The sequence below is a fragment of the Aquabacterium sp. A7-Y genome, from assembly GCF_026153205.1.
GTDB lineage: Bacteria > Pseudomonadota > Gammaproteobacteria > Burkholderiales > Burkholderiaceae_C > Caldimonas.
Map to the genome: position 1 here is coordinate 56,281 of NZ_JAPFBW010000021.1, position 57,391 is coordinate 113,671.

46 protein-coding genes and 1 riboswitch (1 of these 47 cut by a window edge) are annotated in these 57,391 nt (G+C 70.1%); of the genes, 24 read left to right on the forward strand and 22 right to left on the reverse strand.

Translation table 11 applies throughout. The features are described 5' to 3' along the window. From OOT46_RS18885 to OOT46_RS18925, 9 genes are all read left to right on the forward strand, one after another. On the forward strand, positions 1-1,646 hold the 3' portion of the coding sequence (locus OOT46_RS18885; RefSeq protein ID WP_265405178.1) for an AMP-dependent synthetase/ligase. 289 nt of this gene lie to the left of the window's left edge; 1,646 of the gene's 1,935 nt are visible here — the last part of the coding sequence; the start codon falls outside the window, past its left edge; it ends in the stop codon at positions 1,644-1,646. Next, on the forward strand, positions 1,643-2,539 hold the full coding sequence (locus OOT46_RS18890; RefSeq protein WP_265405179.1) for an ABC transporter ATP-binding protein: 897 nt from the start codon (positions 1,643-1,645) through the stop codon (positions 2,537-2,539). The genes OOT46_RS18885 and OOT46_RS18890 overlap by 4 nt, the downstream gene beginning before the upstream one ends. A 39-nt stretch (positions 2,540-2,578) precedes the next feature. Then, on the forward strand, positions 2,579-3,508 hold the full coding sequence (locus OOT46_RS18895; RefSeq protein WP_265405180.1) for a branched-chain amino acid ABC transporter permease: 930 nt from the start codon (positions 2,579-2,581) through the stop codon (positions 3,506-3,508). Positions 3,509-3,523: 15 nt separating this feature from the next. Further along, complete coding sequence (locus OOT46_RS18900; protein ID WP_265405181.1) at positions 3,524-4,588, forward strand: branched-chain amino acid ABC transporter permease; 1,065 nt, start codon at positions 3,524-3,526, stop codon at positions 4,586-4,588. Between the two features lie 38 nt (positions 4,589-4,626). Beyond that, the gene (locus OOT46_RS18905; protein WP_265405182.1) at positions 4,627-5,949 is read left to right on the forward strand and encodes an ABC transporter substrate-binding protein; all 1,323 of its coding nucleotides are present in this window, start codon (positions 4,627-4,629) and stop codon (positions 5,947-5,949) included. Next, positions 5,946-6,806: an ABC transporter ATP-binding protein gene (locus OOT46_RS18910; RefSeq protein ID WP_265405183.1), complete on the forward strand. Its 861-nt coding sequence runs from the start codon at positions 5,946-5,948 to the stop codon at positions 6,804-6,806. Before OOT46_RS18905 ends, OOT46_RS18910 begins: the two co-directional genes overlap by 4 nt. Before the next feature lie 75 nt (positions 6,807-6,881). Then, positions 6,882-7,121: a hypothetical protein gene (locus OOT46_RS18915; protein WP_265405184.1), complete on the forward strand. Its 240-nt coding sequence runs from the start codon at positions 6,882-6,884 to the stop codon at positions 7,119-7,121. Beyond that, positions 7,118-8,398 carry a phenylacetate--CoA ligase family protein gene (locus tag OOT46_RS18920; protein ID WP_265405185.1) on the forward strand — a complete coding sequence of 427 codons (1,281 nt, stop codon included), beginning with the start codon at positions 7,118-7,120 and terminating at the stop codon, positions 8,396-8,398. The genes OOT46_RS18915 and OOT46_RS18920 overlap by 4 nt, the downstream gene beginning before the upstream one ends. Before the next feature lie 181 nt (positions 8,399-8,579). After that, positions 8,580-9,551, forward strand: coding sequence for a tripartite tricarboxylate transporter substrate binding protein BugD (locus tag OOT46_RS18925; protein ID WP_265405186.1), 972 nt, complete (start codon positions 8,580-8,582; stop codon positions 9,549-9,551). A gap of 262 nt (positions 9,552-9,813) precedes the next feature. Here the strand turns inward: OOT46_RS18925 and dtd are convergent, their stop codons facing one another. The 3 genes from dtd to tyrS are packed head-to-tail and all read right to left on the reverse strand — an operon-like array spanning position 9,814 to position 12,452. Next, positions 9,814-10,263, reverse strand: coding sequence for a D-aminoacyl-tRNA deacylase (dtd, locus tag OOT46_RS18930; RefSeq protein ID WP_265405187.1), 450 nt, complete (start codon positions 10,261-10,263; stop codon positions 9,814-9,816). Next, positions 10,263-11,162, reverse strand: coding sequence for a cation diffusion facilitator family transporter (locus tag OOT46_RS18935; protein WP_265405188.1), 900 nt, complete (start codon positions 11,160-11,162; stop codon positions 10,263-10,265). Before OOT46_RS18935 ends, dtd begins: the two co-directional genes overlap by 1 nt. Positions 11,163-11,180: 18 nt before the next feature. Then, positions 11,181-12,452 carry a tyrosine--tRNA ligase gene (gene tyrS, locus OOT46_RS18940; protein ID WP_265405189.1) on the reverse strand — a complete coding sequence of 424 codons (1,272 nt, stop codon included), beginning with the start codon at positions 12,450-12,452 and terminating at the stop codon, positions 11,181-11,183. Between the two features lie 235 nt (positions 12,453-12,687). Here tyrS and OOT46_RS18945 point away from each other — a divergent pair, with 235 nt between their 5' ends. The 3 genes from OOT46_RS18945 (at position 12,688) to OOT46_RS18955 (ending at position 17,727) form a co-directional block, all read left to right on the forward strand. Then, positions 12,688-14,064 (forward strand): M23 family metallopeptidase, encoded by a 1,377-nt coding sequence (locus OOT46_RS18945; protein ID WP_265405190.1) that lies wholly within the window; start codon positions 12,688-12,690, stop codon positions 14,062-14,064. 353 nt (positions 14,065-14,417) lie between these two features. Then, positions 14,418-16,586 (forward strand): beta-glucosidase family protein, encoded by a 2,169-nt coding sequence (locus tag OOT46_RS18950; protein WP_265405191.1) that lies wholly within the window; start codon positions 14,418-14,420, stop codon positions 16,584-16,586. A 28-nt stretch (positions 16,587-16,614) separates the two neighbouring features. Continuing rightward, entirely contained in the window at positions 16,615-17,727 is a 1,113-nt protein-coding gene (locus OOT46_RS18955) for an anhydro-N-acetylmuramic acid kinase (protein ID WP_265405192.1), read from the forward strand. An 84-nt stretch (positions 17,728-17,811) separates the two neighbouring features. Here OOT46_RS18955 and erpA read toward each other — a convergent pair whose 3' ends face one another. The 6 genes from erpA to rplM form a co-directional block, all read right to left on the reverse strand. Continuing rightward, the gene (gene erpA, locus OOT46_RS18960; protein WP_265405193.1) at positions 17,812-18,189 is read right to left on the reverse strand and encodes an iron-sulfur cluster insertion protein ErpA; all 378 of its coding nucleotides are present in this window, start codon (positions 18,187-18,189) and stop codon (positions 17,812-17,814) included. Between the two features lie 35 nt (positions 18,190-18,224). Continuing rightward, positions 18,225-18,647 carry a bactofilin family protein gene (locus OOT46_RS18965; protein ID WP_265405194.1) on the reverse strand — a complete coding sequence of 141 codons (423 nt, stop codon included), beginning with the start codon at positions 18,645-18,647 and terminating at the stop codon, positions 18,225-18,227. Between the two features lie 161 nt (positions 18,648-18,808). Continuing rightward, positions 18,809-19,528, reverse strand: coding sequence for a DUF6776 family protein (locus tag OOT46_RS18970; protein ID WP_265405195.1), 720 nt, complete (start codon positions 19,526-19,528; stop codon positions 18,809-18,811). Positions 19,529-19,547: 19 nt separating this feature from the next. Beyond that, positions 19,548-20,588 carry an N-acetyl-gamma-glutamyl-phosphate reductase gene (argC, locus tag OOT46_RS18975; protein ID WP_265405196.1) on the reverse strand — a complete coding sequence of 347 codons (1,041 nt, stop codon included), beginning with the start codon at positions 20,586-20,588 and terminating at the stop codon, positions 19,548-19,550. A gap of 160 nt (positions 20,589-20,748) precedes the next feature. Further along, positions 20,749-21,141, reverse strand: a complete 393-nt coding sequence (rpsI, locus tag OOT46_RS18980) for a 30S ribosomal protein S9 (RefSeq protein WP_265405197.1) — start codon at positions 21,139-21,141, stop codon at positions 20,749-20,751. Positions 21,142-21,150: 9 nt separating this feature from the next. Then, positions 21,151-21,579 (reverse strand): 50S ribosomal protein L13, encoded by a 429-nt coding sequence (rplM, locus tag OOT46_RS18985; protein WP_265405198.1) that lies wholly within the window; start codon positions 21,577-21,579, stop codon positions 21,151-21,153. A gap of 381 nt (positions 21,580-21,960) precedes the next feature. On the opposite strand from rplM, the gene OOT46_RS18990 reads away from it, so the two are divergent. From OOT46_RS18990 to OOT46_RS19005, 4 genes are all read left to right on the forward strand, one after another. After that, a complete protein-coding gene (locus OOT46_RS18990) occupies positions 21,961-22,647 on the forward strand; it encodes a GNAT family N-acetyltransferase (RefSeq protein ID WP_265405241.1) in 687 nt (228 codons plus the stop codon). 157 nt (positions 22,648-22,804) lie between these two features. Then, entirely contained in the window at positions 22,805-23,578 is a 774-nt protein-coding gene (locus OOT46_RS18995; RefSeq protein WP_265405199.1) for a DUF2726 domain-containing protein, read from the forward strand. Between the two features lie 29 nt (positions 23,579-23,607). Further along, entirely contained in the window at positions 23,608-24,654 is a 1,047-nt protein-coding gene (locus OOT46_RS19000) for a serine/threonine protein kinase (RefSeq protein WP_265405200.1), read from the forward strand. Positions 24,655-24,801: 147 nt separating this feature from the next. Next, positions 24,802-25,413 (forward strand): PEP-CTERM sorting domain-containing protein, encoded by a 612-nt coding sequence (locus OOT46_RS19005; protein ID WP_265405201.1) that lies wholly within the window; start codon positions 24,802-24,804, stop codon positions 25,411-25,413. A gap of 169 nt (positions 25,414-25,582) precedes the next feature. On the opposite strand, the gene htpG is transcribed toward OOT46_RS19005, so the two are convergent. The 6 genes from htpG to OOT46_RS19035 form a co-directional block, all read right to left on the reverse strand. After that, the gene (gene htpG, locus OOT46_RS19010; protein ID WP_265405202.1) at positions 25,583-27,451 is read right to left on the reverse strand and encodes a molecular chaperone HtpG; all 1,869 of its coding nucleotides are present in this window, start codon (positions 27,449-27,451) and stop codon (positions 25,583-25,585) included. Positions 27,452-27,626: 175 nt separating this feature from the next. After that, positions 27,627-28,379 (reverse strand): amino acid ABC transporter permease, encoded by a 753-nt coding sequence (locus OOT46_RS19015; protein ID WP_265405203.1) that lies wholly within the window; start codon positions 28,377-28,379, stop codon positions 27,627-27,629. Between the two features lie 32 nt (positions 28,380-28,411). Next, positions 28,412-29,293 (reverse strand): basic amino acid ABC transporter substrate-binding protein, encoded by an 882-nt coding sequence (locus OOT46_RS19020; protein WP_265405204.1) that lies wholly within the window; start codon positions 29,291-29,293, stop codon positions 28,412-28,414. A 244-nt stretch (positions 29,294-29,537) separates the two neighbouring features. Further along, the gene (locus OOT46_RS19025) at positions 29,538-29,933 is read right to left on the reverse strand and encodes a VOC family protein (RefSeq protein WP_265405205.1); all 396 of its coding nucleotides are present in this window, start codon (positions 29,931-29,933) and stop codon (positions 29,538-29,540) included. A 2-nt stretch (positions 29,934-29,935) separates the two neighbouring features. Beyond that, on the reverse strand, positions 29,936-31,063 hold the full coding sequence (locus tag OOT46_RS19030; protein WP_265405206.1) for a YbdK family carboxylate-amine ligase: 1,128 nt from the start codon (positions 31,061-31,063) through the stop codon (positions 29,936-29,938). Between the two features lie 108 nt (positions 31,064-31,171). Continuing rightward, complete coding sequence (locus tag OOT46_RS19035; protein WP_265405207.1) at positions 31,172-32,401, reverse strand: cation:proton antiporter; 1,230 nt, start codon at positions 32,399-32,401, stop codon at positions 31,172-31,174. Positions 32,402-33,073: 672 nt separating this feature from the next. Between OOT46_RS19035 and OOT46_RS19040 the strand changes: the two genes are divergently transcribed. Then, positions 33,074-33,268 (forward strand): hypothetical protein, encoded by a 195-nt coding sequence (locus tag OOT46_RS19040; protein WP_265405208.1) that lies wholly within the window; start codon positions 33,074-33,076, stop codon positions 33,266-33,268. 51 nt (positions 33,269-33,319) lie between these two features. Here the strand turns inward: OOT46_RS19040 and cobN are convergent, their stop codons facing one another. The 3 genes from cobN to OOT46_RS19055 are packed head-to-tail and all read right to left on the reverse strand — an operon-like array spanning position 33,320 to position 38,221. Further along, positions 33,320-37,408 carry a cobaltochelatase subunit CobN gene (gene cobN / locus OOT46_RS19045; RefSeq protein ID WP_265405209.1) on the reverse strand — a complete coding sequence of 1,363 codons (4,089 nt, stop codon included), beginning with the start codon at positions 37,406-37,408 and terminating at the stop codon, positions 33,320-33,322. Continuing rightward, a complete protein-coding gene (locus tag OOT46_RS19050; RefSeq protein WP_265405210.1) occupies positions 37,405-37,743 on the reverse strand; it encodes a DUF2149 domain-containing protein in 339 nt (112 codons plus the stop codon). The genes cobN and OOT46_RS19050 overlap by 4 nt, the downstream gene beginning before the upstream one ends. Positions 37,744-37,753: 10 nt before the next feature. Beyond that, entirely contained in the window at positions 37,754-38,221 is a 468-nt protein-coding gene (locus tag OOT46_RS19055; protein WP_265405211.1) for a hypothetical protein, read from the reverse strand. Positions 38,222-38,348: 127 nt separating this feature from the next. Beyond that, positions 38,349-38,583: riboswitch (cobalamin riboswitch) on the reverse strand. 109 nt (positions 38,584-38,692) lie between these two features. On the opposite strand from OOT46_RS19055, the gene OOT46_RS19060 reads away from it, so the two are divergent. Together OOT46_RS19060 and fdhD are read left to right on the forward strand one after the other, a co-directional pair. After that, the gene (locus OOT46_RS19060; RefSeq protein WP_265405212.1) at positions 38,693-41,023 is read left to right on the forward strand and encodes an FdhF/YdeP family oxidoreductase; all 2,331 of its coding nucleotides are present in this window, start codon (positions 38,693-38,695) and stop codon (positions 41,021-41,023) included. Continuing rightward, positions 41,020-41,817 (forward strand): formate dehydrogenase accessory sulfurtransferase FdhD, encoded by a 798-nt coding sequence (fdhD, locus tag OOT46_RS19065; RefSeq protein ID WP_265405213.1) that lies wholly within the window; start codon positions 41,020-41,022, stop codon positions 41,815-41,817. Before OOT46_RS19060 ends, fdhD begins: the two co-directional genes overlap by 4 nt. A gap of 9 nt (positions 41,818-41,826) precedes the next feature. Here the strand turns inward: fdhD and OOT46_RS19070 are convergent, their stop codons facing one another. Next, positions 41,827-42,975, reverse strand: coding sequence for a Na/Pi cotransporter family protein (locus tag OOT46_RS19070; protein WP_265405214.1), 1,149 nt, complete (start codon positions 42,973-42,975; stop codon positions 41,827-41,829). A 187-nt stretch (positions 42,976-43,162) separates the two neighbouring features. Here OOT46_RS19070 and OOT46_RS19075 point away from each other — a divergent pair, with 187 nt between their 5' ends. Continuing rightward, the gene (locus tag OOT46_RS19075; RefSeq protein ID WP_265405215.1) at positions 43,163-44,665 is read left to right on the forward strand and encodes a CYTH and CHAD domain-containing protein; all 1,503 of its coding nucleotides are present in this window, start codon (positions 43,163-43,165) and stop codon (positions 44,663-44,665) included. Positions 44,666-44,684: 19 nt separating this feature from the next. On the opposite strand, the gene OOT46_RS19080 is transcribed toward OOT46_RS19075, so the two are convergent. Next, positions 44,685-46,547: a hypothetical protein gene (locus OOT46_RS19080; RefSeq protein WP_265405216.1), complete on the reverse strand. Its 1,863-nt coding sequence runs from the start codon at positions 46,545-46,547 to the stop codon at positions 44,685-44,687. 243 nt (positions 46,548-46,790) lie between these two features. Between OOT46_RS19080 and OOT46_RS19085 the strand changes: the two genes are divergently transcribed. Continuing rightward, the gene (locus OOT46_RS19085; protein WP_265405217.1) at positions 46,791-48,290 is read left to right on the forward strand and encodes an alkaline phosphatase PhoX; all 1,500 of its coding nucleotides are present in this window, start codon (positions 46,791-46,793) and stop codon (positions 48,288-48,290) included. A 97-nt stretch (positions 48,291-48,387) separates the two neighbouring features. Next, a complete protein-coding gene (locus OOT46_RS19090; RefSeq protein ID WP_265405218.1) occupies positions 48,388-48,942 on the forward strand; it encodes a hypothetical protein in 555 nt (184 codons plus the stop codon). Positions 48,943-48,969: 27 nt separating this feature from the next. On the opposite strand, the gene OOT46_RS19095 is transcribed toward OOT46_RS19090, so the two are convergent. Together OOT46_RS19095 and OOT46_RS19100 are read right to left on the reverse strand one after the other, a co-directional pair. Further along, positions 48,970-50,136, reverse strand: coding sequence for a glycerophosphodiester phosphodiesterase (locus OOT46_RS19095; RefSeq protein WP_265405219.1), 1,167 nt, complete (start codon positions 50,134-50,136; stop codon positions 48,970-48,972). 118 nt (positions 50,137-50,254) lie between these two features. Further along, a complete protein-coding gene (locus tag OOT46_RS19100; RefSeq protein WP_265405220.1) occupies positions 50,255-56,272 on the reverse strand; it encodes a DUF4011 domain-containing protein in 6,018 nt (2,005 codons plus the stop codon). 230 nt (positions 56,273-56,502) lie between these two features. Here OOT46_RS19100 and OOT46_RS19105 point away from each other — a divergent pair, with 230 nt between their 5' ends. Together OOT46_RS19105 and OOT46_RS19110 are read left to right on the forward strand one after the other, a co-directional pair. Beyond that, the gene (locus OOT46_RS19105; RefSeq protein WP_265405221.1) at positions 56,503-56,808 is read left to right on the forward strand and encodes a PsiF family protein; all 306 of its coding nucleotides are present in this window, start codon (positions 56,503-56,505) and stop codon (positions 56,806-56,808) included. A 111-nt stretch (positions 56,809-56,919) separates the two neighbouring features. Continuing rightward, entirely contained in the window at positions 56,920-57,249 is a 330-nt protein-coding gene (locus OOT46_RS19110) for a thioredoxin family protein (RefSeq protein WP_265405222.1), read from the forward strand. The last annotated feature ends 142 nt before the right edge of the window (positions 57,250-57,391 follow it).

A 57,391-nucleotide genomic window follows, 5' to 3' on the forward strand; every position in this document is an offset into this window, starting at 1 on the left:
TCTACCCGCTGCAGAACGCCGAGGTCCGCTTTGCGGTGGTGGAAGACCAGGAACAGGTCGACAAGCTGCTCGAAGTGCGCCCGGACTGCCCCCAGCTGCAGCACCTCTTTTTCGACGACGGGCGCGGGCTGCGCCACTACCGCGAGCCCGGCCTGGCGAGCCTGGACGGCCTGCTCGAACGCGGCCGCGCTCACTTGGAGGGCCACCCCGGGCTGTTCGACGCCGAGGTCGCGCTCGGCACGCCGGACGATGTCGCGGCGATGTTTTTCACCTCCGGCACCACCGGTCTGCCCAAGGGGGTGGTGCACACCCACCGCGCACTGATCGACCGGGCCCAGGCCGGGGCCCGCTTCGACCGGCTGAACGAGCGCGAGGAAGTGCTGGCCTACCTGCCGCCGGCCTGGATCGGGCAGAACAGCTTCAGCTATGCGCAATGGCTGGCCTGCGGCTACGTGGTCAGCTGCCCGGAATCGGCGGCCACCGTCACCACCGACCTCAAGGAGATCGGCCCGACCTATTACTTCGCGCCGCCACGCGTTTTCGAAAGCCTCCTGACCAGCGTGACGATCCGCATGGAAGACGCCGGCCGCGCCAAGCGCTGGCTGTTCGAGCGCTGCATGGCGCTGGCACGTCGCGTCGGGCCGGCGCGCCTGGACGGGCGGAGCCTGGGCCTCGCCGACCGCCTGCTCTGGCGCCTGGGCGACCTGCTGATCTACGGCCCGCTGCGCAACACCCTGGGCTTCAGCCGCATCCGCGTCGCCTACACCGCAGGCGAGGCGATCGGGCCCGACCTCTTCACCTTCTACCGGGCCATCGGCATCAACCTCAAGCAGCTCTACGGCTCGACCGAGACCGCCGTGTTCGTCTGCCTGCAGCCCGACCACCAGGTGCGCGCCGACACGGTCGGCGTGCCGATCGACGGCGTCGAGCTGAAGGTGGAGCCGAGCGGCGAGATCCTGATCCGCTCGCCCGGCCTGCTCAAGGAATACCACCGCAACCCGGAAGCCACCGCCGAGGTGAAGACCGCCGACGGCTGGTACCGCTCGGGGGACGCCGGCTACATCGACACCGACGGCCACCTGCGCATCATCGACCGGGCCAAGGACGTCGGGCGGCTGCAGGGCGGGGCGCTGTTCGCGCCCAAGTACATCGAGAACAAGCTGAAGTTCTTTCCCTGCATCAAGGAGGCGGTGGCCTTCGGCGACGGCCGCCAGCAGGTCTGCGCCTTCGTCAACATCGATATCGAGGCGGTCGGCAACTGGGCCGAGCGGCGCGGCCTGCCCTATGCCGGCTACACCGACCTGGCGCAGAAGCCCGAGGTGTATGAGCTGGTGCGCGAATGCATCGAGAAGGTCAATACCGACCTGGCGGCCGACGCTCGCCTGCACGCCTGCCAGATCGCCCGCTTCCTGGTGCTGCACAAGGAGCTGGACGCCGACGACGGGGAGCTGACCCGCACCCGCAAGGTCAGGCGCGGCCATATCGCCGGCAAGTACCGAGTCCTGGTCGACGCCCTCTACGAGGGCCTGGCCTCGCAGTACATCGAGACCGAAGTGCGCTTCGAAGACGGCCGGCGCGGCCAGGTGAAAGCCGAGCTGCGCTTGGCCGACGCCCGCACCTTCACCCCGCTCAGGAGCGCCGCATGAGTGTGCTCGCCGCCCGCAAGGCGCTTCCCCCTGCCGCCCCGCACGAAAGCGCGGCGCCGGCCGCGGCCCCGGCGCCGGCCGACCTCGACGGCTCGCATGCGTCGCCGGGGGCTGGCCGCCACATCGGTGACGTGATCCTCGAGGTGCGCGACATCTCGCTGGGCTTCGGCGGCGTGAAGGCGCTGAGCGGCATCAGCTTCGACGTCCGGGAACACGAGATCCGCGCCATCATCGGCCCCAACGGTGCCGGCAAGAGCTCGATGCTCAACTGCATCAACGGGGTCTACGCGCCGCAACAGGGGGCCATCTGCCTGCGCGGGCAGGCCTTCCGCCACATGAACCCGCGCCAGGTGGCCGAGATGGGGGTGGCCCGCACCTTCCAGAATCTGGCCCTGTTCAAGGGCATGAGCGTGCTCGACAACTTGATGACCGGGCGCAACCTGAAGATGAAAAGCTCGCTGCTGCTGCAGGCGCTGCGCTGGGGCCCGGCCGAGCGCGAGGACATCGCGCACCGCGAAGCGGTCGAGCGCATCATCGACTTCCTCGACCTGCAGGCCTGCCGCAAGACGCCGGTCGGCCGCCTGCCCTACGGACTGCAGAAGCGGGTCGATCTGGGCCGGGCGCTGGCGATGGAGCCGCAGCTGCTGCTGCTCGACGAGCCGATGGCCGGCATGAACGTCGAGGAGAAACAGGACATGTGCCGCTTCATCCTCGACGTCAACGACGAGTTCGGCACCACGATCGTGCTGATCGAGCACGACATCGGCGTGGTGATGGACCTCAGCGACCGGGTGGTCGTGCTCGACCACGGCCGCAAGATCGCCGACGGCACGCCCGCGCAGGTGCGGCAACACCCCGACGTGATCCGCGCCTACCTGGGCACGGCGCACTGAAACATCACAACGCGACACCACCGGGAAAGGCGGCAGGCGATGGGTTTTTTCCTCGAAACGCTGTTCGGCGGGTTGATGGCCGGCATGCTGTACGCGCTGATCGCGCTGGGTTTCGTGCTGATCTTCAAGGCCTCGGGCGTGTTCAACTTCGCGCAGGGCGCAATGGTGCTGTTCGCGGCGCTCGCGATGGCGCGCTTCTCGGAGTGGTTCCCGCGCTGGCTGGGTTTCGAGAGCCGGCTGCTGGCCAACCTGCTGGCCTTCGCCGCCGCGATGGCGGTGATGGTCGTGCTGGCCTGGCTGATCCAGAAGCTGGTGCTGGGCCGGCTGGTCAACCAGGAGGGCGTGACGCTCCTGATGGCAACCCTGGGCATCACCTACTTCCTCGACGGCTTCGGCCAGACCCTGTTCGGCTCGGACATCTACAAGATCGACGTCGGCATGCCGAAGGACCCGCTGATCCTTGCCGAGCAGGCCTTCCCCGGCGGCATCCTGCTGAGCCAGGAGGACCTGATCGCCGCCGGGGTCGCCGCCGCGCTGGTGGCCGCCCTGGCGCTGTTCTTCCAGAAGACCGGCACCGGCCGCGCGCTGCGCGCGGTGGCCGACGATCACCAGGCGGCCCAGTCCATCGGCATCCCGCTCGGACGCATCTGGGTCATCGTCTGGTCGGTGGCGGGTTTCGTCGCGCTGGTCGCCGGCATCGTCTGGGGCTCCAAGCTGGGGGTGCAGTTCTCCCTCTCGCTGGTCGCGCTCAAGGCGCTGCCGGTGGTGATCCTGGGAGGGCTCACCTCGGTGCCGGGCGCCATCGCCGGCGGACTGATCATCGGCGTGGGCGAGAAGCTCTCCGAGGTCTACCTCGGGCCGGCATTGGGCGGGGGCATCGAGATCTGGTTCGCCTATGTGCTGGCGTTGCTGTTCCTGCTGGTACGGCCGCAAGGCCTGTTCGGCGAGAAGATCATCGACCGGGTCTGACCTTTAGGAAGAGACATGCTCTACCGCGAAAACGGCCAGTTCAAGACCAGCTACCGGGCCGACCAGCAGATCTTCCCCATCCGCCAGGACCGTATCGCCATCGCGCTGCTGCTGGTGCTGGCCTTGGTCGTGGTGCCGGCGCTGGCGCCCGAGTACCTGCTGCGGGCGCTGCTGATCCCCTTCCTGATCCTGTCGCTGGCCGCGCTCGGCCTGAACATCCTGGTCGGCTACTGCGGGCAGATCTCGCTCGGCACCGGCGCCTTCATGGCGGTGGGCGCCTATGCAGCCTACAACTTCCAGGTGCGCATCGACGGGATGCCGCTGGTGGCCTCGCTGCTGCTGGGCGGGTTGTGCGCGACCGGCGTGGGGGTGCTGTTCGGCATCCCCTCGCTGCGCATCCGCGGGCTCTACCTGGCAGTGGCAACGCTGGCGGCGCAGTTTTTCCTCGATTGGGCCTTCCTGCGCATCAAGTGGCTCACCAACGACACACCCTCCGGCTCGGTCAGCGTCTCGGGCCTGGAGGCCTTCGGGCTGCCGGTGGAGACCCCGGTGCAGAAGTACCTGTTCTGCCTGCTTGTCGTGGTGGTCTTCGCACTGCTGGCCAAGAACCTGGTGCGCGGCGCCATCGGCCGCGAGTGGATGGCCATCCGCGACATGGACGTGGCCGCCGCGGTGATCGGCATCCGGCCGGTCTACGCCAAGCTGACCGCCTTCGCGGTCAGCTCCTTCCTGGTTGGCGTGGCCGGTGGGCTGTGGGGCTTCGTGCACCTCGGCTCGTGGGAGCCGGCCGCCTTCAGCATCGACCGCAGCTTCCAGCTGCTGTTCATGGTCATCATCGGCGGGCTGGGCTCCATCATGGGCAGCTTTTTCGGCGCCGCCTTCATCGTCGTGCTGCCCTTGCTGCTGAACCAGGTGCCGGGGTGGTTCGGGCTGCCACTGTCGACCGCGACCGCCTCGCACCTCGAATACATGATCTTCGGCGCCTTGATCGTCTGGTTCCTCATCGTCGAGCCGCACGGCCTCGCCCGCCTCTGGTCCACCGCCAAGGAAAAGCTGCGCCTGTGGCCCTTCCCACACTGATGTTCCCGCACAAGACCGACACGACAGGAGAAAAGTCCATGAGCCTCAAGTCCCTCGCCCTCGCGGCCGCGCTCGCCTGCAGCGGCGCCCTGATGCCCGGCGCCGCCGCGGCCCAGGCCAAGGAGCAGTTCTTCCCGGTGCTGGTCTACCGCACCGGCGCCTATGCGCCCAACGGCGTGCCCTTCGCGAACGGCTACGTGGACTATCTCAAGCTGGTGAATGCCCAGGGCGGCATCAACGGCGTGAAGATCAGCTTCGAGGAATGCGAGACCGGCTACGCCACCGACCGCGGCGTCGAATGCTACGAGCGGCTCAAGGGCAAGGGCGCGACGGTGTTCCAGCCGCTGTCCACCGGCATCACCTTCGCGCTGACCGAGAAGGCGCCGCAGGACAAGATCCCGCTGGTGACGGCGGGTTATGGCCGCTCGGAATCGGCCGACGGCGGCGTCTTCAAGTGGAATTTCCCGCTGCTGGGCACCTACTGGGTCAGCGCCGATGCGCTGGTCCAGCACGTCGCCAAGCTCGAGGGCGGGGCCGCCAAGCTGCGCGGCAAGAAGATCGCGCTGGTCTACCACGACTCGCCCTTCGGCAAGGAGCCCATCCCGCTGCTGCAGGAGCGCGCGCGCCTGCACGGCTTCGAGCTGCAGCTGCTGCCGGTGACGGCGCCCGGCGTCGAGCAGAAGGCGACCTGGCTGCAGGTGCGCCAGAGCCGGCCCGACTACGTCTTCCTGTGGGGCTGGGGGGTGATGAACTCGACCGCGCTGAAGGAGGCCCAGGCCACCGGCTACCCGCGCGACAAGATGTACGGCGTCTGGTGGGCCGGCGCCGAGCCGGACGTGAAGGATGTCGGCGAGGGCGCGCGCGGCTACCACGCGGCGGCCTTGCAGCACGGGGCCCATCCCGACGCCAAGGTGATCCAGAACGTGCTGTCCCTGGTGCACGCCAAGGGCCAGGGCACGGGCCCCAGGGAGGAAGTCGGCACGGTGCTCTACATGCGCGGGATGCTCTCGGCCATGCTGGGTGTGGAGGGCGTCAGGCGCGCCCAGGAGCGTTTCGGCAAGGGCAAGGTGATGGGCGGCGAGCAGGTGCGCTGGGGCCTGGAGAACCTGGCGCTGGACCAGAAGAAGCTCGACGCGCTGGGTTTCGCCGGCGTGATGCGCCCGGTGAGCACCTCCTGCGTGGACCACATGGGCTCGTCCTGGGTGCGGGTGCACAGCTGGGACGGCAAGAAGTGGAGCTTCAGCTCCGACTGGTACCAGGCCGACGAGCAGATCCTCAAGCCGCTGGTGAAAACCGCCGCCGATCGCTACGCGGCCGAAAAGAAGCTGGAGCGCCGCACGCCGGCGGACTGCCAGTCATGAGCGGAGCGGCGGTCCTCGAAGATCCTGTGCGGGCCGGCGCTGCCACGACGCGGCGTCCGGCGCTCCTGGAGGTCAAGGGCATCGAGGTGATCTACAACCACGTGATCCTCGTGCTCAAAGGCGTTTCGCTGCAGGTGCCCGAGGGCGGCATCGTTGCGCTGCTCGGTGGCAACGGGGCCGGCAAGACCACCACCCTGCGTGCCGTCAGCAACCTGCTGCAGGGCGAGCGCGGCGCCGTCAGCAAGGGCAGCATCGAGCTGCGCGGCGAGCGCATCGAGGCGCTGTCGCCCTCCGAACTGGTGCGCCGCGGTGTCGTGCAGGTGATGGAAGGCCGCCACTGCTTCGCCCACCTCAGCATCGAGGAGAACCTGCTGACCGGCGCCTACACGCGCCGCGATGGCAAGGCCGCGGTGGCCGAGACGCTGGAGAAGGTCTACGGCTACTTCCCGCGCCTCAAGACACGCCGCCACTCGCAGGCCGCCTACACGTCCGGCGGCGAGCAGCAGATGTGCGCGATCGGCCGCGCACTGATGAGCCAGCCGAAGATGGTGCTGCTCGACGAACCCTCGATGGGCCTGGCGCCCCAGGTGGTCGAGGAGGTCTTCGAGATCGTGCGAGACCTCAACCAGCGCGAGGGTGTCACCTTCCTGCTGGCCGAGCAGAACACCGCGATGGCACTGCGCTATGCCGACCACGGCTACATCCTGGAAAACGGCCGCATCGTGATGGACGGCGCCGCCGCGGCGCTGGCCGACAACGAGGACGTCAAGGAGTTTTACCTCGGCATCGGCGGCGGCGACCGGCGCAGCTTCCGCGACGTCAAGAGCTACCGGCGCCGCAAACGCTGGCTGGCCTGAGGCCGGCCCCGGATTCGGAGGACAGCATGGACGACTTTTTTTGCCCCGCCCCCCTTCAACGCCGCCGAGGCCCTGGTGCAGCTCAGACGCACGCTGCGCGACTGCCGGCCGCTGCAGGAGCGCGGCGGCAGCTTCGAACTGGGGGGCCGGCCGGTGGTCGAGCTGGCGCAGGAGGGCGAGACCCTGCGGGCGGCGCTGGTGCGCCGCCCGGACCGCTCGCCCGAGTGGGAGCGGCGCGTCCTCGCCGACGCGGCCCAGGTGCGGCAGTTCATCGACGAGGTGAAACGCCGGCTGGCGAACTGGAGCGAGGAATGAGCCAGCAGCCGCCGGAGCACTACGACAGCCTCGAAGGCCGTGATCCGCAGGAGCGGGAGGCGGCGCTGATGCGCGCGCTGGCCGAGCAGGTCGCGCACGCGCAGGCCCACACGGCCGCCTACGCCGAGCTGCTGGCCGGTGTCGACGCCCGCGAGGTCACGACACGCGAGGCGCTGCGCGAGCTGCCGGTGACGCGCAAACACGAGTTGCTGCAACGCCAGCAGGCGCGCCGCAGCCACGATGCCTTCGGCGGCCATGCCACGGTCGGCTGGCGCGGCATGGGAGCCGGCCGCGGCGTACGCCGGGTGTTCCAGTCGCCCGGGCCGCTCTACGAGCCGGAAGGCGCGGCCCCGGACTACTGGCGCGCTGCCCGGGCCCTGCATGCAGCGGGCGTTCGTGCCGGCGACCTGGTGCACAACAGCTTCAGCTACCACCTCACGCCGGCCGGCTCGATGATGGAAGGCGGGGCGCTGGCACTCGGCTGCGCGGTGTTTCCCGGCGGCACCGGCCAGACCGAGCTGCAACTGCAGGCCATGCACGAGCTGCGCCCGCAAGCCTATGTCGGCACGCCCGGCTTCCTGAAAATCCTGCTCGACCGCGCCGAGGCGCAGGGCCAGCCGCTGCGGGGCCTCAGCAAGGCGCTGGTGTCGGGTGAAGCCTGCCCGGCGGCACTGCGCGACTGGTTCGGCACACGCGGCATCGTGTCTTTTCAGTGTTACGCGACCGCCGACCTCGGGTTGGTGGCCTACGAAACGTCGGCCCGCGAGGGCCTGGTGCTGGACGAAACACTGATCCTGGAGATCCTCGCGCCCGGCAGCGGCGAACCGGTGGCCGAGGGACACATCGGGGAGGTGGTCGTCACGACACTCAACCGCGACTACCCGCTGATCCGCTTCGCGACCGGCGACCTGTCGGCCGTCTTGCCCGGCCCCTGCCCCACCGGCCGCACCAACACCCGCCTCAAGGGCTGGCTGGGCCGGGCCGACCAGAGCGCCAAGGTGCGCGGCATGTTCGTGCACGCCGCCCAGCTCGACGAACTGCTGCGCCGCCACCCCGAAGTGGCGCGCGCCCGGCTGGTGGTGAGCGGCGCGCCGGGACAGGACTGCATGACCCTGCGCGTCGAGCTGGCGGCCGGCAGCGGCGACGCCGCCACGGCACAGGCCTTGGGCGACACCCTGCGCGAGCTCACCCGGCTGCGAGGCGAGGTGGAGCTGCTGGCGCCCGGCACGCTGCCGGCCGACGGCCGGCTGATCGAGGACATGCGGCGCCACGACTGACGCGCGGCCGGCCGCCTGTTTTGACACACTCCTGCGCCTCGACGCGACGTTCGCGCGCAACGCGTCGCCAGGCCCCGCTCGGTAACACCCCTTTACGTAGTTTCCGTGATGCAGAAGCGGTCCCGGCCCTCTAGCATCACGGCGTTTTCGAGCTTGTCGTCCACCTGACCAGGAGACCCCCATGAAACGCTTGCTGATGGCGGCTGCCGCCGTCTTTGCTGTGACCGGCGCCATCGCGCAGGACTACCCCACCAAGCCGGTGACTTTTGTCGTGCCCTTCGCCGCCGGCGGCCCGACCGACAAGGTCGCGCGCGACCTGGCCGAGGCGATGCGCAAACCCCTGGGCGGCCAGATCATCATCGAGAACGTCGGCGGCGCCGGCGGCACCCTGGGCCAGACCAAGGTGGCCAAGGCCTCCAACGACGGCTACACGCTGCTGCTCGCGCACATCGCGATGGCGACCGCCCCGTCGCTGTACCGCAACCTGCAGTACAAGACGCTCGACGACTTCGAGTACCTCGGCCTGGTCAACGAAGTGCCGATGACCCTGATCGCCCGTTCCACCCTGCCGGCCGGCAACTACGCCGAGCTGAACAAGTGGATCAACGACAACAAGGGCAAGATCAACATGGCCAATGCCGGCCTGGGATCGGCCTCGCACCTGTGCGGCCTGCTCTACATGTCCACCGTGAAGATCGACATGGTCACCGTGCCGTACAAGGGCACCGGTCCGGCCATGACCGACCTGATCGGCGGCCAGGTCGACCTGATGTGTGACCAGACCACCAACACCACGCCGCAGATCGTCGGCGGCAAGGTCAAGGCCTATGCCGTGACCAGCCCCAAGCGCCTGACCACCGACTCGCTGAAGAACCTGCCGACGCTGGACGAGTCCGGACTGAAGGGCTTCCAGGTCGCCATCTGGCACGGCCTGTACGCGCCCAAGGGCACGCCCAAGCCCGTGCTCGACAAGCTGAACGGTGCGCTCAAGGCCGCGCTGAAGGACCCCGAGTTCATCAAGCGCCAGGAAGCGCTGGGCGCCGTGATCGTGACCGACGGCCGCATGAACCCGGCCGAGCACAAGAAGTTCGTCGAGGCCGAAATCAACAAGTGGAGCCCGGTCATCAAGGCGGCCGGCCAGTACGCCGACTGAGCCTCGCCAGAGCTGCTGCCTGCGCCCGCCGCAGGCCGGCCGCCCCGCCGCCAGGCCGGGCGGCTTTTTTTATAGGGTCTGTTCACACTACGGCGGGTTGTGCGAGGGGTCTGCCCGGGCGCAGAGCTAGGCGGACGACGCTGCCCAGACTGGACGTCTGGGCGAGGAGTCCAACGACGCGCTGCGCCCGGGCACGACCCCCTCCCTCCAGGTTGCGGCCCTTTGGGTCGCAACGCACAACCCGCCGCAGTGTGAACAGGCCCTAGGCCGGCGGCGCGAAGCGCAGCGGGATCGTGACCGGCCCGTCATTGACGAGATGGACCTTCATGTCGGCGCCGAACTCGCCGGCGGCAACCTGAGGATGCCGCTCGCGCGCCCGGCCCAGCAGGTGGTCGTAGAGCCGGCGCCCCTCGGCGGGCGGCGCCGCCTGGGTGAAGCTGGGCCGGTTGCCGCCCGAGACGTCGGCCGCCAGCGTGAACTGCGACACCAACAGCAGGCCGCCGCCGACGTCGCACACGCTCTGGTTCATCTTGCCGTCGGCGTCGCCGAAAACGCGCAGCTTGAGCAGCTTGTCGAGCAGGCGGTCGGCCTGGGCCTCGCTGTCGCCCACCTCGGCGCAGACCAACACCAGCAGGCCGGCGCCGATCTCGCCGACGGTCCGCCCCGCGACGAGGACACGGGCTTCGCTCACTCTCTGGATCACCGCCAGCATCAGACCTCCCCTTCCTGATTCACACGGGCCCGACCCAAGGGCTCGACATGGCTGGGCAGCAGTTCGATGGTGACATGCAGGCCGCGCACGGCCTGCATCAGCGCGGCCTCCACCTCCATGCGGTGGGCGGCGGCCGTGTCCAGCCGCCATGAGCCCGGCACATGCATGTGCAGCTCGCAGAACTTGGCCCCGGCGGCGCGCCGGGTGCGCAGGTCGTCGAATCGCACCTCCGGCTGCGCCAAGCCAGCCAGTGCGACCTCGATCTGCTGCCGGTCGGCTTCGTTCAGCGCCCGGTCCATCAGCCCGTCGATGGAGCGGCGCAGCAGACCCAGCGCCTCGCGTGCGATGTTGAGCGCCACCGCGATCGCCAGCACCGGGTCGAGCCAGAGCGCGCCGGTGACCGGCACCAGCAGCAGGCCCAGCACCACGCCGACGGAGGTCCAGACGTCGGTCAGCAGGTGGCGGCCGTCGGCCTCCAGCGCGATCGAGTCGTAGCTGCGCGCCGCGCGCAGCAGCAGCCAGGCCACCGCCCCGTTGATGGCCGAGCTGAGCAGCGACAGCACGGCCCCGAGACCCAGGGCCTGCAGCGGCTGAGGCTCGAGCAGGCGATCCAGGGCCGCCCAGACGATCGCCAGCGCCGCGCCGAGGATCAGCAGCCCTTCGAAGCCGCTGGAGAAATACTCGGCCTTGCTGTGGCCGTAGGGGTGGTCGCGGTCGGCCGGGGCGCGCGCGACGGTCACCATGGCGAGCGCGAACACTGCGGCAGCCAGGTTGACGAAACTCTCCATCGCGTCGGACAGCAGGCCGACCGAGCCGGTGAACCACCAGGCGCCGGTCTTCAGCGCGATCGTCGCGAAGGCCGCGACGATGGACAGCTTCAGGTAACCGGAGACCGACATGCCGGCCTCACGCCGGCCTCAGGCCAGCGTCACCTTCGCGAACTTGCGCTTGCCGACCTGGATGACAAAGGTGCCGGCGTCCACCTTCAGACCGCGGTCGCTGACCGTGGCACCGTCGATCTTCACGCCGCCCTGCTCGATCAGGCGGTTGGCCTCGGCGCCCGAGGGCGCGAGGCCGGCCTGCTTGAGCAGCGCCCCGATGCCCAGCGGCGCGCCGCCCAGCGTCACCTCGGGGATGTCGTCCGGGATGCCGCCGCGGGCCCGGTTGTTGAAGTCGGCGAGCGCCTGCTCCGCCGCTGCGGCGCTGTGGAAACGGGTCACGATCTCCTGGGCCAGCATCACCTTGGCGTCGCGCGGGTTGCGGCCGGCCTCGCACTCGGCCTTGAGCCGGGCGATCTCCTCCAGCGAGCGGAAGCTCAGCAGCTCGTAGTAGCGCCACATCAGCTCGTCCGAGATGCTCATCAGCTTGCCGAACATCTCGTTGGCCGGCTCGGTGATGCCGATGTAGTTGCCCTTGGACTTGGACATCTTCTCGACACCGTCCAGGCCCACCAGCAGCGGCATCGTGAGGATGCACTGAGGTTCCTGGCCGTACTCCTGCTGCAGGTGGCGGCCCATCAGCAGGTTGAACTTCTGGTCGGTGCCACCGAGCTCCAGGTCGCTGTTCAGCGCCACCGAGTCGTAGCCCTGCATCAGCGGGTATAGGAATTCGTGCACGGAAATCGGGGTTCCGGCCTTGAAACGCTTGGTGAAATCGTCGCGTTCCATCATGCGGGCCACGGTGTATTTGGCGGCCAACTGGATCATGCCGCGCGCCCCCAGCGGATCGCTCCATTCGGAGTTGTAGCGAATCTCGGTGCGGTCCCGGTCGAGCACCAGGCTGGCCTGGCGGTAATACGTCTCGGCATTCGCCTTGATCTGCTCGGCGGTCAGCGGCGGGCGGGTGGTGTTTCGGCCGGAGGGGTCGCCGATCGTCGACGTGAAGTCGCCGATGAGAAATATCACCGTATGGCCCAGGTCCTGAAGCTGGCGCATCTTATTGAGCACCACGGTGTGCCCGATATGGATGTCAGGAGCCGTCGGATCCAGGCCCAGCTTGATCCGCAATGGCATGCCTGTTGCTTCTGACCGTGCGAGTTTGCTCAACCACTCCGCCTCGGGCAACAGTTCGTCGCAACCCCGCAAAGAAATTGACAGGGCCGCGCGAACTTTGTCGGTGATCGGGTGTCTCGTGACAGGGGCCGGCGCCTCGTGCGGTGTTTTGTCGGTGCTTGTCACAGTTGCAGACATGGGGTGGGCCACGGCAAACGTTTCAGAAGTAAGCGATATACGGGTTATTTCAGACGGGGAGCTGGAAAGTGCGGTTGCTATACTTTGCCGCACTTTCACCCCCAGCTTGGTGCCTCGGCATTCTAGTGGACGGCTTCGTTGTTGCCGCCCGCTGCGCTGAGGGGTCCGTTCTACACTGCGGGCAGACCGCGCGGTCCTCGTGACCCTGCCGTCTGCCCCTGAAAGACAGAAGAAATTGAAAGCGTTGGAGACTCTGGAGCGTGGCTTCGACCACGCGACCGCATGGGCACACCACCACCGTCGCGGCATTGTCGCGGGCGTGGTCAGCCTGCTGCTCGGCACGGGCATCACGGCTTTCGGTGTTGCTCCTTTCACAGCAACCGACGTGCCCCCGCTGGCCAGCCGCACCATCGCCGAAGAGGTGCTGCCTGTCGCGCTTGACGCGCAGGTCGAGGCGCTTGACCAGTACCTGCTGGAACTCACCCGCAGCGACCTGACCCGCAGCAGTGACACGGTCGACTCGCTGCTGAGCCGCCTCAACGTCAGCGATGTCGAGGCCGCCGCCTTCCTGCGCAGCGACGCGGTCGCTCGCAAGCTCCTGCAGGGCCGGCCCGGCAAGATGGTGCAGGTGGTCACGGGCGAGCGTGGGCAGCTGCGCGAGCTGATCGCCCGCTACCCCGCCGAGGACCCAGCGCGTTTCAACACCCATTTCACCCGCCTCACGGTGATCCGCGACCCGCTGGGCTTCCGCGCCCGCACCGAGCAGGCCCCGCTGAGCTCGCAGGTGCGCCTGGGCAGTGGCACGATCCGCACCTCGCTGTTCGCCGCCACCGACGAAGCCCGCCTGCCTGACACGGTGGCCAGCCAGCTGGCCGAGATGTTCGCCAACGAGATCGACTTCGCCCACGACCTGCGCCGGGGCGACCACTTCAGCGTGCTCTTCGAGGCGCTGGAGGCCGACGGCGAGCCCATCACCTGGAACCAGGCGGCGGGCCGCGTGCTGGCCGCCGAGTTCCGCAACGGCGGCAAGACCTACGAGGCGGTCTGGTATCAGGCGCCCGGCACCAAGGGCGCCTACTTCGACTTCAAGGGCCAGAGCATGCGCCGCGCTTTCCTCGCCTCGCCGATGGAGTTCTCGCGTGTGACCTCGGGCTTCGCGATGCGCTTCCACCCGGTGCACAAGACCTGGCGCCGCCACCTGGGCGTCGACTACGGGGCGCCGACCGGCACCGCCGTGCGCACCGTCGGCGAAGGTGTGGTCGAGTTCGCCGGCGTGCAGAACGGCTACGGCAACGTGGTCTACATCAAGCACCGCGGCGAGCGCGTCACCGTCTACGCGCACCTGAGCCGCATCGGCGTGCGCAAGGGCCAGATGGTGGCGCAGGGCCAGTACATCGGCGCCGTGGGCGCCACCGGCTGGGCCACCGGACCGCACCTGCACTTCGAGTTCCGCCAAGGCGGCGAACACGTCGATCCGCTGCAGATCGCCCGCGCCTCGGAAGCCGTGACCATCCCCGCCGCCGCACGCCCGATGTTCATGGTGCACGCCGGCGCGATGAAAACCCAGCTGGCCGCCGCGGCTGCGGGCACCAGCGTCGCCAGCGCCGACTGAGCGATGTCCCCGCGCCGGGCAGCGCCCTGCTGCCCGGCGGGCCGCCGCTTGGCGGCCCTTGGCGCCGGTGTTCGCCGGCCGCTTGTTGTTGTCCCGCTCCGACCCTTCCCTGGCGATAGTCACGGCTTGTCCCTGCCGGGCGCTGCGTGCACCCTGACCGTGCACGCGCGCGACCGGCGTTGCGGTGGCCCGCCCAGCCGCTTCGTTGATGGCGCCCCTCCAGGTCCAGATTCGGAGCTCCCATGTCTTGTTGTGTCCGCCCGCCCGCCCCCGCATCGGTCCGCCCCGCCGCCGCGCTCACCCCGGCTTCGGTGGCACCAGCCCTCACCACACGCCGCCGTCGAGGCGCCGCTGTGCTCCTTGCCGCCCTGCTGGCCGGCTGCACCAGCGGTGGCCCGCCGCCCGACCCCTCCGAGCGGCGCGCGCGGGAACTGCTGACGCAGCTGAGCCTCGACGAGAAGATCCAGCTGGTGCACGGCGTCGGCGAGGTGCCGGAAGGAGCCGGCCTGATCCCCGGCATTCCCCGCCTCGGCATCCCGGACCTGCGCTACGTCGACAGCGCCAGCGGCATCAATCTCGCCGGTTCAGGGGCGACGCCGCTGCCCGCGCCGATCGCACTGGCCGCCACCTGGGACGCCGACCTCGCCGAAGCCTACGGCCGCCTGATTGGCCAGGAGCTGCGGGCCCTGGGCATCGCGGTGGGGCTGGGCACCGGCATCAACCTGGCCCGCGAGCCGCGCAACGGCCGCACCTTCGAATACATGGGCGAGGATCCGGTGCTGGCCGGCGTGCTGGCGGCCCGGCGCACCGCCGCGACCCAGCAGGAACAGGTGGTGGCGACCATCAAGCACCTGGGCTTCAACCACCAGGAAACGCGGCGCTTCAGCTCCAACTCGGTGGTTGACGAGCGCACGATGCGCGAGCTGGAGCTGCTGGCCTTCGAGATCGCTGTCAAGGAGGGACGGCCGGGCAACGTGATGTGCGCCTACAACCTGGTCAACGGCCTGAAGTCCTGCGAAAGCCCCTACCTGATCGAGACCGTGCTCAAGCAGGACTGGGGCTACCCGGGTGTGGTGCAGAGCGACTGGGTGCTTGCCGTGACCGACACCGAGCGCGCTGCCCTGGCCGGCCTCGACGAGGAGCAACCCGGTTCGCTCAACGACTTCGTGGGCAGCTACGGCGTGCAGACCTTCTTCAACCAGCGCCTGAAAGCCGCCGTGCAGGACGGCCGGGTGCCGGCAGACCGGCTGGACGACATGGTGCTGCGCAAGCTGCGCACGCTCTACCGCATCGGCCTGATGGACCGGCCGCCCGGCCCGCGCCAGCCCATCGACCGGGAGGCCGGGCACAGGCTGGCCCACCAGATCGCGACCGAGGCGATGGTGCTGCTGAAAAACGACGCGCCGGCTGCGGGCAGTACGCCGCTGCTGCCGCTGCAGCCCGCGGCACTGCGTTCGGTGCTCGTGGTCGGCGCGCATGCCGATGCGGGGGTGATCTCCGGGGGGGGATCGGCCCGGGTGCCGCCACCCGACGGCATCGATCCGGTCCCGTGCACCGAGCCGGAGAGGCAGCCTGGGCCGGAGGCGCTGTTCCGCGCCTGCGCGACCTACTACCCGTCGGCGCCGCTGCACGCGCTGCGTGAGCGCTTGCCCCAGGCACAGCTGCGCTACCTGGACGGCCGCAACGCCGCGGCTGCGGCCGAAGCGGCGGCTGCCGCCGACCTCGCGATCGTGTTCGCCTCGCAATGGACCAGCGAGCAGGTCGACCTGGCCTCGCTCGCCTTGCCGGGCCCGACCACGGACCCGACCAACCACCCCTACGACCAGGAGGCGCTGATCCGCGCGGTCGCGGCGCGCAACCCGCGTACCGTCCTCGTGCTGCAGACCGGGACCGCGCTCACCATGCCCTGGCTGGACGCGGTCCCCGCGGTGCTGCAGGCCTGGTACCCGGGCGTGAAGGGCGGCGAGGCCATCGCGGATGTCTTGCTCGGGGCGGTCAACCCCTCCGGCAAGCTGCCGCTGACATTTCCGCGCGGCGAGAGCGACTTGCCGCAGCCGGTCATCTCCTCGACCGAGCTGGACGTGGTCTACCGCGAAGGCCTGGCAATGGGCTACCGCTGGTTCGACAGCCGGGGCCTGACCCCGCTGTTTCCCTTCGGCCACGGTCTGTCCTACACCCAGTTCGCCTACTCCGGGCTGAGTGCCGCAGCCTATGGGCGCGGCGGCGTGGAGCTGCGCTTCACCCTGGCCAACACGGGCGCGCGCGAAGGCGCCGAGGTGGCCCAGGTGTATGCCAGCCTGCCCGCGAGCGCGGGCGAGCCCCCGCAGCGGCTGGTGGGCTGGCAGAAGGTGAAGCTCGCCGCCGGTGAGCGCCGAGAGGTGGTCATCCGCATCCCGCGCGAGCGCCTCGCGATTTGGGACACAGGGGCCCACCGCTGGCGGGTGCCTTCCGGCAGCTACACCTTGCGGGTCGGCGGCTCGTCACGCGACGCCGGGGCGCAAAGCACGACAGTCAGGCGCTAGCGGCGGCAAGACCGGCACAATCGCGGCCATGAACCAGCTCTACATCGGACTGATGTCGGGCACCTCGCTCGACGGCGTCGACGGCGTGCTCGCGGACTTCGGCGACCCGGCCCTGCCGATACAGGTGCTGGACCATGTCGCCCTGCCCTTCGAGGCCGATTTCCGCGCTCAGCTGCTGTCCCTCAACAGCCCGGGGGACAACGAGCTGCACCGCGCCGCGCTGGCCGCCAACCGGCTGGCGCAGGCCTACGCCGAGGTGGTGCAACGCCTGCTGCAGCAGACCCGTCGCGCGGCGACCGAGATCGCCGCGATTGGCGCCCATGGCCAGACGGTGCGTCACCGGCCGCTGGAGTTCGACGGCCACGGCTACACGCTGCAGCTGCACAACCCTTCGCTGCTCGCCGAGCTGAGCGGCATCGCGGTGGTGTCCGACTTCCGCAGCCGCGACGTCGCGGCTGGCGGGCAGGGCGCCCCGCTGGTACCGGCCTTCCACCGGGCGGTTTTCGGCAAGCCCCAGGCGGCGGTGGCAGCCCTCAACATCGGCGGTATCTCCAACCTGACCCTGCTGGCGCCCGACGGCCTCACACTCGGCTTCGACTGCGGGCCGGGCAATGCCTTGATGGACTTGTGGTGCGCCCGCCATCTCGGCCGGAACTACGACGCCGGGGGCGCCTGGGCGGCGCAAGGCCGGGTGCAGCCCGAACTGCTGGCGGCCCTGCTGGCCGAACCCTGGTTGCAGGCCGTGCCGCCCAAGAGCACGGGCCGCGACCTCTTTAATGCCGCCTGGCTGGAACAGCGGCTGGCACGGCACCCCGCGGAGCCGGTCGATGTGCAGGCGACGCTGTGCGAGTTCACCGCAGCCGCCTGTGCGCAACACCTGCAGGCCCACGCGCCCACCACACGCGAGCTCATCGTCTGCGGCGGCGGGGCCTTGAACACCCACCTGATGCGCCGGCTCGCGGCCTCACTGCCCGGCGTCGCGGTGGTCGACAGCTCGCACTGCGGGCTGCCGCCGCTGCAGGTCGAGGCCGCCGCTTTCGCGTGGCTGGCACGGCAGCGACTGAGCCTGGAGCCGGGCAATCTGCCGGGCGTCACCGGCGCTCGCGGGCCGCGGGTGTTGGGGGGGTGGTACGCCGCCTGAGGCCGGAAACGACAAAGCCGCCCGCAGGCGGCTTTTCGGACAGCCGGCGCTCGCTCTGGCGGGCAGGCCGGCGGCGGCCGAGGCTCAGGTCGAGAAGCTCGAGCCGCAGCCGCAGGTGGTCGTCGCGTTGGGGTTCTTGATCACGAACTGGGCCCCTTCGAGGTCTTCCTTGTAGTCGATCTCGGCACCGGTGAGGTACTGCAGGCTCATCGCGTCGATCAGCAGGGTCACGCCGTTCTTCTGCATCTGAGTGTCGTCCTCGTTGACGATCTCGTCGAAGGTGAAGCCGTACTGGAAGCCGGAGCAGCCGCCGCCCTGCACGAACACGCGCAGCTTGAGCTCCGGGTTGCCTTCTTCCTCGACCAGTTCCTTCACCTTGGACGCGGCGCTGTCGGTGAAGATGATGGGGGCGGGCGGGATATCGGTGTTGGCGGGGGCGAGGGTCTCGGCGACGGCGGTCATACTTTCTCCTGGGGCGTTGGGGCCGACAACGGCAATTATCCGTTGTTCGACGCCAGCTTCAGCGCGTTGGCGGTAGCGGTAGCGGCACTAGTTGCGGCCTGCGACTCGCGCTTCAAGGGATGCACCTCGCCTTCGATGGTGGCGCCCTGGTGCATCTCGAGCGAGTGGTAGCAGACATCGCCGAAGATGCGCGCCTTGGGTTGCAGCTCCAGCAGGTCGTCGGACTCCACCGGGCCTTCAACAGTGCCGTTGATGATGACATGGCCGGCCTTGACCTTGCCCGAGACCCTGGCTTTTTCGCTGATCACGAGGATGCTCCCTGCGTCGCCGGAGGCGACGACGTCGCCGACGATCTCACCGTCGATGCGCAGGCCCTCGCTGAACCCGAGACGACCTTCGATGCGGGTGCCCTCGCCGATGAGCGTGCGTATGGGCGGCTGTTTCTTCTTGCCGAACATGGTGGTTTCTCCAACGATTGAATGGCGGCTGGACCGAAGGGTCGTGCCGCTCTTGAAAGGCGCCGGCCTGTCGAGCCGTGCCGGCTCTCGAGAAACAACGCGGGCCGTCCCGGGCTGCCTTGCCTGCTTGGAGGCGGCCGCACTGCGGCGGCCTTGGGCGCTCAGGACGAGCTGAAACTGATGGATTGTTGTGCACGTAACGTGCCTGCGGCATCGGTAACGCGAACTTGAACTTGTTTTACCACGGCCTGAGCCGGGAAGTCGATGACACCTTCCACACGCTGGTACTGTTTCACTTGTAAAGGACGCGCGCCGCCCGGCATGGCGAGGCTCCAAGCTTGGCCGTCCAGGGTCCCGGTGAGCGTGACTTCGTAACGGCCGGTGAATTCGGGCAGGGTCTTGCCGTTCTGCATCATCAGCAGCTGGTAGCGCAGCTGTCCCGGTGCAGTGGCCTCGGCCTGCAAGGAGCGCACCGCCAGTGTCTGGTGGCGGCTGGACGGCAACAGCCGTTCGAAGAAGCCCAGGTCGTTCTTGAGGGCCAGGTTTTCCGCCTCCAGCTCCCGCACCTGCGTCGCCAGGCGGTCCTGGGCGACCCGCTTGGCGGTCAGCAGGCTCTCGGCGGTGTTGGCGATGGACTGGGCCTTGTCACGCTCCTCGCGCAGTTGCGCCACCTCGGCGCGCAGCCGGCGCAGTTCCTCGGGATTGCCGCGGTCCAGGCCGGCCAGCGACTTGCCCAGTTCGAAGGCCCACAGGGCCAGCGCCGCGGAAAAACCGAGCATCAGCGCCAGCACCACCCAGCGCAGCGGCCAGGGCAGGCTGCTGCGCACCGTCATGCGCGGCGAGCTGATGGACAGCCGCCGCCGGATCAACTTCCAGCGCATGTCTTGCGATCCGTCGCGCTCAGGGCAGTACCGGCACGAGCATCAGCCCCGCGGTCTCGTCGAGACCACACATCAGGTTCATGCACTGCACCGCCTGGCCCGACGCGCCCTTGGTCAGGTTGTCCTCGACCACCAGCACCATGGCCAGGTCCGGCTCGGGCTTGTGCACCGCGATGCGCACGATGTTGGAGGCGCGCACCGAGCGTGTCTCGGGGGCCGAGCCCGGCGGCATCACGTCGACGAAAGGCTCGCCCTGGTAGAAGTCCTCGAACAGCTTCTGCAGGTCGACGCCCTGCCCGGCCGGCGTCAGGCGCGCGTACAGGGTCGAATGGATGCCGCGGATGGTGGGCAGCAGGTGGGGCACGAACAGGCAGTTCACGTCGTCGTGGCCGGCCACCATCCGCAGCTGCTGGTTGATCTCGGGGCCGTGCCGGTGACCCTTGACGCCGTAGGCCTTGAAGTTGTCGCTGGCCTCCGCCAGCAGCGTGTGCACCTCGGCCTTGCGCCCGGCGCCGGAGGCGCCCGAGGCGCAGTTGGCGATCAGCTGCCTGGCCAACACCAGGCCCGGCGTCCTGAGCAGCGGCGCGAAGCCCAGTTGCACGCTGGTGGGGTAGCAGCCGGGATTGCCGACCACGCGGGCCCGCCTGATGGCCTCGCGGTTCAGCTCGGGCAGGCCGTAGACCGCTTCGCCGAGGATGTCGGGACAGGTGTGCGGCATGCCGTACCACTTCTCGAACTCCGCCACGTCCTTCAAACGGAAGTCGGCCGCCAGGTCGATGATCTTGACGCCGGCGTCGAGCAGCTCGCGGGCCTGGGCCATCGCGACGCCGTGCGGCGTCGCGAAAAACACCACGTCGCAGTCCGAGAGCCGGGCCTCGTCCGGCGTCACGAAGGCCAGGTCGATGCGGCGGCGCAGCGAGGGGTACATCTCGGCCACCGGCATGCCGGCTTCCTTGCGAGAGGTGATCGCGGTGATCTGCGCCTGGGGATGCTGCGACAGGATGCGCAGCAGTTCCACCCCGGTGTAGCCCGTACCACCGACGATACCGATCTTGAGCATGTGAACCTCCGAACGAAGGGCGCCGGAATCGCTTGCCGGGCCACGGGCTGCAAAAAGAGGATGGATTGTAGGGTCTGCCCAGGTCGGCGCAGAAAGCACAAAGGCCGCCCGGAGGCGGCCTTTGTGTTGCCAGAAGCAAGCTCTTGTGAGCCGACGTGTCTCAGCGCTTGCTGAACTGCTTGCGGCGGCGGGCGCCGTGCAGACCGACCTTCTTGCGCTCGACTTCACGAGCGTCGCGGGTCACGAAACCGGCCTGGCTCAGCTGGGGCTTCAGTGCCGCGTCGTAGTCGATCAGTGCCCGGGTGATGCCGTGGCGCACCGCGCCGGCCTGGCCCGACTCGCCACCACCGTGGACGTTGACCTTGATGTCGAAGGCCTCGCCGTTGGCGGTCAGCATCAGCGGCTGACGCACGATCATGATCGAGGTCTGGCGGCCGAAGTACTGGTCCACGGGCTTGCCGTTGACCGTGATCTGACCGCTGCCCTTCTTGATGAAGACGCGGGCCACCGACGACTTGCGGCGGCCGGTACCGTAATTCCAATTGCCGATCATCGCCGCTCCTTAGATTTCCAGCGCCTTGGGCTGCTGAGCGGTGTGCGGGTGGGTGGCACCGGCATACACCTTCAGCTTCTTGATCATGGCGTAGCCCAGAGGACCCTTCGGGAGCATGCCCTTGACGGCCTTCTCCAGCGCACGGCCGGGGTGTTTGGCCTGCATGTCCTTGAACTTGGTGCCGTAGATGCCGCCCGGGAAGCCCGAGTGACGGTAGTACACCTTTTGTTCGGCCTTCTGGCCGGTGACACGGATCTTGTCGGCATTGACGATGACGATGAAGTCACCGGTATCGACGTGAGGCGTGTAGATGGCTTTGTGTTTGCCGCGCAGGCGGAGAGCGACTTCGCTGGCCACTCGTCCGAGCACCTTGTCGGTGGCGTCAATCACAAACCACTCGTGCTTCACCTCGGCCGGCTTGGCGCTGAAGGTTTTCATGAGCATTTCCAAGTTGGTTTGTTCAACCCGTGTGCGTCCCTGCGGCGCGCAGGACAACGCGGGGCGCGGTCGGTGCTGCTTCTTGGGGCCTGGGCTCGTGGAAGAGCCCGGGCCGGCAGCCTCTTAGGCGCCTCTGCCGCCTTGCCCCGGCGACGCCGGAAGGCAGGGCATGACAGATCTTCCCGGGGTTGAAGACGGGAAAGCGGGCGACTATAGCAGCAAAGAGCAAGCCGCGCCAGCCGATTGGCGCGTCGCGTGCAATCGTGCCCGACTCCCCTGCCCAACTTGGCATATCATTCAACTTGTCAGGGTTAACCCTAGGTCAAGGAGAACGTCATGAGCCCTTCCGCAAATGCCATCGGAGCACCCCGAATCGCCGGGATGCCTGCCGACGTGCCGGATCGGACCGAGGGTGCGCCCGAGCCACGCCCCTTCTCCTGGGTGCCGATCCGTTCGCTGGCGCCGCGCCACCGCGCCCGCATTCTGCGCCACCTGCTGGGCCTGGAGCCGCACGACCGCTACCTGCGCTTCGGTTATGCGGCCGGCGATGCCCAGATCGAGAAATATGTGGAATCGCTCGATTTCGAACGCGATGAGGTGTTCGGCGTGTTCAACCGCCGGCTGGAACTGATCGCGGTCGCCCATCTGGCCTACGAAGCGCCGCAGCAGATCGCCGGGCGCCCTGCGATGGTCGAGTTCGGGGTATCGGTCTCGCCGAGCGCGCGTGGTCGCGGCCTCGGTGCGCGCCTGTTCGAACGTGCCGTGATGCACGCGCGCAACCGCCGCATCGACACGCTGTACATCCACGCGCTGAGCGAAAACACCGCGATGCTGAAGATCGCCCGGCGCGCCGGCGCCCAGGTGGAGCGCGACGGCAGCGAATCGGAAGCCTATCTGAAGTTGCCGCCCGACACCTTCGCCACCCACCTCGAACAGCTGCTGGAGCAGCAGGCTGCCGAGGTCGACTACCGGCTCAAGGTCAACGCCAAGCGTTTCCAGAGCCTGCTGGAAGGCTTTGCCGAGGTGAAGGCGGGCATCGGCGCGCGGCGCCGTCGCACCTTCGACTGAAGCCGGCCGTCCGCTGTCGAGGTCAGGCGGCAGGATCCCCGGGATGAGCGGTGCCCGCGACAACCGGGCCGCCCTATGATCCCCCCTGATCCTCGCGCGATCTTCGCGCACCGACTGATGAGAACAAACACGACGGCCACGGCTGCAGCGTGAGGCCATGCAGACCGAATTCCTGATCGCCGCCCTTGCCGGCGCCACCCTGCTCCTGTTGGGGCTGCTGGCGTGGCAACTGTCCCGGCGCCGCCGCCCTCCTTCCCTGCCCAAGGAATGGCACTTGATGCTGCGCCCGGTCTTCACGGCCGACGAGCGGCGCATGCACCGCCAGCTGCGCGAGGCCTTTCCCCAGCACATCGTGCTGGCCAAGCTGCCGCTGACCCGTTTTACCCAGCCCACCGAGCCCAGCCGGGTGGCTTACTGGCACGGCATGATCGGCGCCCTCCACGTCACCTTCGCGATCTGCACGCCCAACGGGCGCGTCGTCGCGGCCATCGACGTCGAGGGGCGGCAGAACCACTCCCGCCGCGCCACGGCCATCAAGACCGGGGTGCTGGAAGCCTGCCGGGTCCGCTACCTGCGGTTTTTCGCTGACGAACTGCCCAGTCTCCAGGAGGTGCAGCGCCTGGTCGACCCCGATCCCGCCGGTCTTGGCGCCGCTCCGGCGGGCTTCGCCGAGGCCCGCGACACGCTGGCCACCACGGTGCGCAAGCGGCGCGAGCAGCGGGCGGCGACCGGCTGGCAGGACTCCAGCTTCTCGCAGGACTCCTTCTTTGCGCCCGACAGCCGCCTCGACGGCCTGGTGGAAAGCGGCTTCATGGACGTGGCGCCGGCCTCACCGCCGGCCGCGGCGGAGACAGCCGCCCCGGTGCCGCCCCCCGAGCCCACCCCGGCGCTCGAATCGGCAGGCCTGCCGACGAAAGGGCAGGCCTCCTGAGCCTGGCCGAAGCTCGCTAGGATGGCGTGATGTCACGCCCCTTCGAGTCCGACCCGAACCACACCGACCCGACGCCCCTCACGCCGGACCGCCTCCACCCCTACGCCAGCCTGACCCCCGACACGGTGCTCGACGCGCTGGACCTCACCGGTCTGCGCGGCGACGGGCGGCTGATCCAACTCAATTCCTACGAAAACCGCGTCTTCCAGGTCTTTCTCGAAGACGGCGGCGCGGTGATCGCGAAGTTCTACCGCCCGGAGCGCTGGACCGATGCCCAGATCGAGGAGGAGCATCGCTTTGCGCTGGAGCTGGCGGAGGCCGAGATCCCGGTGGTAGCCCCGCTGTCCTTCGAGGCGGGCGGCGACACCGGCACCCTGGGACACCATGCGGGCTTCCGCTTCGCGGTCTACCCGCGCCGCGGCGGCCGCGCTCCCGAACTCGACGACCCCGAGACGCTGGAGTGGACCGGCCGCTTCCTCGGCCGCATCCACGCGGTCGGGGCGCGCAGCCGCTTCACCGTGCGGCAGACCCTGGATCTGCAGACGCTGGGGCTGGAGTCGCGCGACTGGCTGCTGGAGCACGAGGCACTTCCGCCCGAGGTGCTGCCGGCCTGGCGCGACGCCGTCGACCGGGCGCTGGACCAGGTGGCGCGGACCTGGGAAACGGTGGGCCCGCTGCCGCAGTTGCGTCTGCACGGCGATTGCCACCTCGGCAACATTCTCTGGACCGAGGCGGGCCCGCACTTCGTCGATCTTGACGATGCACGCACCGGCCCGGCAGTCCAGGACCTCTGGATGTTGCTGTCCGGCAACGCGGAATCCTTGCAGCAACAGCTCTTTTTTGTTTTGAAGGGTTACCGGAACTTCGCCGACTTTGATCATCGCGAGTTACAGATGATCGAGCCACTGCGCACACTACGCCTCATACACCACAGTGCCTGGCTGGCGCGCCGGTGGGACGACCCCGCCTTCCCGCATGCCTTCCCTTGGTTCGGAAGCTCCGGCTATTGGTCGGAGCAGGTAATACGCTTGCGTGAGCAGTTGCAAGCGATGCAAGAACCACCGTTGCACCTGTAACCCTGGCGGCGAGCTCCATGCCCGGAATACCCCTAGAGATACCCTTACCTGGGGGCTGCATCTTCTAGCAGCTCCGAATACGCTCCTGTTTGCCCCATGCGTTATCGCCCGTAGTGGGCTTTTACTTCCCTCAGGAGGATTTCAACAATGAAACGTCATCTGCTCGCGTTGGGTCTGGCCCTCGCAGCTGGTACCGCCAGCGCACAACTCGCCGTGTCTTCGGGTTCCGAAATCTCGTTCACCGGCTACGAAGGCACCCCGGTGAGCTTCACTGGCGTGCTGAACAGCGGCGTCCGCAACGGCCTGATCGAATCCGCTCTGGGCGGCGATCTGACCGTGACCTTCCTCGGCAAGGACAACGCCGGCCACACCAACACGTTCGAGATCGGCGACGTCGTGGTCAACAACAAGACCAGCGCCGTTGGCGGCAGCTTCACCACGACGGTTGGCGCCGGTGCCCTGGACTTCCTGCTGACCGACACGACTGACGGCGACAACGTCGGCAACGGCGGCCCCAGCTCTGGTTACGCCAGCTACGTCCTGGTGGACGTGTCCACGCTGGGCGAAGCTTCGCCGGCTTATGGCAAGTTCGACTTCATCCTGGCCTTCAATGACGGCGCCACCCACGACGCCGACTATGACGACCTGGTGGTCGGCCTGAGCCTGGCTCCGGTGCCGGAGCCCGAGACCTACGCGCTGATGCTGGCTGGCCTGGGCGCCCTGGGCTTCATGGCCCGTCGCCGCAAGCAAGCCGAATAAGCTGAACACGCCGAGTCCGCCAGCCCCTCGGGGTCGGCGCTCAGCGGAAGCCGCCCCCCGGGGCGGCTTTTTTTGTGCCCGCGTTGGTCTTCTTGCAACGCAAAAGCCGCCCGGAGGCGGCTTCAGGGGCGCGCCGTCGGCCAGCCCCGCGTCGGAACGAAAAAAGGCCTCAGGAGGTCAGCAAGGCATTCACGCGGCGCACATAGGCGCTCGGATCCTCCAACTGCCCGCCCTCGGCCAGCAGGGCCTGGTCGAACAGGATATGGGCGAGGTCGTCGAAGCGCTCGCTGTCCTGCAGACGCCGCACCAGCGCATGCTCGGCGTTGATCTCCAGTACCGGCTTCGATTCGGGCGCCGACTGGCCGGCCTGCTTGAGCAGGCGTGCCAGATGGCCGCTCATCTCGCCCTCCTCCGTCACCAGGCAGGCCGGCGAATCGACCAGCCGGGTGGTGACGCGCACGTCCTTGGCCTTCTCCTTGAGTGACTCCTTCAGGCGGTCGAGCAGGGGCTTGAAGGTGGAGGCGGCCTCCTCGGCCTTTTTCTTCTCCTCCTCGTCCTGCAGCTTGCCGAGGTCGACTGCACCCTTCGCCACGCTCTGCAGCGGCTTGCCGTCGAATTCATAGAGGAAGTTGAGCATCCACTCGTCGACGCGGTCGGTCAGCAGCAGCACCTCGATCTCCTTCTTGCGGAAGATCTCCAACTGAGGGCTGTTTTTCGCTGCGGCCAGCGTGTCGGCGGTGATGTAGTAGATCGCCTCCTGGCCCTCCTTCATGCGCGAGACGTAGTCGGCCAGCGACACGCCCTCGTCGGCCTTCGTCGAGGCGAAGCGCAGCAGGCCGGCGAGGCGGTCGCGATTGGCGTTGTCCTCGCCGACGCCTTCCTTGAGAACCGCGCCGAACTCCTTCCAGAAGCTCGCGTACTTGTCCTTGTGGTTCTCGGCCAGGTCCTCCAGCATGGACAGCACCCGCTTGGTCGAGCCTTCGCGGATCGCCTTCACGTCACGGCTTTCCTGCAGCAGCTCGCGCGAAACGTTGAGCGGCAGGTCGGCACTGTCGATCACGCCCTTGACGAAACGCAGATAGACCGGCATCAGCGCCTCGGCGTCGTCCATGATGAAGACGCGCTTGACGTAGAGCTTCACACCGCCGCGCTTGTCGCGGTTCCAGAGGTCGAAGGGCGCCTTGGACGGGATGTAGAGCAGCTGGGTGTATTCGCTGCGGCCCTCGACCCGGTTGTGGGTGTAGGCCAGCGGCGCCTGCTGGTCGTAGCTGATCTGCTTGTAGAACTCGTGGTACTGCTCCTCGCTGATCTCGCTCTTGGAGCGGGTCCAGAGGGCCGCGGCCTGGTTGACCGTCTCCCACTCGTCCTTCAGCACGGTCGCGCCCTGGTCCTTGTCCCACTCCTCCTTGCGCATCAGGATGGGCAGCGAGATGTGGTCGGAGTACTTGGAGATGATGGACTTCAGCTTCCAGGTGCTGGCGAACTCGTCCTCGCCCTCGCGCAGGTGCAGGATCACGTCCGTGCCGCGCTTCTCGCGGGTGAGGCTCTCGACCTCGAAATCGCCGCTGCCGTCGCTGCTCCAGCGCACGCCCTCCTCGGGCTTGAGGCCGGCGCGGCGCGATTCCACGGTGATGCGGTCGGCAACGATGAAGCCGCTGTAGAAGCCGACGCCGAACTGACCGATCAGCTGGGCGTCCTTCTGCTGGTCGCCGGAGAGCCGCTCCATGAATTCGCGCGTGCCGCTCTTGGCGATGGTGCCGAGGTTGGCGATCGCTTCCTCGCTCGACAGGCCGATGCCGTTGTCGCTGATCGTGATGGTGCGGGCGTCCTTGTCGAAGCTGACCCGCACCTCCAGGTTGGGCTGGTCTTCGTAGAGGGCATTGTGGTTGAGCGCCTCGAAGCGCAGCTTGTCGCAGGCGTCCGACGCGTTGGAGATCAGCTCGCGCAGGAAGATCTCCTTGTTCGAATACAGGGAGTGGGCAACGAGCTGCAGGAGTTGCTTGACTTCGGCTTGAAACGACAGTGTCTGTTTTTCCATGGCGTATCCCGAATTCTGTTTATGGGGTGCGGCCGCAAAGGTAAGGGCCTGCCGGCGCGGTTTCAAGAGGGTGCGGCAGGCCGCCAGCGAAAAACGCCGGCTCGACGCCGCCGGGACGTAAAAACGCCGGCTCGTGGCCGGCGTTGCGCAAGGGTCAGGAAAAACGCCTGCCTGTTCAGCGGCCGCGCAGGTGGGCGGGCGCCTCCAGCCGGCGGGCCAGCAGCGACAGCACCAGGGTCAGCACCAGGTACATCACCGAGATGGCGATGTACGGCTCCCAGTAGCGCGAATAGGCGCCGGCCACGGTGCGGGCCGCCAGGGCCAGCTCCGCGAGGCCGATGGCCGACACCAGCGACGAGTCCTTCACCAGGGTGACGGCCTCGTTCACCAGGGGCGGCACCATGCGACGCACCGCCTGCGGCAAGATCACGTGGCGCATGCTTTGCGCGTGCGTCAGGCCCAGGCTGTAGGCGGCCTGCGTCTGCCCGCCGTGGATGGACTGGATGCCGGCGCGGAAGATCTCGGAGATGTAGGCACCGGCATTGAGCGTCAGCGCCAGCGCCCCCGAGAAGAAGGCGCCCCACTCCTGCCGGAAGGAGGTGGCGGCGTCACCGCTCAGCAGCAACCCGTGCTGCGGGTGCACCAGCGTCGGCATCAACGCGAAGTGCACCAGCAGGATCTGCACGAACAGCGGCGTGCCGCGGAAGAAGGTGACGTAGGCCAGCGTTCCCCACTGCAGCGGCTTGAGCAGGACCGCGGCCCAGAGCGCCTTCGGTGGCGGCGCATACCGCGAGCTGCCGATCAGCCCCAGGACCAGGCCCAGCGCCAGCCCCGCCGTGATGGCGACCAGCGTGAGCTTGATGGTCATCCACAAGCCGGCGGTGAACAACGGCACGTAGCCGGACAGGATCTCCCAGCGCAAATCCACGACGAAGTCTTCCTTGGCAGCGGTTCAGCGCGTCAGTTCGAGGCGGCCGAGGCAGGCGCCGCGGCAGCGTCGGTCGCCTTGGCACCGAAGTACTTGGTGTAGATCTGGTCATAGGTGCCGTCGGCCTTGATGTCCGCCAGGCCCTTGTTCAGCTTCTCCAGCAGCTCGGTATTGCCCTTGCGCACGGCCAGGCCGTACTGCTCGGGAGCGAAGCTGGCGTCGTTGACGGTCTTGAACTTGGTGCCCGTGTTGTTGGCGATGTAGTTCACCACCACGCCGTTGTCGGCGACCACCGCGTCGACGCCGCCGGCCTGCAGCTCCTGCAGGGCCATGGGGGTGGACTCGAAGCGCTTGATGTTGGTGCTGTTCTTGCCGAGCAGCTTGGTCACCACCTCGTCGCCGGTCGTGCCGGTCTGCACGCCGACCTTGAGCTTCTTGAGGTCCGCGAACTTGCTCACCTTGGAGCTGTCGGGCACGGCGATCAGCTGCTGGGCGTCAAAGTAGGGACTGGAGAAGTCCATCGTCTGCTTGCGCTCCTCGGTGATCGTGATCGCCGAGACGAGCAGGTCGCGATCGCCTTGCGCCAGGGTGTTGAAGATGCCTTCCCAGGGCGTATTGACGAACTTGACCTCGATGCCGGCCTTGGCGGCGACGGCCTTCACGATGTCGATGTCGAAGCCGACGATCTCACCGGTCGAGTTCTGCGACTCGAAGGGTGCGTAGGCAGCGTCGGTGCCGACGACATAGGTCTTGGCGGGTGCCGGGCTCGGCGCGGGCGCCGAAGCCTCGGTGGTGGGGGGGGCCGCCGGAGCAGGCGGCTCGGCCTGCTTGCCGCAGGCGGCGAGCACGAAGCCGGCCAGCAGCATGCCAGCGCGCTGCCACAGGGACGTGGAAGAGATGCTCAAGGTGTTCATGAAACCCTCGTGAAAATCGGTAAACCCGCATTTTGACCGCAACGGACGCGGAAAAAGCCGGGGGATCGGGGACCCGCCCTGTGCAAGACCAGTGCCAAGGTGCGGCAAAACAACGATTTATCCCGCGCCTTGCGGGCTCCGTCGGTGTCCACGCCGCCCGGCGCAGGCGACGGCAGGAAGTGGACCCTGCACGACGACAGCCTCGCCAGCCCCCCGGAAGCAGGGGGCTGGGACATCCCCCAGTTCACGCACGCGGGACTTCGTAGAACTCGATGGGCAGGCCGTCGGGATCGGCGCAGAAGAAAAACCGCCGGCCGGTGTACTCGTCCACCCGCACCGGTTCGCACTCGACGCCCCCCTCGGCGAGCCGCCGCCGGCAGGCCTCGACGTCGGCCGTCGCGAAAGCCAGGTGCCGCAGCCCCTGCGCCTCGGGACGGCTGGGGCGTGGCGGTGCGTCAGGGAAGGTGAAGAGCTCCAGGCGCAGGCCGCCCGGGCCTTCGAGGTCCACCTTCCATGAACGCCGCGCCGCGCGGTAGTTCTCGGCCACGACACGCAGGCCCAGCAGCCCGACGTAAAAGCGCCTGGAGCGTTCGAGGTCGGCCGCGATCAGCGCCACATGGTGCAGGCCCAGCAGTTCCATCGTCAGACCACCAGCTCCCCGCTCCAGCGCAGGCACTGCTGCCGCACCACCTCGGCCAGCAGGTACTCACGCTCCTGCACCTGACGCGCCCACGTGGCGTCGTTGCCGAAACGCTGCAGCTCGCTGCGCAGGTAACGCATCGCGGTGTCGGCCTTGAGGTCGATGGCGTGCTGCTCGGTGGCCGCCATGGTGGCGAGGATGTCCTCGCGCAGGGTGCGGTGCTCGCCCGTCTTGGGGTCGACGAAGGTGCCGTCGGGGCCGAAGCGACAGGCCTGGAAGCGGTTGAAGGTGTAGACCAGGTAATCGTCCTCGGCCAGCTCAAAAGGTTTTTCCTTGCTGAGCCAGCTGCCGACGCACTGGATGTAGGCGGCCAGCGCCGCGGCCTTCTCGATGGTCAGCGGGGTGTCGAGCACGCGCACCTCGATGGTCCCGAACTCCGGCTTGGGACGGATGTCCCAGTAGAAGTCCTTCATGCTCTTGACCACGCCGGTGCGCGTCATCTTCTCGAAGAAAGTCCCGAAGTCGTCCCAGGTGGTCACGAAAGGCGCCCGCCCCGACAGCGGGAAGGCGAACACCGAGTTCAGGCGTGCCGAGTGGAAGCCGGTATCGGTGCCCTGGACATAGGGCGAGGAGGCCGACAGCGCGATGAAGTGGGGGATGAAACGCGACATGCCGTGCAGCAGTACCAGCGCCTCGTCCGGGCCGGGGCAGCCCACGTGCACATGCTGGCCGAAGATGGTGAACTGCTTGGAGAGGTAGCCGTACAGCTCGGACAGCATGTGGAAGCGCGGCGTGTTGAAGATGCGGCGCTCGCTCCAGTCCTGGAACGGGTGGGTGCCGCCGCCGCACAGGCCCACGTTGAGCTTGCGCGCGCAGTCCACCAGGGCGCCGCGGATCTCGGTCAGCTGGCTGAGCGCGTCGTCATAGTTCTGGCACACGCCGGTGGACAGCTCGATCATGCTGTCCGTCATCTCCGGCTTCACGTCGCCGGGGATCTTGCGCTTGTTCATCAGGCGCAGCAGGTCCACGGCGCTCGGCGACAGGTCGTAGTCGTGGGTGTTGACGATCCCCAGCTCCAGCTCCACGCCCAGGGTGAGGGGCTGCGAGGTGGCGAAGGCTTCCAAGGTCATGCGTGTCTCTCCTTGTTCTCGGGGGCTGTGGTGCGGAAACGCCGGGCCGCCCCCGGTTTCCGCAGCCCCTCGGGGGGCGGCCGCCGCGCAGCGGCGGCCTGGCGGTGGTCATGCACGGCGTGCCGCGATCTCGTGGGCGCTGCGCAGCGCGGCCAGTACGGCCAGCGCGCCGAGCAGCTCCATGATGGCGATCGAGCTCAGCGCAATGGGCGCCAGCTGACCGGCGAAATTGCCGTGCGAGGCCTGCAGGTCCGAGTACATGACCAGCGCGGTGGCCGACAGCGGCGTGAGTGCCAGGCTCACGCCTATGCTCTGGCGCAGCGACTGGCCGCTGAACCAGCCGAGGGTCAGCACCGCGGTGCCCTTGGCTGCGGCGCGCGCAGCCATCGCGACCAGCGCGATCATGCCGCCGGTGGCCAGGCCCTCGACCGACCAGGACGAGCCGACGATGACAAACAGCATCAGCACCAGCACGCCGCCCGCGGTCCCGAAGTGGCGCGGCCAGACCCAGGGCCGCTCGGTCGAGTTGCGCAGCCACAGGCCCGCCATCAGCGGCATCAGCAGCGTCGACAGGCCGAACATCTTGGTGAGTGCCAGCGCCAGGGTGATCAGGCCCAGCAGCAGCAGGGTCGAGTTTTCGTTGCGCAGGTCCAGCCCGCGTGCCACCTTGGCGACCGCGAACCCGAGCAGGCCGGCGATCAGGAAGGAGCCGGCGAAGACGTAGAGCGGATGCACCACCGCCTGGACCGGGTTCTGCCCGGTATCCAGGTCCAGCCAGGCCAGCAGCAGCTTGCTGGCGAAGACGCCGTAGAGGGTGTTGAGCGCGGACATCATCGTGACCCGCTCGGTCACCTGGCCCTCGGCGCCGAACTCCGACGCCACCCGTGCGATCACGGCCGGCGAGGCGGGCACTGCAAGCACCGCCACCGCCGCCGACGAGGAGGCGTCCAGCCCGAGCCAGCGCATCGCCAGGTAGACCACGCCGAAGGTGAGCACGGCCTCGGCCAGGCTGGTGACGAGCAGAAAGGGATTGGTGCGCAGCCAGCGCAGGTGCACCCGCGCACCCAGCTCGAACAGCAGCAGCGCCAGCGCCAGGTCGACCACCAAGCGGACGGCGGTCGGCATCGTGCCGTTGCCGACGCCGTAGCCCGTCGCCGCCGCGGCCATGCCCACCAGCGAATAGCCGACGATACGCGGCAGCCCCAGGCGGCGGAACACCGCCTCCCCGATCAGCGCGCCGGCGATCATCACCAGCGAGGACCCGAGCAGGGCGTTGGGCCCCTCCCAGGCAAAGGCAGCACCGAGAAAGGACAGGGCCTGGGTCAGCGCGTCCACCATGTCTTGCACCTCCGTTTTTTGTCAGGTCGGCGCCGCCGCTGGCGGCACCTTGTTGTCTGCGCCCGGGCAGGCTGCCCGGGCTGCGGCGGCAGGTCAGCCGTCCGCGGCGCACCCGCCAGGCGCGCGGCCGGACCGCTGGGCGTCCGGCGCACCGACTTGTGGCAAAAACGGTGCCCACTTCGATGCGCCTGCGGCCGTCGACCGGCCTCCTGTCGCGACTGTCACCGCCGGTGACCGGCCGAAAAGCGGGGCCGCCAGGCGGGCCACAGCAAGCCGGCCTCCGGGGTGGCTTGCGCCGGGTTGCGGGCATTCTGCACCAGGAGGCGGCCTCCCACAGGGCCGTAGGCGGGTTCGGGCCGAACCGTTTACGCAGAAGACGCGCAAAAAAAGCCCCCGCAACGCGGGGGCAAGGCTTCTTGGCCGCTGCGCTGCGCCAGAGGAGCTCCAGCACGGCGCGGCCGGACCATCCTAGCCTGAAACATTTGTACCGAGGTATTAACCGCGTCGCCGTCCAGGCCTGCATCCGGACCCATCGATCGCCCTGCAAGCCGCGCGGGGCAAGGCCGGCGGGCCGACAGGCGGTCGCGCTCGGCCCTCAACCGGGGGGGGCGCCTGCACGTCCTGCCGGGCAAGCGGGCACAATGCCCTCCTCATTCAGGGAAGGAAGTCGACATGAGCGACAAGATGAGCAAAAACGAATGGATCGAGCGCTGCGCCGCGCGCATGCTGGCCCAGCAGGCGACGCTGGAGAGCGGTCCCGCCCTCGATCTCGCCGAGCAGGTGTGGACCGACGCACGCGGCGCGCTGGATCCCGAGCAGGCGGCCGACATGGAGCTGCGCGGCCGCTCCACCCTCACCCCCGCTTGACTGATGCACTAGAAGCGCCGGCGCACGTCGGCTGACAGGCGTCTCCGGGCCTCATGCAGCGGCAACTGCAGCCGCCGGCTCACGAAGGCGTCCTCCTCGCAACTGATAGGCCGCGCCGCCGAGCGGGACCGCCAGCGCCGCGGCGGCCAGCAGCAGTTGCAGCAGCGTGTCGAGAACCGCCCGGACTTCCGGGGGCGACTCGACCGGCCGAAGGCGGATGCCGCGTGGAGGCTCGGGCCGGGCGGCGGGCGCCTCGGTCGCTGGCGGCACGGCGGGGTGTTGCGCCCGCGCGGTCTCCGGCGGTGCGACGGGCGGCGGCGTCAGCGACTGCCGCACCCAACGCTGGACCTCCTGCGAGGCATCGGGCCGCGGCGCCGCCTTCTCGAGCGACCGCAACACGCCGGCCAGTTCGCGCCGCGTCTCGGCATCCGGCCGCCACCAGCCCTGCCGCTGCGCCTGCACCAGCCGCTCCAGGGCCTGGGCATACGCTTGCGGGTGGCTGCGCAGCCACTCGGGCAGCCCGAGGCGGTGGCGGTCGCGCACCAGGGTGTCGTAGAAGCCCTGCCAGTGGTCTTCGCGCACGCTGTCGCGTGCGACCTGCTGCCAGCCCCAGGCGAACTGCAGCGCCTTCACCACCTGCAGGGTGCCTGCATACCCCTCGTCGCGCTGCGCCGCCAGCCAGCCGGGGTGCAGATAACGCGACTGCATCTCCAGGGCGATGCCCTGCGCGGCACTTTGCGTCAGGGTCTCGGCACCGTCCTCCAGCTGGTTGACGTACAGCGCCAGCGGCTCCTTGCGGCCGGCGCTGCGTGCCGCGGCCGCCAGGCCGCCGAGGTACTGGAACGGGTCGTCGGAACTCATCATTCCGTAGAGGTGGGAACTGCGTGACAGCAGCGCCGCGTCGGTGCGCCGCAGGTGGGCCGCGAAGGCCGCGCGGCCTGCCGTGCTGCCGGCGCCCTCGGCCAGCGGCGCGCCGTCGAGGAAAGGCTGGCTCATGCGCTCCAGGAACAGCCCGCCGAGGCGGCGGTCCTCACGCGCCAGGCCGTCGGACTGCACCGCCTCGGACAGCCCCGTCCCATAGTCGCCGGGGGCATTGCCGAAGGCGCGCACCCGGCCCAGGCGTTCGGCAGCCGGCAGCGTCACGCCCTGTCTCATCAGCTCGCGCGTGACGGCGCGGCTGGCCGCCGCGATGCCGCCCTCCGGCTCCGCGCGGCTGACCACTGCTACCGCCTGGTCCACCAGGGCCATCAGCGCCGGGAACTGGTCCCGGTAGGAACCGGTCACCGACAGCAGCACGTCCACACGCGGGCGGCCCAGTTGGGCAGCGGGCAGCAGGCGCACCGCCGTGGGCCGCCCGCTCGCGTCCCACACCGGCTCGACGCCGAGCGCCACCAGCGCCTGCGCCTCCTGGACGCCCTGATGGCGCAGCGTCTCGCCAGCCCACAGCGACAGCGCCAGCCGCTGCGGCGCCTGGCCGCCGTGCTCGCGCCGCCACTGCGCCAGCCAGTCGGCGAACAAGGCCTGCGCGGTCTCCCAGGCCTGGCGGGTCGGCAGGCGGCTGGGGTCCAGCCCGGTGAGGTTGCGGCCGGTCGGCAGGCTGTCCGGGTTGCGGATCGGATCGCCGCCATAGGCAGCGGGCAGGAAACGACCTTCCAGCGCGTGCAGCAGGCCCGGGATCTCGCCCTCGGTGGCGAGCAGGCGCTCCAGCGCCTGCGCGCGCAGGGCGAGCCCGCGCAGCGCCTGGCGGTCGATGGGCTGGCGCGCCGCGCGGTTGGGCACCGGCCCGTCGGGCAGCGGCGGGCGCAGGTCAAGCGCGGCCGCGGCCTCGGCGTCCCGCAGGGCCACGTCCAGCCAGCGCGCCGGGCGCGATGTGGCCACCTTCGTGTAGTCGATCAAGAAGGCTTCGTCGATGTCCTCGCCCAGCGCCTCGATCAGCGGCTGGCGCAGCGCCTGCAGGATGGTCAGGCGGCGTGCCGCCGGCTCGGGCACCCGGCCGAACACCGCCAGGCCCTGCGGCTGGGCGTCCTGGGCCAGGCGGTCCAGCCACGGGTGCAGCTGCTCGATGAAGTGGGCGAAGTCGCCCTGGATGCGCTCGGCGCTCCAGCCCAGGTCGCGGTGCAGCTGATGCTCGACGAACTGAGCCAGCAGCGCCCGCTCCAGCGACTGCCGGGTCGGCCCCTCGGCGGCCGTCTCCCACTCGTGCATCAGCTCGTGCATGCGCGACATGCGGGCCTGGAAGCCGGCCGGCGCGAACGACGGCGTGCGGTGGCTGACCATGGTCGCGCGGCCGCGTCGCTTGGCGGTCAGCGCCTCCCCGAGGTTGTCGACGATGTAGGGGTAGACCACCGGCACGTCGCCCAGCGGCAGCAGCGCGTCGTCGTCCACCGACAGCGCACGCAGCTTGCCGTTGGCCCATTCCTGGGTGCCATGGGTGCCGAAGTGGATCAGCGCATGCGCCTCGCGCGCCCACAGGTAGACCGCCAGGTAGTGGTGCGACAGCGGCACGCGGTTGCGGTGCGAGAAGCCGTACTGGCCGCGCCTGAGGGTCTCCTCGCGCGGCGGCTGCGGCAACACCGAGAGCTGACCCAGCTGCAGCCGCGGGATCACGAACACCGGCTCGCCCCCCTGCTGCAGCACGAAGCGGCTGCGCTCCGGTGCTCCCCAGTGCGCCAGGATGCGCTCGCGCACGGCCGGCGCCAGGGACTCGAACCAGGCGCGGTAGCGCGCCAGCGGCAAGGCCGCGGCATCGCCGCGGTCGAGCAGCTCACGCAGCTCGGCGCCCTCGTAGTAGGCCGCCAGCAGCGGCCCCAGCCGCCGCACCGCCTCCGCCTCCGAGAGGGGCTCGCTGCGGTAGCCGGCCTCGGCCAGGGCCTGAGTCACCCGTTCCAGGCTGCGCGGCACGTTCAGGAAGGACGCCCCGAAGTTGCTGGCGCCGGCCGGGTAGTTGTAGACCATCGCGACCAGCCGCTTGTCGGCCGGCGGCGTGTCGCGCAGCGCCAGCAGGCGCTGCAGCTTGGCGATGACGGCGCGCGCCTGCGGCTCGATCAGCCGCGCGCCTTCACGCCGGCCGCCCTGGGCGGTGACGAGCAGCGGATCGATGCCGCCGGCCGCCTCGGGCTGGGCCAGGTAGAAGGGCACGTCGGCCAAGGCCAGGCCGTTCGGGTCGGCCTGCCAGGCGGCCGCGTCGCCGCCCCGGTAGGGCAGCGTGGCCAGCACCGGCGCGCCCCAGCGCTCGAACAGCGGCTGCAGCGCGGCGCCCGGGGTCAGCAACAGGTGGGTCACGATGGCGCGCGCGTGCAGGCGGCCGTCGACCTCGAGCAAGGGCCCCAGCGACGCCGCGTCGAGCGGCTGGCTGAAGGCGGCGTAGGGGGCGAAGCCGGCCGCCTCGAACAGGGCCAGCCAGCGGTCCAGCCAGGCGGTGCTGCCATCCACCAGGTGATGGCGGTGCACCAGCACCGCCACCGGCGCGCGGCCCGCGAACGCGGGATCAGCGGCCTGCCAGCGCGCCGCCGCCGCGGCGTCGGCCAGCAGGCCCGGCGCCCTCGGGTGGTAGAGGCCGCGGGCCGGAAAGGGCACGGGCGGCGGCAGCTCGGGCAGCGGCCGCCCGTGCGCCACGGCGGCGGCCAGCTCGAAGGCCAGTCGCCATTGGCCAGCACCGCCGGCGCGCAGATAGGCCGCGATGCGCTGAGCCGGGGCGCCGCCTTCGGCACGGTCGGTGGCAACCAGGCGTCCCGGGCGGCTCCGCTCGAAGGCCGCCAGCCCTTGCGAGAAGGCGCCGTCGATGCGCGCGCGCACCGCGGCATGCGGCGCGTCCACCCAGACCCAGTCCGCCGCGGCCAGCCCGGCGTCGAGCGACTGCCGCAGCGCCGCATCGTCGCCGCCGCCGCGCAGCGGCAGCTCGACATGGCGCAGCTCGAAGCCGGCCTGGCGCGCCAGCTCCTCCATCAGCGCGGTGCGCGCCGGCGGTGTGACGTCGCTGGTGAGCCAGACCAGCAGCGGCGCCGCCAGCACCGGCGCACCGGCCAGCAGCAGCGCGGCCCCGGCAAGGAGCGCGCGCAGCGTCCTCAGCAGCAGCGACGTCGGACGCAACCGGGCCGCCTGGCGCAAAGGCGCTGCGACTGGCGAGGCAGCGCCGCTCACGGCCGGCTCCCCGAAGCCGCGGGCTCCGGCAGGTAGACCACGCTGCCGTCGTCGAGCCGATAGGCGACCCCGGTACGCACGCCGTTGCCCGCGCCCGCGCTGCCGTCGCCGCGCAGCTTCACCTCGCGACCGTTCTCGCGCACGACGATCTCCATGTCGGGCTTGCCGGCGTTGCGGATCACGGTGACGGTCTCGCCCGCCTCGCGCTCAGCCCTCAGGGTCAGCGCGACCAGCAGCGCGGCCACCACGACCAGGAACACGTCGACCAGGTTGACGGCCGACAGCATCGGGTCGTCATCGTCCTCGCCCAGGGCCTTGAGAGGGTGGTGTCGCATCGCCGGGCCCTCACTCGACCAGGCCGCGGGCCCGGCGCACGGCATGCAATTCCTCCAGCAGCCAGCGCCGGCGCAGCGAGTGCAGCGCCAGCGCGAGGGCCGCCGCGGCCAGGGCCAGCACCACGCCCGAGAAGGCGTTCCCGAAGCCCAACAGCGTGCGCCCGCCGTCGCCCGAGGCGACGCCGGCGAGGGCCGGCCCGAGCGGGATCATGGTGGCGATCAGGCCCAGCAGCGGCGCGATGCGAGCCAGCAGCCGCAGCGGCTCCAGCTGCCGCAACGCGGCCAGCTCCAGCGCTTCGAGGGGGACCGAATCGCCTGCGGGCAGGGCCCGCCAGGCCGGATCGCGCCAGCGCTGCCAGGCCTCGGCCAGCGTGCGGCCGAGCGCCCACAGTGCGGCCGCGAAAGCGCCCAGCACCCCCAGCGACACGGGCCACAGCAGCCATTGCGCGAGCTGCGCCATGCCGGTTTCGATGATCATCGCGACACCTCGGAGAAACGCAGGAGCGGCGGCCGGCCGAAATGGAAAGGCGGGTTGCGGACAGGCCGTCAGCTCGAAGTGAGCGCCCTGCCGCTTCCCCGCGGCCCGGCGCAATGCGGCCACGCGCCAGGCGTGGCCCCCCGTTGGCCGGTCTCCGGGCTGGCAGCCGTGGCGCCCGTGTCCTTCCCGGCCGTTTCAGGCCAGTGGACGCCGGACAGGCGCTGGAGACGACGCAGAGTCTCCGGCTGCTTACCGTTGCGGGGGCAGCTCGGCTTCAGGCCCGCGCCGCGGGCCTGTGCCGATTCCCGTTTCACGGTGCCGGCAGAAGAGCCGGCACGCGCACCAACGGCGGCGAATTTACCTCATCTGCCCGGCGCATCGGCGGGCGGCATCGGCACCACGTCCCCGCGCGGGGCGCCCGAAGCTGGTGTACCTTGTCGACTGCATCTCCGCCCCATCCCTGCCACCGCCATGAGCGATCCCAAAATCGAGTTCTACCCCTACCCGGCCGGCGGCTGGGGCGCCCTGCGCAGCGTGGCGCGGCAGCTGCTGCAGCACCGCATCGCCGCCAAGGGCGCGCGCACACTGCTGTCGGCCAACCAGCCCGACGGCTTCGACTGCCCCGGCTGCGCCTGGCCCGACCGCAACCACACCGCCACCTTCGAGTTCTGCGAGAACGGCGTCAAGGCCGTGGCGGCAGAGGCGACCTCGCAACGCGCGACCGCGGAGCTGATCGGCCGCCACACCGTGAGCGAGATGGCGAGCTGGAGCGACCAGGCCCTCGAAGGCCTGGGCCGCCTCACCGAGCCGCTGGCCTGGGACGCGGCCAGCGACCGCTACCTGCCGATCTCCTGGGACGCCGCCTTCGCCCAGATTGCGGCTGGCCTGCGCGGGCTCGACCACCCCGACCAGGCGGTCTTCTACACCTCCGGGCGCACCAGCAACGAGGCGGCTTTCCTGTGGCAGCTGTTCGTGCGCGAGTTCGGCACCAACAATTTCCCCGATTGCTCCAACATGTGCCACGAGCCGAGCGGCATGGGTCTGAAGGCGAGCATCGGCGTCGGCAAGGGCAGCGTCACCTTGGACGATTTCGAGCAGGCCGACGCGATCCTGATCTTCGGCCAGAACCCCGGCACCAACCATCCGCGCATGCTCGGCGAGCTGCGCGCCGCCTCGCGGCGCGGCGCCCGCATCCTCAGCTTCAACCCGCTGCGCGAGCGCGGCCTGGAGCGCTTCACCGATCCGCAGAGCCCGCTGGAAATGGCCACGCTCGGCTCCACCGCGATCAGCAGCCACTACTTCCAGTTGCGCATCGGCGGCGACCTGGCCGCGGTCAAGGGACTGTGCAAGGCCCTCTTCGAGCTCGACGATGCGGCACGCGCCACCGGTGCGCCGCGGGTGCTCGACACGGGCTTCATCGAACAGCACACCCAGGGCCTGGAGGCCTTCGAGGCCGACCTGCGCGCCGAGCCGTGGGAACTGCTGGCCGAGGAGTCCGGGCTGAGCGTGGAGCAGCTGCGCGCCGCGGCGGCCGTCTACGCCGGCGCCGAGCGCGTGATCGCCTGCTGGGGCATGGGCATCACCCAGCACCCGCATGCCGTGGCGACGGTGCAGATGATCACCAATCTGCTGCTGCTGCGCGGCAACCTGGGCCGGCCCGGCGCCGGTGTCTGCCCGGTGCGCGGTCACAGCAACGTGCAGGGCGACCGCACGATGGGCATCCACGAAAAGCCCTCGGCCGCTTTCCTGGACCGGCTGGGGCAGGTGTTCGGCTTCGAGCCGCCGCGCCGCGAAGGCCTGGACACGGTGGGGGCGATCGACGCGATGCACGCCGGCCGGGTGCGGGTGTTCATCGGCCTGGGCGGCAACTTCGCGGCCGCCACACCCGACACCACGCTGACCCACGAGGCGCTGCGCCGTTGTGAGCTCACCGTGCACGTCTCCACCAAGCTCAACCGCAGCCACGTCGTGCACGGCCGCACCGCCCTGGTGCTGCCCTGCCTGGGCCGCACCGAGATCGACCGCCAGGCGGCCGGCCCGCAGGCGGTGACGGTGGAAGACTCGATGAGCATGGTGCACCTGTCTTCGGGCCTGAACGAGCCGGCCTCGCCGCAGCTGCTGTCAGAGCCCATGATCGTGGCCCGGCTCGCCGCGACCACCCTGCCCGCCAGCAAGACGCCCTGGCTGTGGCTGGTGGAGGACTACGACCGCATCCGCGACCGCATCGAGGCGGTCTTCGACGACTTCCACGGCTTCAACACGCGGGTGCGCAGGCCCGGCGGCTTCCGGCTGCGCAACACGGCCGCCGAGCGGGTCTGGCAGACGCCCTCGGGCAAGGCCCAGTTCGCGGCCCACCCGGTGCCTCGCGCCACCGCGGTGCACCGGGCCCGTCAGCGGCACGAGGAGCGCGTCTTCGCGCTCGCGACCGTGCGAGCGCACGACCAGTACAACACCACGGTCTACGGACTGGACGACCGCTACCGTGGCGTCTTCGGGCAGCGCCGGGTGGTGTTCATCCACCGCGAGGACCTGGCCGAGCTGGGCCATGCCGAGGGCGACCGGGTCGATCTCGTCAGCGTCTTCGACGACGGGCAGGAGCGCACCGCGCACGGCTTCCGCCTGGTGCCCTACGACATCCCGCGCGGCTGCCTGGCCAGCTACTACCCCGAGACGAATGTGCTGGTGCCGCTGGCGAGCCACGCGGAAGGTGCCCGCACGCCGGCATCGAAATCCATCCCGGTGGTGCTGCGCCCTCATCAGCCGCAGGACCCGGCCGGCCGCGCGACGGAAGCCGCCTCTTGACCACCTCTGCCCTGCCCCCGCCGGTCGGCGACCGCCCGGTGCGCCGCACGCAAAACGGCAGCAGCCATCCCGCCACCGACCAGCTGGCCTCCGAAGTGCCGGTGGCCTTGAGCTTCAACGGCGTGTCGCATGCGGTGATGATGGCCACGCCCGCCGATCTGGAGGACTTCGCGCTCGGCTTCGCACTGTCCGAGGGCTTGATCGCGAGCCCCGCGCAGTGTTACGGCATGGAGCTGGCGAGCGGACCGCTGGGCTGCGAGCTGAGGCTGGAGATCGCCTCGCGCGCCTTCGATGCGCTGAAGCGCCGCCGGCGCTCGCTGGAAGGCCGCACCGGCTGCGGCCTGTGCGGCATCGAGAGCCTGGCGGCGCTGGACCTGCAGCCCGAGCCGCTGCCCGCCGAGCGGGCCCTGCCCGGCCTGGGCGTCACCGACGTGCTGCAGGCCTTCGAGCAGCTGAGCGCGAGGCAGCCGCTCAGCGCCCTCACCGGCGCCTGCCATGCGGCCGGCTGGGCCCTGCCGGACGGCCGGCTGCTCGAGGTGGCCGAGGACGTCGGCCGCCACAACGCGCTGGACAAGCTGATCGGCCGGCTGGCGCGCCAGGGCCTGCTGGACCAGCCCGGTTTCGTGATCGTCTCCAGCCGCGCCAGCTACGAACTGGTGCGCAAATGCGCGCGCCTGTCGCTGCCGGCGCTCGCCGCCATCTCGGCGCCGACCACCTTGGCGGTCGACATCGCCCGGCAGGCCGGGCTCAGGCTGTTCGGCTTCTGCCGCGAGAACGGCGCGGTGGAGTACTGAAGCGCCGGCTCAGGCGTCGAGGGCCGGGCCCTTCGCAACCGGCGGATTGAGCGGCCCGTGCACGCGGTCCGGCAGGAGGCGCTGCAGCCAGCGCGCGATCAGGCCGGTGAAACCGAAAAACAGCAGCGCCCCGATCACGTTGAAGGCAACGTGCGCGTTCGCGATCTGCTGCGCTACCGTGCCGGCGGACGCTTGCGCGAACCAGGCCATCGGTCCGATCAGCATCAGCCCCAGCAAGGCGGAGGCGATGTTGAAGCCGAGGTGGAAGAGACCGGCCCGCAAGGCCGCGGCGGAGCGCCCGAGGCTGGCAACCAGGGTGTCGGCGCAGGTGCCAATCTCGGCGCCCAGCATCAGCGCCAAGCCGGTCTCCAGACTGATCAGCTGCTGGCTCGCCATCACGATCACGATGCCCATCATGGCCGAGGACGACTGGATCGCCACCGTCGCCGCCGCGCCCGCGGCCAAACCCAGCAGCGGCTGCTCGAAGTTGCGCAGCCAGTCCTTCACGCCGGCATGATCCCCCAGCGGCTCCATCGCCAGGCCGATCACATGGAGCGCGAACAGCACCATACCGACGCCGAACACCACCTCACCCCAGCGCCGCCCGTTCACGCTGCGCCCCAGCAGCACCCCGCCCAGCCCGCCGGCCATCAGCAGGGGCGGCAGCGCTTCGGCGTTCAGCGCGAACAACTGGCTGGAGAAGGTGGTGCCGATGTTGCTGCCCAGGATGATGGGCAGGCTGGCGGCAAAGCCGAGCAAGCCCGCATCCACCAGTGCGATCAGCAGGACGATGGTCGCCGAGGAGGAATCGAGCACCAGGGTGACGCCGGTGCCGCACAGCAAACCCCTGAGCCGGTTGTCTGAGCTGCGGCGCAGGATCTCGCGCAACCGCTCGCTGCCGACCTCGCGCAGGCGCTGGGACAAGGCCCGCACGCCCCACAGGAACAAGACCAGGCCCGCGACGAAGGTGGACCCCATGGAGATCCAGTCGATCTCGCTGCCGTCCGCTCGGGCGAAGGCGGTGCTCGGCACACTGCCTGCAAGGAGCGCCAAAACTGCCGGACGGATGCCGCAGGAAATGCGGCCGAGCGCCTCGACCGGCCGGCCGCTGGCGGGGCAGGACGGCAAGCGGATGCAGGTGCGCAGAGTCGATGCCATGGCAGCGTCCCCCTGGGAAGTGGTGGAGCGGACCACGCTAGAGAGCCCGGGTGACGGTTCGGTGACAGGGGATTGCCCTGTGGTGTGGTGCGCGGCTTGCTTCCGTGCACCTCGTGGCCGCCTCGGCGGGCAGCGCTGGCCAGGCCGCGCCGGCGCGACCGGCGCCCCGGCCACCAAGGAGGATCCGATGTCCGAATTCGAACTCAAGTTCGAGGTGCCGGCCGACTGCCGCGACCGCCTGGAGGCGGCGCTGCAACGCGGCCACTGGACGGCCACGCGCTTGCAGGCCGATTACTTCGACACGCCCGACGGCCGGCTGGCGCGCGACGGCCTCTCGCTGCGTGTGCGCAAGGAGGGCCGCCGCTGGGTACAGACGCTGAAGGCGGCCGGTCCCAGCCAGGTCGAGCGGCTCGAACACGAGGTCGCGCTGCAGGCGCCGCCCCGCGGTCAGGGCCCGAGCGTGGACCCTGGGCTGCACGCTGACACGCCCGCCGGCGAATTGCTGAAGCGGTGCCTGCAGCCCGATGGCGCGCCGCACGGCGCCGCGCTGCCGCCGCTGCAAAACCGCTACCGCATTGACGTCTCGCGCCAGACGCGCGAGCTCCGGGTCCCGGGTGGTGGCCTGGTCGAGCTGGCTTTCGATGAGGGGTGCATCCGTGCCGGCGAGCGCGAGCAGCCCTTGTGTGAAATCGAACTCGAGCTCAAGCGAGGCCCCCGCGAAGCCGTGTTGAAGATCGCGCGGCGCTGGGCGGTGCAGCACGGCCTCTGGCTCAACGTGATCTCCAAGGGCCAGCGCGGCGAGCGCCTGGCACGCGGCGCGGCGCACGGGCCCGTGGTGAAGGCCCACCCGCCCGGCCGCGGCCGGCCCCGCAACGGGGACGCGGAGGTCCGGGCCGTGGTCGGTGCCTGCCTCGACCAGATCCTTCCGAACGCCAGCGAGGTGGGCCAGGGCCGCTACAACGAGGACCACGTGCACCAGCTGCGCGTGGGGATACGGCGCTTGCGCACGGCGCTGCGCGAGCTGGGGCCGCTATCGCCTGCCGTGAAGCCGGAGTGGGAGGCGCCGCTCTCCCGCGTGTTCCAGGCGCTCGGCGAGTTCCGCGACCGCGACACGGTGCTCAAGGCGGTCCAGCCGCAACTCGCCTCGGCCGGCGCTCCGCCCATCGACATGCCGGAGCCCGGCAAGGTCGCCGACCCGGCCCGGGTGATCCAGGACACCGGGTTCCAGACGACACTCCTGGAATTGATCGAGTTCAGCGTCGCGGCACCGTCGGACGCCGGGCCCGCCGGCACGCCGAAGGCGACGCGGGAGGCCGCCGGTCGGCGCATCCGCAAGCTGCACCGCCAGGTGGTGCGCGACGGCAAGCGCTTCACCAAGCTGGACATCACCTCGCAGCACCGGGTGCGCAAACGCCTGAAGCGGCTGCGCTACCTGGCCGAGTTTGTCGCCCCGCTGTTCGGCGAAGGGGCGGTCGAGGACTACCTCGCCCACCTGCGCCCGGCCCAGGACGCCCTGGGCCTGCACAACGACGATGCGGTCGCGCTGGCGCACTACCGCGAGGCGGCGGCCCGGGACCCGCGCGCCTGGTTCGCGATCGGCTGGCTGAGCGCTCGCAGCGAACTCACCGCCCTGCACTGCCGCAAGGCACTCAAGGTCGTCGCCGAGGCCCCGCGTTTCTGGAAGAAGTGAGCGGCCCCCGGGCTTCTCGTCAGGAGGAGGCGCCGCCGGGCAGGTCGCCGCGGGTGAAGGGGCGCGCGGGGCGCCCCCGGCAGGCCAGCGCCAGCACGGTGTTGAGGGTCTGCAGGTCGGTGACAAAACCGTTGTGGCGGGTGGCCCGCGAGCGCTCGCTGTCCTGCACCGCCGTGATCAGCTGCAGCCGCCCCTGGTCCAGCAGCGCCGCGCGCTCGGCCTCCCAATGCTCGGCGCAGGCCTGCAGGCCGAGGAGCGGCGTGCCGCCTTCGCGCGCCTCGCAGGCGTTGGAGACGTAGTACAGCATGGACTTGCCGTAGACCCGCGCCACGTCGTCGGCACGCTCGAGTTCGTCGGGCAATTGAAACACCGTGAGGGACTGCACCCGGCCGTCGAGCAGGTGCGGGTAGATGCGCCGCTGGAAGTACTCGACCGTGCAGCACGGCGCCATCAGCACCAGGTGGTCCACCCGCAGCTGCGGCAGGTGGACGGCCCAGGCCTGCAGCGCTTCGCCCAACCACAAGGCGCCGGCGCTGTCGCCGAGCAGGGTGACATGGCTGGAAGCGAGCTGCGGCGTGGCCGCCAGCGACTCGCCGAGCATGGCGAGCAGCTGCGAGCCCGCGCCGTCGGGGGCATGCGCCAGCGCCGCATCGGTTTTCATCTCGTTCCACAGGGCCTTGCCCAAGGGGCGGGTGAGCCGCTCGAGCAGCCGGTCTTTCCACTCGCCCACGCCGGCACGGCCGCCCGCAAACTCGTCCTTGCCCAGCAGCACGTCCTTCAGCTCGGGCAGAAAGCCGGTCTCCCACAGCCAGTGGAAGTGCTCGACCTCGTTGGCATCAACGACATCGCGCCAGGCCCTGACCCGCTCGGCCGCGCTGTCCAGGCCGGTCAGGCCGCCGTGGGCGATCAGCAGGAGCTTGAGCTCGCCGCGGGCGGCCGCGGCTGCCACCTTGCGTTGCACCAGCTCGCGCGCGCTTTCCGGCGTGCTGGCATAGCTGCCGCGTGGATCGAACTGGCCGTCGTCGATGTGCACCATGTGCCTGGCCACCTCCGGCGGCGGCGGCCCCCCGGTACGGCGGAAGCTGCCGCAGCCGCCCAGGGCCTGGCGGCTGCGCAGCGCCGCCAGACGGTGCACCGGCAAGGCCAGGGTGGCCGCCCAGACGTCCCAGACTGAGCTGTCGAAGTCCTCGTAGGGCCACAGGGCCAGGCCGGCCCGTGCCTCGCCGTCGACCGGCAAGCCGCCCCAGGCGGCGCCGCGGCTGTCCAGCACCAGAAAACCCCGCGGCTCGTAGCCGGCCAGCACGAAGGCCTGCCCGGCGACCGGGCCGGAGACGACCTGGGGCGCCGCAGCGCCGATCACGCCCTGCACCGGGTGCAGCCAGCCCGGATGGACCGCAGCGGAACACAGCAGCACGCCGTGCTCGCACAGCGCCGCCTGCACGTCGCAGCGGCGCGGCAGCACGCGGCAGTAGGTCCGCATCGGGCGCTGCAGCGCATCGACCTGGCGCGGCGCATCGAGTCCCGCCGTGGCCAGGCCGGCCGGCCAGCTGGCCTCGCTGCAGAGCCCGTGCTTGTACCAGGCCTGCACGACGGCCCGGGCGCTGGGTCCGCGGCCTGTCAGGCCCGGCCAGCGGTCGTAGCGGCGGGCGGTGGCAAGCAGCATCGAGGCACTCACCCGGACGGCTTGCCCGGCACCGTACAGCAGGTAGTCGGCCAGCGAGGCCAAGGCATGGGCAGCGCTTTCGTCCGGCCCACCTTGCTGCCGCACGCTGAGGCCGGCCCAGTCCGGCCTCACGGCCTCCGGCAGGCTGGAGCGGCCGGAGGCATAAAGAAGGTCGCGCGAATCGAAAGAGTCGCGCTGGATGCCGGTCGATGCTGCCATCTCGAACCCTCCGGGGCACGCGGCCGGAGCCGCCACCGGCCTCACGCGCCCACATCGCTCGATTGTGCGGCCCAGGCGGGGTTTTGCCGCGGCTCCGGGTATCCGCCCTCGCGAGCGGGCCTGTCATCCCACTGACCCGCAGGGCGCACATCCTCGGACGGCGCTGTTCCTCGCCGGGACGGGCGCCAGCCCACCCGCCGTCCGCCGGGTGGTCCCTCACCTCCAGTGCCGAGGAGGACCCAGATGCACCCCCAAACCCACGCTGCCGCCGATGTCATGCAAGAGCTCACCCACCCCACCCCGTCGCGAGAGGCCGCGCCCTGCTGGCTCTACTCCCGCCGCAGCCTGCTGCGAGGCAGCCTCAAGGCGGCCTCCGCGCTGGCGATGCCGCTGCAGCTGCTCGGCTGCGGCGCCGCGAAGGCCACGCAGCTCCCCTACAGTCCCGACTACGGGCCGCTGGCCCCGGTCGCCGACGGCAGCACCGGCCTGGCCCTGCTGCAACTGCCGGCGGGCTTTCGCTACTGGTCCTTCGGCTGGACCGGCGATGTGATGACCGACGGCGTCGCCACCCCGGGTTCGCACGACGGCATGGCGGTGGTGGCGCACGACCGGCAACGGCTGGTGCTGGTGCGCAATCACGAACAAGGCAATAACAACGGCAGCTTCGCGCCGGCCGCGCGCAGCTACGACCCGCAGGCCAACGGCGGCACCACCCACCTGGTCTTCGCTCCCGGGACCGGGCAGTGGCTGGCCAGCTGGGCCAGCCTGGGCGGCACGCTGCGCAACTGCGCCGGCGGCCCCACCCCGTGGAACAGCTGGCTCAGCTGCGAGGAAACCAGCGACGGTCCGCACAACGGCTTCTCGCGCCAGCATGGCTGGGTCTTCGAGGTACCGGCCTTCGGCAACGCGCAGCCGGAACCGCTGACAGGTCTCGGCGCCTTCCGCCATGAAGCCTGCGCGGTGGACCCGGCCACCGGCATCATCTACGAGACCGAGGACAGCCTGCCCAGCGGCTTCTACCGCTTCGTCCCCGAGCAGCGCGGCCGCCCGGCGCTCGGCGGCCGGCTGCAGATGATGAAACTCAAGGGACAGGCGAACGCCCGCCTGACGGCGCAGGGCCGGGCCGCGGCCTACATCGACACCGGGCGGGGCGCGGCGCCGGGCACCACCTGGGACGTCGAATGGGTCGACATCTACGATCCGACCGCCCTCTTCCTGCCGGGCACCGAGATCTATGGCGGCGTGGTGCTGCAAGGCCTGCTGCAGGGCGCCTCCAGCATCGTGCGCGGCGAAGGCGCCTGGTACGGCAACGGGCTGATCTACGTGTGCTCCACCAGCGGCGGCGAGGCGGCCTGCGGGCAGCTGTTCGCCTACGACCCGCGGCGCGAGACCTTCACGCTGATCTTCGAGTCGCCGGGCACCGGGGTGCTCGACCACCCGGACAACATCGCCTGGAGTCCGCGCGGCAGCCTGGTGCTGTGCGAGGACGGGGAGAACACGCCGCAACGTCTGCAGGGCCTGACGCCGGAGGGTCAGCTGTTCCCCTTCTGTGCCAACAACCTCGACTTCACGCCTTCGGGGCTGGGCAGCTACACGCGGCCCTCCGGCCGCAGCTTCGCCGAGGACTGGCGCGACGGCGAATTTGCCGGGGCCTGCTTCGAGGGCCCGTGGCTGTTTTTCAACATCCAGTCGCCGGGCATCACCTTCGCCGTGACGGGCCCCTGGAGTGACGGCGCCCTGTGAGCCCCGAACGCCGGTCGGTGACAGGGAATAGTCAGGATTGTCGTGCCACCGTCACAACTGGTTTCTATCGTGGCGGACTTCGAACCGGGCTTCCGACATGAGCGACCTCCTCGACCCCGACCTGGTGTACGCCAAGACCGATGCTGGCCGACACGCCCTGCGCGAGCGCAACTTCCTCGGCACCCATGGGCAGCGTGCGCTGTTCATCCTGATCGACGGACGGCAGCCGTTGCGCCGCCTGGGAGCGGCGATCCGCTCGCTCGGGCTGGGCTTGTCCGACGTGCAGGCCCTGCTGGACCGAGCTTACGTGGAGGTGGTGGGCCCCGCCCGGGGGCTCGTGCGCGAGGTGGCAGCTGCGCCGATCTCCGTGGACATCGAGACCGATGCGCCGCTGGCCGCAGCACGCAGCGTGACCCGTTCGCTGGCGGCCGCGAAGTTCTACGCCCTCGAACAGATCGGGCGCATGCCGGGACAGGGCGACGCGGCCTTGCGGCAGGCGGCCCGCGACGTCCGCGACCGCGAGTCCCTGCTGCGCTGGCTCGAGGACTGCAAGCGGCACCTGCAACAGGTGGCCGGGGAGGAACGCGCCCGCCTCTTCCTCGCCCGCAGCCTGGAGCTGCTGCCCGAGGAGGAAGCGCTCGACCGCGGCTGATTGGCCAGCCGCGGCCGAGGACGTGTGTCAGCGCTTCAGGAAGGCGTCGCGCGCCTGCACCCCCAGGAAGGGGTGGTCGGTGAAAAATCCGTCCAGACCCAGCTGCAGGAAAGCCTTCACCTGACCGGCCAGCTGGCCGATCGCGGCCGGGTCGGTGCCGGCATCGAACTCGTCGGGGAGAAAGCTGTTCTCGGCGCGGAAGGTCCAGGCATGCACGATCAGTCCGGCGGCATGGGCGTCGCTGATCAAGGCGGTCGGCGTGCCGAGCCGGCCGCCGCGCAGCGGGATCAGCAGCTGGGTGTTGGCGCCAATGCCGTCAGCGTAGCTGGCGATCTCGGCCAGGCCCTGCGGCCGCGCCAGATCTGCATAACCGCGCGGGTCGCCGCTCTGTACGAAGTCCCAGGGTCGGCCCGAGCCGTTGAGCAGCTGCACCAGCGGCAGCCGCGTCATGCGGCGCAGCTTGCGCAGGTTGGCGGTTTCGAAGGACTGGATGTAGACCGGCGCCTGGCGTGACAGGTAGCCGTGGCGGTGCAGCGTGCGCACCAGCGGCTCCTCCAAGGGCTTGCCGATGCCCTGGAAGTAGCTCGGGTGTTTGGTCTCGGGGTAGACGCCCACCGGCCGGAAGGGCTGGCCGGTGCGGAAGGCCTCGACGCGGCGGCGTTCGTTGGCCTGCTGCACCAGGCGCAGCACCTCGTCCAGCGTCGGCACCTCGAACATGCCGTCGAAGCGGGTGTTGGCGGTGCGCAGATGCGGCAGGCGCTCGCGCGCATGCAGGGTCTTCAGCTCGGCGAGCGTGAAGTCCTCGGTGAACCAGCCGGTGAGGCTGTTGCCGTCGATGCTCTTGGTGGTCTTGCGGGCCGCGAACTCGGGGCGCTCGGCGACGTCGGTGGTGGTTTCCTTGACGCTGCCGTCGGCGTTCAGGATCGCGATGGCGTTTTCGTGCCGCGCCACCAGGACCCCGTCCTTGGTGATGACCAGGTCGGGCTCGACGAAGTCGGCACCCTGCTCGATCGCCAGCCAGTAGGCGGCCAGGGTGTGCTCGGGCAGGTAGCCGCTGGCGCCGCGGTGGGCGATGACGACAGGACGGGCTTCGGCCGCGGGGCGCTGCGGCGGCCCGGCCAGCACGGCGGTGCCGGTCAGCAGGGCCGCCGTCGCGGCGAGCAGGCGGGTGCGGAAGGTCGACAACAACAACAAGGGCGTCTCCTGGGGTGTTGTGGCAGCAGTGTGCGCACGAACGGCGCAGGCTGCACCCTAGGGCCGCCCGGTGACAAGGGCATGACGACCACGCCGGCGCCCGCGCCGCCGGCGGCCTTTACGACGGCGTTGCCACGACGTCCGCTGCAGGCCCTTCGGTCGCCGGTCCCTCCGTTGCCAGCGCTTCGTTCTCTGGCCCTGGGTTCGCCGGTCCCGGGTGCGCGGGCCCTTCGGTCGCCGGGACCTCCGTCGCCTCGGCCACAGCGTCCTCGGCGGGCTGCTCCTCGGCGGGCTGCTCCGCGCTTGCCTTGGCCTTGGTCGTTCGGGTCTTGGTCGCCGGCGCCTTGGTGGCCCGCTTCCTGGCGGCCGGCTTCTCGGTCGCCGGCTCCTCGGTCGTCGCGGCCTTCGTCGTCGCTGCCTTGGTGGCCCGTGCTTTCGTCGAGCGTGCCTTGGTCGGCTGTTCCTCGGCTCCCTGTGTTTCAGTCGCCTCGACCTCGAAGGTCTCGCCCTCCGGCAGGACCTCCATCGCCACCACCTCCGCCGCGGCCTCCGGCTCGGCCGCCCGTGCGGCGCGGCGCGCCCTCAGCAAAGCCCGCAGCCGGCCATCGAGGGTCTGCAGCGCACCTTCCGGATCCATCCACCAGTCGGTCGACCACAGCCGCAGCAGTTCCCAGCCCAGCCCGCGCAGCACCTGGGCGCGCAGCTTGTCGCGATCACGCGCGGTGGCCGAGCGCAGGTAGGTGAGCCCGTCGCACTCGATGCCGGCCAGGAAGCTGCCAGGCACATCCGGATCCACCACCGCGAGGTCGACCCGGAAGGCCGACACGCCGACCTGGGGCTGTACCTGCCAGCCCCGGCCCTGCAAGGCCTCGGCGACGGCCGCTTCGAAACGGCCCTCGGCCTGCCCCTGGGTTTCGGCCAGCGGCGCGATGAGCGTGCGCGCGCCCTGCTCGGCAAACTCCATGAAGTGCTTCAGGTCGCGCACGCCCAGCGAGGCCGTGCGCGACAGGTCCATCTGCTCGGGCCGCAGACTGGAGAACACCCGCAGCTCGTGGCGCGCCCGCGTGATCGCGACGTTGAGGCGGCGCTCGCCGCCCTGCCGGTTCATCGGCCCGAAGTTCATCGACACCGCGCCGCCCGCGCCGGGGCCGTAGGTCAGCGAGAAGTACATGATGTCGCGCTCGTCGCCCTGCACGCTCTCCAGGTTCTTGACGAACACCGGCTCCAGCCGGTCCTCGGCGAAAAACGGCTCCAGCGCCGGGTCCTGGCGACGCGCCTCGTCGAGCAAGTCCTCGATCAGCGATTGCTGCTCGGTATTGAAGGTCACGACACCCACGGTCTTGCCCGATTGCAGGAAACCCGGCGAGCGCAGCCGCGCCACCAGGTCGCGCACCAGCGCCTGCGCCTCCTGCTGGTTGGTGCGGCTGCCCCCCTTGTCGTAGAGGCCGTCGCTCACGTGGTGGAAGCTGACCGCGCGGTCCTCCGTGACGGGCGACGGGAAGGTCACCAGCTCGCCGCGGTAGTAGCGGTGGTTGGAAAAGGCGATCAGGCTCTCGTGGCGGCTGCGGTAGTGCCAGGACAGGTCCAGGGTCGGCAGGTTGGCGCCGATGCACTCGTCCAGGATGCTCTCCAGGTCGCCATCGACCTCGATGTCGTCCTCGTCAGGCTCGGCGCGGTCAAAGAAGCTGGTGGGCGGCAACTGCTTCGGATCGCCCACCATGACCACCTGGCGGGCCCGCGCGATCGCGCCGATCGCGTCCCACACCGGGATCTGCGAGGCCTCGTCGAACACGACGATGTCGAAACGCGCCGAGCCCGCCGACAGGTACTGCGCGATCGACAGCGGACTCATCAGCAGGCAGGGCGTCAGCGTCATGATGGCCTCGCCAGCCCGGCCCAGCAGCTCGCGCAGCGGCAGGTGGCGCGCTTTCTTTTGCATCTCGTAACGCAGCAGGCCCCAATCGGAGCTGCGGCTGACGCTGTCCGGCGTCGGCAGGTTGGCGCACAGGCGCGCCCGCACCCAGTCGCGCGTCAGGGTCGTGAAGCGATCGTCCAGGGCCTGGAAGTCGCGGATGCGCTTCTCGTGCACCTCCGGCACGAAACCGCGCAGCACCTCGTCCGCATCGACCACCGCGTTGAGCCACCAGCGGCTGTAGTCGGTCTCGAACACCTCGCGCGCCGTACCGGGCGCGACCGACCCCTGTTCGATCGCCAGTGCCAGCGGCGCCAGGCCGAGCGCGGCGGCGCGCTCGCAGGCGGCCCGCCATGCGCACCAGGCGCGCAGCCGGCCGGCCGACTGCAACAGCGCCCGGCACTCGGCGGCCACATCCTCCGGGGTCCCGGCCGCCATCGCCGCACGGGCATCCTCCGGCGTGGCGGCGGCAGCGGCACCGCCCAGCAGGGCTTGCTGAAAGGCCGCGTCGGCGCTGAGCCAGGCCCGCGCCACCGGCACCAGCGGGCCGGACGCCTCGAGCAGGGCGTTGCCTTCGCCGAGCAGTCGCGCCAGCGCGGCTTGCACGGCCGCCAGCGCCTGGGTCGTGCTCGCCAGACGGGCGACGGCGCCAGCGATGGCCGCTTGGAAGTGCACCGCGTCGATGGCCTCCCTCAGGTCGGTTCGCAGGCCGTCCCACAGGTTGGGCACGGCCGAGCCCAGCGCATCGAGGCCGCGCAGGTGCTGGTCCAGGCCGCGCAGGGTGCGCAGCCGCTCCAGGTCCTCGGCGAGTGCCGTTCCGCAGGCGCCGGCGGCCACCAGCTGGAGGCCGGCTTCCTCCCAGTCGCGACCTTCGACGGCCGCGGTCCACACGGCCTGGAAGGCCAGCGCGGCGCGCGCCGCCTCGACATCGGTCTGCAGGCCGGTCCAGACACCGCCGGAGCGTTCGGACAGCCGGAGGAGCCCTTGCAGCTCGCCTTGCAGCGCGCGCATCTGCACCAGCCGGCCGATGTCGCCGCCCACATCGGGCTCGCGCTGCTGCCCGGGCGCCGCTTCGAGCAGTTGCTGCTCCAGGGCCCGACGGCGCCACCAGCCGAGCGGCCAGACCGCCCCCGATGCCTCCTGCCAATCCCGCTCGAGCTGCGCCACATCGAGCCGGTCGGCCGCCTCGCCGTAGGGCAGCGACAGTTCGGCCTCCAGCGTGCGATAGCGCTCCAGCAGCTCCAGGCCATGTGCGAGATCGCGTTGCGTGTCGATGCTCCAGGACGGGGCCAGCTCGGCACACACCGCCTGGTGCCGGCTCAGCAGCTCGATGCCGCGCTCCAGGCGCTCGGCCAGGTTGCGCGCGTCGGGACGCAGCACGAAGCGCCAGTCGCGCCCCGCCGCCGCGGGCAGGGCCCGGGCCAGCTCGCTCAGGCCTTCACGGGTGCGGCCGACCAGCGGCAGCGCCGGCAGGCCCAGCTGCGCCAGCCAGGCGCCGCCGGCCGTGACGGCCGCCCCGGCGGCACGCTCCAGCGTGCCTGCAGCCTCCAGCAGCGCGGTCTGCCAACTGGGTGACCAGGTGGTCTGCCCCACCAGCCGCAGCGGCCCGCCGGAAAGCGCCTCGCCACCGACCGCCTGCGCACTCACGCCCAGCAGCTCGGCCGTCTCCCCCAGCTGGGCCAGCGAGCCGGTGTCGTGGCTGTCGGGCGACGGCCAGCCCAGCTTGAGGGCGGGCAGCGCCTGTCCGGCGGCGATCCGGGCGATGGCGTCGTAGGCACTGCGGCCATTGCGATGGCGGCGGTGCAGCCGCTCGACATAGGTGTTGAGCTGCGAGCGCAACTCGCCCAGCCGCGCGGCCTCGGCCTCCCAGTCCTCGGGGGCCGTGGCGCCCCCCAGGTTCCAGGCGCGGCGCAGCTGTTCCAGCACCTCGGCCTTGCGCGCCTTGCTCGAATGCAGCTCGAGGCAGAAGTCGCCCAGGCCGACGTCGCGCAGCCGGCGCCAGACCACGTCGAGCGCGGCCATCTTCTCGGACACGAACAGCACCCGCTTGCCTTCGGCGAGCGCCTGGGCAATCAGGTTGGAGATGGTCTGGCTCTTGCCGGTGCCGGGCGGGCCGATCAGCACGAAGTCCTTGCCCCGGCTGGCCGCCAGCACCGCCGAAAGCTGCGAGGAATCGGCCGGCAGCGGGCAGAAGGTCTCGCGCGGCGTCAGCTGCTCGTCCAGGCGTTTCGGATCGGGAAAGGCCACGCTGCTCGGGTAGGGCTCGCGCGGCGTCTCGATCAGGTGACGCACCACCGGGTTGAGGCGCAGCTCGCCGGTGCGCTCGGAGAGGTCCTTCCACATCAGGTACTTGGCGAAGGAGAAGGTCGAGAGCACGACGTCCTCCACCACCTCCCAGCCCTTGACGTCCTTGATCGCGGCCGACACCTGCTTCCAGATGCCGGCCACGTCCAGCCCGGTGTCGTCGCGCGGCAGCTCGCCGTCCTGGACGCCCAGCTCCAGGTGGAAGTCCTGCCGCAGCATCTCGGCCAGGGTGGGATTGAAGCGCGGTTCGTCGTCATGCAGCTTGAGGGTGAATCCCGAGCGCACGCTCTTGCGCTCCAGGATCACCGGCACCAGGATCAGGGGGGCCTTGAAGCGGCGCTCACCGCGCGTCCACGACAGGAAACCCAGCGCCAGGTAGAGCGTGTTGGAGCCGCCCTCCTGCAGCGTCGCGCGCGCGGCACGGTAGAGCTCGACCAGGCGGGCCTCCATCTCCTCCTGCGGCACGCTGACGAACACCTCCTTGCGTTCGAGCGCCTGCAGCGCCTGAACGCGGCGCAGGTCCTCGCGCTCGCGGCTTTCATACAAGGCCTTGCTGCGCGGATCTCGCCCCGCCATCAGCTCGGGCCGCGGCAGCAGCCTCAGCGACTCGCCCGAGGCCAGCACGTCCTCGATGCGGCGGGCCTCCGGCGCGTCGAGTGCCAGCGCCTTCTTGCTGTCCTTGAAGCTCAGCAGGTTGTTGCGCAGCGACAGGTCCAGCAGCTTGCGCTGCCAGCGGCCCAGCCTGTCGTCGGTGCGGCCTGCCGAACCGTCGAGCGGCGCCTCGCTGTCCTGCGGCAGCTCCGGCGCGGGCTCCAGAACCGGCTCCTGGACCGCTTCAGGTTCGCGCTCCGGCACCGCCGCTGCCGGCGCCGCGGCTTCCAGGCCGGCCAGCGGCTTGATGCGCTGCAGGCGCGCGCGGCGGATGTCGACCGCCAGCTCGAAGGCTTGCTCGCGGTCCTCCCCCAGCTGCTGCGTACCGCGCTCGCAGGCGTGACTGAAGCGGGGCAGCGGGCGCTGCGTGACCAGGGTGGTCTCGAACAGCACCAGCTCCTTCAGGCGCACCCGCTTGCGCAGCGCGGTGATGTCGTCGACCACCGCGTTGCGGAACTCCTCGGGCTGCAGCCACACCCCGGCCAGCGCGTGGCCCTGCATGAAGACCATCAGCGGGTTCAGGCCGGCCTGCTCCAGCGCCGCGCAGAACAACAGGGCCAGGTCCAGGCAGGTCGCCAGGCCCGACTCGGCCAGCTGCTGCGGTCCCCGGACCTTCTGGCCCTGGTGCTCGAAACTTGCCGGCGGCAGCGCATAGTCCAGGCCCATCGAGCCGACCGCGCTCCACAGTGCCGAGGCCAGCTCCCAGGCGCCCTTGGCGCCGTCCTGGTAGCCGGCGATCTCGCCGCTGCGGCCGGCCTGTCGCAGGATGCCGGCCGCGCGCTTGAGCAGCGCCTCCACCGCCGGATGATTGGGTTGCACGAAGGCAGCCACCAGCTCGGGCAAGGTCGACAGCCCGCCCCAGTGGTTGCGGGGCAGCAGTTCGACCGGCGCTTCCAGCCGCGCCAGCGCCTCGCCCGGTTCGCCACGGCGCTGCAGTGTGAAGTGCACCACCGCACGCTCGGCCTCGACCAGGCGGCTCAGCAGCGCGCCGTCCAGCGCCAGGTCGGGCACCGGGATGCGCTGGCGGTGGCCGGGGGCCAGGGCCTCGATGTGCCAGACGGCGGGCTTGAAGAAGGCCGGCTCCGAATGCACCGCCAGCTCCAGGTCCTTCAGGGCGGCCTTGCCATCGTTGACGACGGCCAGCTCCCGCAACGCGGGCACCGCGTTCTGGAAGTCGGCCAGGTTGAGTCGCGCGGCCAGTGTGGCCTGGATGCGCGGCGTCGCAGTCTGCGCCGACGTGGCGCGGCGGGGGCGGGCTGTGGAATCCATGTCCTCTCCGGATGGCTTGTTTTCTGTCAAAGGTCCAGGCGGGACCCAGCGGCCGCGGCCGGGCATCAATGCTCGTGCGGCAGCAAGCACGGCACGGTACACGGGCGGGTCGGCGGGTGAGTAACAGCCGAACAGGACTTCCTCGATCGCCGGTTGTCGAGCCGGCTGCCGGTAGCCGCAGGGCGCGGGTAGCATGCCGGCACCCGACCACACCGCAACAGGAGTTCGATATGTCTTATCCGCGTTGGCTCGTCGCCTTGCTGCTGGCCGTCGCCGGCCCTGCCGCCCTGGGCCAGACCGCCGCACCGGACGCCGCCGCGTCCGCTCCCACCGCGCAGCAGAACAAGATGGCGGAATGCAACCAGGCCGCGGCCGACCGCAAGGGCGACGAGCGCAAGGCCTTCATGAAGGACTGCCTGACCAACAAGCAGAAGGCGCAGCAGAACAAGATGAAAAGCTGCAACGCCGACGCCAAGGACCTGAAGGGCGCCGAGCGCAAGGCCTTCATGAGCGAGTGCCTCAAAAAGAAGGCATGAGAGAAGGCATGAGGCCAGGCGGCGCCGGGGGCTCTGATGCCGGGGGGCCTTCGGCCGCCCGCGTTCTGCGGTAAGGTGGCCTGCAATGCCGGCAGCCAGCGAGAGGACACCATGGTCATGAACACCGTCTACGCCACCAGCGAACCGACCCGCGCGGAAGTGGACGCGCTCCAGGGTGCCACGCTGATCGAGTTCGGCGCCCCCTGGTGCGGCTACTGCGCCGGGGCACAGCCTCTGATCGCGGCGGCCTTCGAGGGGCACGACAGCGTGCGCCACCTCAAGATCGAGGACGGCAAGGGGCGGCCGCTCGGTCGCTCCTTCGGCGTGAAGCTCTGGCCCACGCTGGTCTTGCTGCGCGGGGGCCATGAAGTGGCCCGTCTGGTACGCCCGGCCGATGTCCAGTCGATCCGCCAGGCGCTCGACCAGCTCCAGGCCGGCTGACGTCACCGGGGCGCTTCGGTTTACGAAGCACCAACGTGCGAAACAGCCAAAACGCGCTTGTTAAGAATGGTTACATTAGATCCGCGCCTCGCCCCCTAACTTTTTCACGCTCTGCCACCCTCCCTCCCGATCGGGCCCGGCA

Bases quoted from the DNA above. Each gene is read 5' to 3' on its own strand.
- rplM (WP_265405198.1), bottom strand. From the start codon at position 21,579: ATGAAAACCTTCAGCGCCAAGCCGGCCGAGGTGAAGCACGAGTGGTTT.
- OOT46_RS19020 (WP_265405204.1), bottom strand. From the start codon at position 29,293: ATGAACACCTTGAGCATCTCTTCCACGTCCCTGTGGCAGCGCGCTGGC.
- OOT46_RS19100 (WP_265405220.1), bottom strand. From the start codon at position 56,272: ATGGATTCCACAGCCCGCCCCCGCCGCGCCACGTCGGCGCAGACTGCG.
- OOT46_RS19040 (WP_265405208.1), top strand. From the start codon at position 33,074: ATGAGCGACAAGATGAGCAAAAACGAATGGATCGAGCGCTGCGCCGCG.
- OOT46_RS19070 (WP_265405214.1), bottom strand. From the start codon at position 42,975: ATGGCATCGACTCTGCGCACCTGCATCCGCTTGCCGTCCTGCCCCGCC.
- OOT46_RS19025 (WP_265405205.1), bottom strand. From the start codon at position 29,933: ATGGAACTGCTGGGCCTGCACCATGTGGCGCTGATCGCGGCCGACCTC.
- OOT46_RS18910 (WP_265405183.1), top strand. From the start codon at position 5,946: ATGAGCGGAGCGGCGGTCCTCGAAGATCCTGTGCGGGCCGGCGCTGCC.
- argC (WP_265405196.1), bottom strand. From the start codon at position 20,588: ATGCTCAAGATCGGTATCGTCGGTGGTACGGGCTACACCGGGGTGGAA.
- htpG (WP_265405202.1), bottom strand. From the start codon at position 27,451: ATGGAAAAACAGACACTGTCGTTTCAAGCCGAAGTCAAGCAACTCCTG.
- OOT46_RS19050 (WP_265405210.1), bottom strand. From the start codon at position 37,743: ATGCGACACCACCCTCTCAAGGCCCTGGGCGAGGACGATGACGACCCG.
- OOT46_RS18900 (WP_265405181.1), top strand. From the start codon at position 3,524: ATGCTCTACCGCGAAAACGGCCAGTTCAAGACCAGCTACCGGGCCGAC.
- OOT46_RS18920 (WP_265405185.1), top strand. From the start codon at position 7,118: ATGAGCCAGCAGCCGCCGGAGCACTACGACAGCCTCGAAGGCCGTGAT.
- dtd (WP_265405187.1), bottom strand. From the start codon at position 10,263: ATGCTGGCGGTGATCCAGAGAGTGAGCGAAGCCCGTGTCCTCGTCGCG.
- OOT46_RS19055 (WP_265405211.1), bottom strand. From the start codon at position 38,221: ATGATCATCGAAACCGGCATGGCGCAGCTCGCGCAATGGCTGCTGTGG.
- OOT46_RS19060 (WP_265405212.1), top strand. From the start codon at position 38,693: ATGAGCGATCCCAAAATCGAGTTCTACCCCTACCCGGCCGGCGGCTGG.
- OOT46_RS18905 (WP_265405182.1), top strand. From the start codon at position 4,627: ATGAGCCTCAAGTCCCTCGCCCTCGCGGCCGCGCTCGCCTGCAGCGGC.
- OOT46_RS19090 (WP_265405218.1), top strand. From the start codon at position 48,388: ATGAGCGACCTCCTCGACCCCGACCTGGTGTACGCCAAGACCGATGCT.
- OOT46_RS19110 (WP_265405222.1), top strand. From the start codon at position 56,920: ATGGTCATGAACACCGTCTACGCCACCAGCGAACCGACCCGCGCGGAA.
- OOT46_RS18965 (WP_265405194.1), bottom strand. From the start codon at position 18,647: ATGTTCGGCAAGAAGAAACAGCCGCCCATACGCACGCTCATCGGCGAG.
- OOT46_RS19005 (WP_265405201.1), top strand. From the start codon at position 24,802: ATGAAACGTCATCTGCTCGCGTTGGGTCTGGCCCTCGCAGCTGGTACC.
- OOT46_RS18970 (WP_265405195.1), bottom strand. From the start codon at position 19,528: ATGCGCTGGAAGTTGATCCGGCGGCGGCTGTCCATCAGCTCGCCGCGC.
- OOT46_RS18895 (WP_265405180.1), top strand. From the start codon at position 2,579: ATGGGTTTTTTCCTCGAAACGCTGTTCGGCGGGTTGATGGCCGGCATG.
- OOT46_RS19035 (WP_265405207.1), bottom strand. From the start codon at position 32,401: ATGGTGGACGCGCTGACCCAGGCCCTGTCCTTTCTCGGTGCTGCCTTT.
- OOT46_RS19085 (WP_265405217.1), top strand. From the start codon at position 46,791: ATGCACCCCCAAACCCACGCTGCCGCCGATGTCATGCAAGAGCTCACC.
- OOT46_RS19000 (WP_265405200.1), top strand. From the start codon at position 23,608: ATGTCACGCCCCTTCGAGTCCGACCCGAACCACACCGACCCGACGCCC.
- tyrS (WP_265405189.1), bottom strand. From the start codon at position 12,452: ATGTCTGCAACTGTGACAAGCACCGACAAAACACCGCACGAGGCGCCG.
- OOT46_RS18935 (WP_265405188.1), bottom strand. From the start codon at position 11,162: ATGTCGGTCTCCGGTTACCTGAAGCTGTCCATCGTCGCGGCCTTCGCG.
- OOT46_RS18995 (WP_265405199.1), top strand. From the start codon at position 22,805: ATGCAGACCGAATTCCTGATCGCCGCCCTTGCCGGCGCCACCCTGCTC.
- OOT46_RS18890 (WP_265405179.1), top strand. From the start codon at position 1,643: ATGAGTGTGCTCGCCGCCCGCAAGGCGCTTCCCCCTGCCGCCCCGCAC.
- rpsI (WP_265405197.1), bottom strand. From the start codon at position 21,141: ATGATCGGCAATTGGAATTACGGTACCGGCCGCCGCAAGTCGTCGGTG.
- erpA (WP_265405193.1), bottom strand. From the start codon at position 18,189: ATGACCGCCGTCGCCGAGACCCTCGCCCCCGCCAACACCGATATCCCG.
- OOT46_RS19105 (WP_265405221.1), top strand. From the start codon at position 56,503: ATGTCTTATCCGCGTTGGCTCGTCGCCTTGCTGCTGGCCGTCGCCGGC.
- OOT46_RS19075 (WP_265405215.1), top strand. From the start codon at position 43,163: ATGTCCGAATTCGAACTCAAGTTCGAGGTGCCGGCCGACTGCCGCGAC.
- OOT46_RS18925 (WP_265405186.1), top strand. From the start codon at position 8,580: ATGAAACGCTTGCTGATGGCGGCTGCCGCCGTCTTTGCTGTGACCGGC.
- OOT46_RS18955 (WP_265405192.1), top strand. From the start codon at position 16,615: ATGAACCAGCTCTACATCGGACTGATGTCGGGCACCTCGCTCGACGGC.
- OOT46_RS18990 (WP_265405241.1), top strand. From the start codon at position 21,961: ATGCCTGCCGACGTGCCGGATCGGACCGAGGGTGCGCCCGAGCCACGC.
- OOT46_RS19080 (WP_265405216.1), bottom strand. From the start codon at position 46,547: ATGGCAGCATCGACCGGCATCCAGCGCGACTCTTTCGATTCGCGCGAC.
- OOT46_RS19030 (WP_265405206.1), bottom strand. From the start codon at position 31,063: ATGACCTTGGAAGCCTTCGCCACCTCGCAGCCCCTCACCCTGGGCGTG.